The organism is Halomonas sp. ISL-56 (genome assembly GCF_018612805.1).
Classification (GTDB): domain Bacteria; phylum Pseudomonadota; class Gammaproteobacteria; order Pseudomonadales; family Halomonadaceae; genus Vreelandella.
This window is the reverse complement of sequence record NZ_JAGGRO010000025.1, coordinates 1-56372: the sequence shown is the minus strand read 5'-3', so window position 1 is coordinate 56372 and position 56372 is coordinate 1. Positions and strand designations below refer to the sequence as shown.

Here is a 56372-nt window from a genome sequence, read left to right as displayed (position 1 = left end):
GCGCTAATAGCAGGCGCTCCACCTCGTCCTCTTCCAAGGTATTCGGCAAACCGGGGATCACGCGGGGTAGCTTGATATCGGTGAGTGGGTCGGTTTCCACCTGGTTATTTAAACGCCCCCAGCGGTAGAAGCTGCGCAGCGTCGACAGCAGCCGGGCATTGCTACGCAGTTGATAGCCTTCCTCCCGGCGACTGACCAGCCACTCACTAAGACGCTCCGGCGGCGGCGCCAAGAGCGCATCGCCGTGGCTCTCCAAGTGGGCTTGCCAGGCGGTTAAATCGCGTCGATAGGCGGCTAACGTATGATCGCTGGCACCCTGCTCTAACCACAGGGCATCTAAAAATGCATCGATAACGCTCATACGTCAGCAGTCTCCAGCTGTTTGTTATCAAGCCGCTATATAAAACAAAACCCCGCCCCGCAAAGCGGTGACGGGGTTTTGGTATCCGGGCGCAACGCGTGCAAAAGAGCAGCGTGCGCCCGCGGAGCAGCGGCGTTTAAGCCAGCTTTTCCTTGATACGTGCAGAACGACCGCTGCGCTCGCGCAGGTAGTAAAGCTTGGCTTGACGCACGTCACCGCGACGCTTGACTTCGATCGAGTCAACCAGCGGGCTGTAGGTCTGGAAAGTACGCTCTACGCCAACGCCGTGAGAAATTTTACGCACGGTGAAAGCGGAGTTCAGGCCACGGTTACGCTTACCGATGACCACACCTTCAAACGCCTGCAGACGCTCGCGAGTACCTTCTTTTACTTTTACCTGAACGACAATAGTGTCGCCGGGAGAAAAGGCAGGAATTTCCTTGCCCATTTGCTCAGATTCGATCGCCTGGATCACTTTGCTTTTGCTGCTCATCATCATACTCCTGAATAACGTGTTGGCTTGACCGCTCAATCATGGGTGGCGGAAGCCGTGATCCCGGCGCTCGAAACGAGCTACGCGGGAGTCGTTATGGGTGACACAGGTGCGCTTTTTCGCCCTGCACCGCCGCTCTGTGCCAAGTAGTTGAAAAGCAACGTCGTTAAAAACAGCGTAGCTTAAAACCAACTACTCAGTGGACAGAGCGTGTTCCTCGATAAACTCGTTCAACAGCTTGCGCTGTTCGGCGTCTAATGTTCGCCCTTGCAAAAGATCGGGTCGACGTTGCCATGTACGGCCCAGTGACTGCTTTAACCGCCAGCGCTTGATGGCTGCATGATTTCCGCTTAGCAGCACATCCGGCACTTGGCGCCCGTCAATGACTTCTGGACGGGTATAGTGCGGGCAGTCTAACAGACCGTCATTAAACGAGTCTTCGACAGCGGAGTCCTGATGGCCCAGCACGCCGGGAATCAGCCTTGCCGCTGCGTCAATCAGCACCATTGCTGGCAACTCACCGCCGCTCAGCACATAGTCACCAATCGACCACTCTTCATCAATGTCACTCTCCACCACGCGTTCATCAATGCCTTCATAGCGCCCTGCCACGACCACTAAGGGCCCGGCGGAAGCCAGTGCTTGAACGCCCTGCTGATCCAACTTACGCCCCTGGGGCGAGAGGTAGATCACCGTCGGCACTAGACCGGTGGCTTGCTGCGCCCGTTCCCGGGCATCAAAGATCGCTGCGCGCAGGGTGTCGACTTTCATCAACATGCCTGGACCACCACCATAAGGGCGGTCATCGACGCTGCGGTGGCGATCAGTGGCGTAATCCCGCGGATTCCAAAATTCCAGTGCAATGCGCTGTTTCTCCACCGCTCTGCCGACCACGCCTTGTTGCGTTAGCGCGTCGAACATCTCGGGAAACAACGACACGACACCAATCCACATTGCAGGCGCTGCTGCTTTGCTCTCCGTTTCCGGCGCGCTGTCACTTTCAAACTCAGTTGAGTCAGTAGGTACATCACTACTCAAACTGCCCATGAGTTTGGTCAAAATTCCGGATCCCAATCAACGACCATACGGCCCTCTTGGGAACTGATTTCGATAATGACATCGTCTGGCAAAAATGGCAGCAGTCGCTCGCGTTTGTCGATTGACTCAGAATCGCCGCGAACCACCATGACATCGTTAGCGCCGGTTTCAAACAGGTAGCTCACCCGCCCTAGCCGTTCGCCGGCCTGAGTGAAGACCGCCATGCCTTCAAGCTCATGCCAATAATACTCATCGGCCGGTAGCTCAGGCAGTGCGTCCTTGGGCAGTACGATGTCCGTTTGGGCTAATGCTTCTGCCGCATCCCGGTCATCCACGCCTTTAAGCTGCACCACAAGCCCTTTGCCCTGCCGATGTCCCTGAACAATGGTCACAGGCATCAGGGTTTCCCCCTTGCGCACCCACCATTCGGGGTAGTCCAGAATGTTGTCCATGGGGCTGGTGTATGAGTACACCTTGAGCCAACCTTTTATCCCGTGAGGGCTAGTCAGTTTGCCTAACACCACATGCGTGTCGTCAGTATGGCTTGTTTCAAAACGCGTCATCGACGACCTCTACTTACAACATCAGACTCTACTTTAAACAGGCTTAGGCCTGTTTGCGTGCTTCTTTGACCAGCTCAGCAACGCGACCAGACAGCTGGGCGCCTTGGCTCTGCCAATGAGTAACACGGTCTAAATCAACACGCAGACGCTCTTCCTGACCACGGGCAACCGGGTTGAAGAAGCCAATACGCTCGATGAAGCGACCGTCGCGAGCGTTACGCGAGTCGGTAACGGTCAGGTGGTAAAAGGGACGCTTCTTGGCGCCACCACGGGCCAAACGAATGGTAACCATACGATAACTATCCTTCGGTTGAGGTTACGAGAGTGTGGTTATAGCGAAAATCGCTATCGGAACACTCGTCGTGCTGTTTTCTTGGTGCTAAGCATGCCCCATAAAGAAACTCGCTTAGTGCCATTAAGGCCTTCACTGAGCGCTGCTACCGCTACGTTTTGACGTATTTGGGCAACACCCACGCATGAAGAGGCCGCATTCTACGCAAATGCGCACGACTTGGAAAGCCTGACAGCCAGAAAACTCACAACGCGTCAACCACTGCATTAGCCACTGCTGCGCGGGACAAGGGTGACGCCAACCCTGATGACCTGGTTGTCGCAGGTTGGATCCTGAACCCTCGTTTCGAGCAGGCGCAGTGCCTCCAGCGCCGTCTCATTTACCGGATTACGCACTGTGGTCAATGGACAGCGCCCCCAGGCGGCGCCAGGTACATCGTCGAACCCAGTGATAGCCACATCGTCCGGCACCCGGATACCGCGTTGCGCTGCGGCTTCAACAACCCCCAGAGCCATGGCGTCGTTAGCACATATAATGGCATCAAGCGACAAACGGGAATCCAGTAGCGCCAGCCCTTCACTTACCCCGCTCGATAGTGAGAAATTTCCCCGGCGCTGCGCCTGTAGTGACAGGCCGTAATGTGCTAATGCCTCCTCAACGCCCTGACTGCGCTCTTGATCTGAGAAGGTATCTGCCGTGCCCCCCAACCAAGCAATGCGTTGCCGCCCCTATTTGACAAGGCGCTCCACCAGCTGCCACATGCCCTTTATATTGTCGCAACATACCGCATCAGCGCCGTTTTTTTCCAGCACTCGACCGATCAGCACCAGTGGGGCCCCCGATGCCTGGCAGCGATCAGCGATATCACGGCTGACCGATCCCGCGGCGACAATTGCTCCATCCACCTGGTAGGCCAGCGCATGATCAATCATCTCGGTCATGTTGGCGTCTCGAAACGCTGGCAAAAGCAACGGTTGATAACCATTAGTACTCAGCACTCGAACGAGATGTTCCAGCAACCAAGCCTCGTAGGGTCGCGATATTTCACCCGCCACTACGGCCACTAGGCCAGTACGCTGGCCTGTTAGCCCGCGGGCAATCAAATTAGGACGATAGCCCAGAGCCTTGGCAACGCGCAGTACGTGCTCGCGCTTCCGGACGGCTACCGACGCTCCTGGGGTAAACGCCCGCGACACCATTGCCCGGGATACACCGGCCGCTTTGGCGACATCATCTGCGGTTACACGCACCGAGATAACCGACCGTATTTAACAATTTCAAGCACGCTTTTACCGCTCTATCCATTAGATAACACGGGCCATTTTAACATTTTTGAGCCGTCTCTGGAGTGTTTTAAAAGCTACATCAAAACGTCACAGACGCGCGGTAATTTTGCTTTATTGAAATTTTGCACGCGCGTTCAAAAATCCCCAACGTTGCTTTTCAAAATCACTTGTTAACACTGGAGGCCGACCAATGCGCACCGAAGCACTTGCACTCAATGACGTAACGATTGACCTCAGACAACAGCGTATTCTGGAAAGCATCCATCTGGATGTGGAACCAGGCAGCTTCACCTGCTTGCTAGGCCCCTCCGGCTGCGGCAAGACAACGCTATTGCGTGCTATTGCTGGTTTTACGCCCCTGAGTCGCGGCGATATCCGTCTCGGTTCAAAGTCGATTGCCCATTTGCCGCCCGAAAAACGCCAGACCGCGATGGTATTTCAATCCTATGCGCTATGGCCCCACATGAGCGTCGGCGACAACCTGGGTTACCCACTAAAGCTGCGCGGAATATCCCGCGCGGAGCGCCAGCAGCGAGTGGCAAAGATATTAGCGAGGCTAGAATTAAGCGGCTTCGAAAACCGTGCGGTAACACAGCTTTCCGGCGGGCAGCGGCAACGTGTCGCCCTTGGTAGAGCGCTGATCATCGATCCACCGCTGCTGCTTCTTGACGAGCCGCTATCCAATCTGGATGCCGCCATCCGTCGCAACTTACGCGGCGAGTTACGTCGCCTGCAAAAGTCGCTAGGTATCACCACCATCATGGTGACTCACGATCAGGAGGAAGCCCTACAGATGGCTGACCAGATCGTGCTAATGCGAGCAGGTGAGATTGTCCAGGTTGCCTCGCCGCAACATCTCTACCATCACCCCGCCGACATCGCCGCCGCACGTTTTCTTGGCGTGGACAATACGGTTAGCTGCGAAGAGCATGATCCGCCCAGCGCCAGAGGCGCCACCAAGTTCGGCTTCCGAACCCAGGATGCGGTGATCAATATGCCGCTTAACGCGGCGGCCCTGACCCGTAAAGGCCGCGTGACCGACTGTCTATACACCGGCAATGGCTATCAGGTCTCACTGTCTACCGATGGCGAAGAGCTCTGCGCCACGACCGCTTCCCCTATTGCTTTAGGCACTTTCGCGACGCTTCAGGTGCCTGAGTCGGCTCTGATTTCTTTCGGGCCGGATGACCGGCATATGCCGCCACTTGATCGACATGAGGACATCGCATGAAACCCTTGACGCTTACGCTCGGCTTTTTAACCGCTACCCTTGCTGCCCCCGCCATGGCGGCTACAACGCTTAATGTGTTTACCGCGGGTGACGACAATATGGTTGAGTACATCAACGAGTATCTCTCCCCGCGATTCGAAGCCACGCACCCTGACGTTACGGTGCGCGCCCTAGGCACCGGCCCTGGCGATGCAGGCAGCCAAGCTATTTATGAAACCCTCAGCGCCCAGCGCAACCAAGCAACCTGGGGCGTCGACGTTGCAGTCGTGCACCAGCGTATGGCGGGGCAAATGGTTAAAGAAGATCTGCTCGCCGATTACGTTGACAGCATTTCCACTGGCGCTTTAGTCAGCGCCCAAAGCGCAAGCAATGCGCTGGGCGTCGATGTAGAAGGCTACGTGATGCCGATGTTCCAGAGCCAGATCGCCATCGCCTATAATCCTGATCTTCTAGCACAGCCGCCGGAAAGCTACGCCGCGCTTGCTGACTGGGTTGAGGAGCACCCAGGCGAATTCGGCTATAACGGCATCACCGGTGGCATGGCGGGGGTCGGCTTTGTGTTCGGCTGGATGTACGCCTTTACCGACATGGCTGGCACCCTGCAAAACGGTCCTTGGGAAGAGGATGCACCAGCTCGTTGGGAGTCAGCGCTTAACCAGCTGAGCACGTTCAATCAGCACGTCACCATGACACCAGGTAATGCGGGCACCCTGGACGCCATGAACCGCGGCGAAATCGCCATGGGGCCGGTGTGGATGGATATGTACTACACATGGAAAGCTGATGGTCGTCTCAACCCCAACTTTCGCTTGCTGCTGCTCGAACCCGGAATGCCCGGCCAACCGATGTACTACACCATCCCCGAACGCGCCGCTGAACCTGACCTAGCCGCCGAATTCATTGCCCTCGCGACCAGTCCGGAGATACAGGCCGAAGGCATTGTTGGCCAGTTCAACTGGTTCCCGGGCATTGACGCAAAGCATGTTCGCAGCGAGCTCAGCGACGCTCAATGGGAACAGCTCTATGCAGACGTGTCACCTGAGACCCTTGCCACCCGAGGCTTCTCGATGCCCCAGGCTGACTACTTTCGCGCCATTCTGGAAGCCTACGAAAGCCACGTTAGCCGCTAACGTTTTACTTGCCACCATAGGGGGGCGTTTGCCCCCTTCTTCGTAGAACGCTATATGACCACTTTATCCTCTAGGACATATCCACCCATTGCCGCGCGAAAACCTTTTATACAATCAGCGCTGGGCACGCTGCTCGTTTTGCCCGCACTGACGGCAATAGCGTTGCTTTATGCGCTGCCTTTAGCCCGTTCGCTCGTCACGGCATTTCGTGACAGTAACGGCGCCTGGACAACGGAGCATATTGCCCGAGCATTTTCGCTCTATGGCCGTGACATTCTGTTCTCCATCGGCGTTGTGTCGGCCTCCCTTGCGTTGATCACGGTGATATCCATCGCCATTGCGGGCTACCTAGTACTAGGTACTACGCCCTGGGCAGTACTTATGCTGCGTTGGCTCTATCGCTGGCCACTCTTTATTCCTTTCGTGGTGTCAGGTCAGTTAGCGCGATCTTTTCTGTCCACTAACGGCATGATGAACGGCGTACTGGTCGAAACGGGGTTGTTGACGGCAGCCAACGCCCAGAGCTTTTTGGACTGGCGAGGACTGGTGCTGACATTTGCCTGGAAGCAGATACCGTTCGTCACGCTACTACTCGCAGGCGCCATGGCGGCTATCGACCGCAGCCATATCGAAGCCGCCCGTAATATGGGCGCGGGCAGACTACGCTGCCTTTTCAATATTCTACTGCCCCAAGCAGCACCCACACTCTGGGTAGGGTTGATTCTCTCGCTGGTGGCAATGCTCTCGGTGCTATCCGTGCCGCTAATGCTGATAGCAGGCAACCCCACTATGATGACTTCGATGATGGCCCACCGGATTACTTACTACGGTGATTACGGCATTGCCAACGCCCTAGGGCTGTTCTCCTATGCACTGACCGCCTTTACCGCCTGGGTATATTTGCGCCTGACGCTACGCCGGGAAGCAACTGCATGACATTATCTAAACGACTTTCGCAGATCGGGCTTGGTTTGATGCTGGGCTTGGTGGCATTTATTGTCTTTGGCCCCCTACTGAACCTTGCCATGTGGGCATTTGCCGAGCAATGGTTTTACCCTAATCGTTTTCCTACCGATTGGGGCTTCGCTTTCTGGGAGCGCGTATTCCGACCTCGCGCAGGGGCCTGGGAATCGCTATTTAATACAGTGATTGTGGCACTGCTGGCGGTATTAGTTTCGATGTCGTTGGCGATACCTGCGGGTTATGCGTTGGCACGTCAGGCACTACCTATGCGCAACCTCATCATGCTGCTTTTCCTTTTGCCTCAGGCGTTTCCCAACTTACCAATCTTCGTCAACATCGCTGCCATTTTCTACCAGTGGGGGCTTAACGGCACGCTGGTCGGCGTGGTGCTGGTGCACTCACTGCCTGGACTGGTTTATGCCGTTTGGATTGCGACCGCTTCCTTTGCCACCGTGGATCGTTCGCTGGAGGAGGCCGCACGCAACCTCGGCGCCTCACCGCTGCGCTGTTTCAACGACATCACTTTGCCCCAAGCCCTACCTGGGTTGCTAGCAGCCTCAATCTTTGTATTTCTCGACAGTATCGATGAATTCACCGGTACGTTTTTTGTCGGTGCACCGGAGATCACCACACTACCGCTACTCATGTTCAACGCCTCTATGGGCGGCAACTATCAGGTGGCCGCCATTACCGCGCTAATACTGCTAATTCCCTCTGTCGGCTTCATGCTGGTTATCGAGCGTTTTTTGAAAGCCGATGTATTGGCCCGCATTGGCCGCTAGCCGTTGACGATCTGTTAACGAACTTTTCTGAACAAACTTTTTGCTAGGTTTCACCTAAATGTTGATTGCCCACTTATCTGATTTACATCTTTTCACTGAGCGCTCCGAAACGGGTGAAGCCCGCGCCGACATCGCTCAGGTTGTCGAAAGCATCATCGCGGACCTGCTCACACTGAACCCCTTACCGGATATTGTGGCTATCAGTGGCGATTTGGCCGACGGCGGCAGTGAGGAAGACTATCATTTGATACGCCACCTGCTTGCGCCACTCCCCATGCCCATTCTGGCAGTGCCTGGCAATCACGATAGGCGCGAGGCAATGCGGCGAGTGCTGGGCAATCAGCTGGCGGGACTTGAAGTAGGCGAGTTTATGCAATCCAGAATCGACACCCATGGCATCACCCTGCTGGGCCTGGATTCGGTAGTAGAGGGGGAAGCGCGGGGGGCGCTGTGCAATACGCGATTGGCGTGGCTAGAAAAGCAGCTTCAGCACACCCAACCAGTCACTTTTCTGGTACTGCATCATCCGCCCTTTATGACAGGGAATCCGCATTGGGATCCTTACAGCCTGATAGACGGTGGGGAGCGCTTTATGAAAATCATTAGCGGCTCACCAAAACGCATTTTATGCGGGCACATCCACCAACCCTTTCATACCTACTGGGGCGGTCATTACGGTGGAATCGCCGGGAGCCCGGCGTTCCAATACAATTTAGCACCCGGCAGCGTTACTGTGCCGACCCCCTGTGAGGTGCCATATTGCTATCCATTGCACGACTGCAAGCCAGATGGCAGCGTGATTGTACACTTGCGTCATGTGACTTGAGCTCAGACTCCCTGAGTTCACAGTAGCTTAACGCCGCGGCAATCCGCCTGGGTCACCCATACCGCCCATACCACCAGGGCCACCCATTCCGCCAGGCCCACCTGGGCCACCGCCGCCCATCATGCCTGACATACCACGCATCATTTTCTGCATACCGCCTTTCTGACCTGCTTTCTTCATCATTTTCTGCATTTGCTTATGCTGCTTGAGCAGACGATTCAAGTCGGGCACTTGCAGGCCTGCGCCAGCAGCGATGCGGCGCTTGCGCGAGCCATTGATAATGTCAGGCTTGCGGCGCTCCTTAGGCGTCATTGAGTTAATCAGCGCTTCCAGCTTGCCCAGCTCTTTCTCGGGGCCAGGGCCTTGAGCCATTTCGGCCATCTGCCCCATGCCGGGTAATTTACCTATCAGACCGCCCATGCCACCCATTTTCTTGAGTTGCTGAAGCTGGTCACGGAAATCTTCCAGATCAAAGCCATCGCCTTTTTTGACCTTCTTGGCCAGTTTGTCGGCTTTGGATTTATCGACAGTACGTTCGGCTTCCTCGATCAGCGACAACATGTCGCCCATACCCAAGATGCGCGAGGCGACCCGGTCGGGGTGGAACGGCTCCAGGGCATCGACTTTTTCGCCCATGCCCATGAACTTGATCGGTTTGCCGGTAATGTGGCGTACCGACAGCGCCGCACCACCGCGGGCATCACCGTCGGCTTTGGTCAGGATTACACCCGTTAGCGGCAGCGCTTCGCTGAACGCCTTAGCGGTATTGGCGGCATCCTGGCCGGTCATGGCGTCGACGACAAACAGCGTTTCCTGGGGCGAGACCGCTTTATGCAGCGCCTGGATTTCCGCCATCATGGCTTCATCGATCGCCAGGCGACCGGCGGTATCGATCAACACCACATCGTGGAACTGAATCTTGGCGTGCTTAATGGCCGCTTCGGCTATCGCTACCGGCTGCTGGTCAGAGCGCGAGGGGAAGAAATCCACCTCGACCTCTTTGGCCAGGGTTTCAAGCTGGTCGATGGCCGCCGGACGGTAAACGTCGGCAGATACGACCAATACTTTCTTCTTCTCACGCTCGCGCAGGTAGCGGGCCAGCTTGGCCACAGAGGTAGTCTTACCCGCGCCCTGTAGACCGGCCATCAATACAACGGCGGGGGAGCCCTTAAGCACAAAGCCGTCGTTGGCTTCGCCCATAATCGCTTCCAGCTCTTGCTGGACGATTTTGACGAATTGTTGGCCTGGCGACAGGCTTTTAGAGACTTCTTGCCCGACCGCCCGCTCGCGCACGCGCTCAATAAATTCCTTGATGACCGGCAGCGCTACGTCGGCCTCAAGCAGCGCGCGGCGTACTTCGCGCAGGGTATCTTTAATATTGTCGTCGGTCAGGCGGGCCTGACCCTTAATCGACTTTAACGTCTGGGAAAGACGCTCGCTTAGATTCTGGAACATGGGGCCTCTCTGCCTCCGTCACTGCCGTCGGCGCGCACGCCCTGGACTAATTAGTGAAAAGATTATACGCGCTCATGCGGTGAGTCTCCATGGGAGAGTACTCGCGACCCTACTTCAAGCAACCCTGCTTCAAACAACCCTGCTTCAAACAACCAAGGCAAGCCGTCATCTGATCACCAAGGATGGCGGAAATGCTGGAGTTGTCGGGAACATTTTTCCGACCATGACAAAAGAGCCTTGCTTACAGACCTTGGCACTCCTAAATACTTACTCTGAGTGCTTACCCATTTTCATACGATTGCCCCGCTGGGCGACGCCGCTTGGATTAGTTATAGTAGTTGAATAGATTTTCGTCGTAACCACACTTAATTTGTTTATTTATTCACCGCAACGCGCTGCAAGGCGCACGGATAGCATCATGCAGGCGCTCCCTTTCGCCACGATGGCTTTTATTATTTATGTTGCCGCTGCCATCTGGCAGGGCATGACGCTGTTCCGGCGTGTACCGCCCCGCCAGGGCATGGTGCGTCTGCTTGCCGTACTGGGTTTACTGCTACACATTCCTGTCGTGATCAAGCTAATGGGGCAATCACCAGGCCTGCTGCCAGGCTTTACCACCAGCGCTACGCTGTTGATGGCGGTGGCGGTTAACGTGGTGCTGGTAGCCAGCCTGTTTAAACCAGTGCTTAACGCTGGCATTGCGCTGTTTCCGCTAGCGGGCATTGCGCTACTCGCCGCCACTTGGCTGCCTAATCAAGGCGGCCACACCGGCCTGACGCCAGGCATTTTATTGCACGCGATAAGCTCAGCGCTGGCCTTTGCCGTATTGGCGATTGCCGCCGTTCAAGCCGTGCTGGTCGGCCTGCAGAACCAGGCGCTGCGCCACCACCATATTCGCGGCATTGTGCAGTCTCTGCCTCCGCTAACCACCATGGAACGGGTGCTGTTCGAACTGGTCTGGGCGGGCATTATTCTATTGACGCTCTCCATCGCCAGCGGGCTTATTTTTCTGGACAACTTCTTTGCCCAACATTTGGCGCATAAAACGGTGTTGTCACTGCTCGCCTGGATAATCTTCACCACGCTTTTGATCGGCCGCTACCGCTTTGGCTGGCGGGGCATGCGGGCAGTGCGTTGGACATTGGGCGGCTGTGGCCTGCTGGTATTAGCCTACTTTGGCAGTAAGTTCGTACTTGAGATTGTACTCAATCGATAGCCACTCAACTGCTGACGGGGGCACCACCACGTCTTTGGTTGTCTTGACACACCACTCGCTACCTTCTACAAATCGAGCCTAATTCGCCACAAAGGACTTTTCGACTTGAGCGACGACTTCCCCCTGGGGTTACTGTTCGGCCTGCTAGCCTTACTGATACTGCTTTCCGCGTTTTTCTCCAGCTCTGAAACCGGCATGATGTCGATTAACCGCTACCGCTTGAGCCATCAAGCTAACAGCGGTGACCGCAGAGCCAAACGGGTTATGCGCCTGCTCACCCGACCTGACCGCCTGATTGGCGTTATCCTGATCGGCAACAACTTCGTCAATAACCTAGCGGCATCAATTGCCACCATCATCGCCATTCACTTTTTTGGTGACGTATCAGGGCCTGCCATCTCTACTGCCCTGCTGACCATCACGATTCTGATTTTTGCCGAAGTAACGCCGAAGACCTACGCCGCGATTAAGCCTGAGCGTATCGCCTATCCCACCTCCTACGCGCTTGAGCCGCTGTTAAAGCTGCTTTACCCGCTGGTCTGGCTGGTCAACGTCATGTCTAACGGCTTGCTCCGGCTGGTGGGTGTGAAAAGCGTTGATAACGGTGGCGATAGCCTAACCCGCGACGAGCTGCGCACGGTGGTTCACGAGGCAGGCACGCTGATCCCCTATCGTCACCGGGCGATGCTGCTATCGATTCTCGACCTTGAGAACGTCACCGTGAATGACATTATGGTGCCGCGACATGAGGTACTGGGCATCGACCTGGATGATTCGCTAGAAGATATTTTGACCCAGATCCGTACCAGTCAGCACACCCGGCTACCGGTCTATAAAGGCGATATCAATAATATTATCGGCATGCTGCATCTGCGCAACGCAGCCCGCTTTCTGTCCCGTGACGAAGTCACCAAAGCGTCGATTGTGCAGGAGGCTCGCGAGCCCTACTTTATTCCTGAATCCACGCCGCTTCATACACAGTTGCTCAACTTTCAAAAGCAGAAGCGGCGTATCGGCATTGTGGTGGATGAGTACGGCGACGTGGAAGGCTTAGTCACACTGGAAGATATTCTGGAAGAGATTGTGGGCGAGTTCACCACCGATGTCTCTGAGGATGAAGAGATCCATCAGCAGGACGACGGTAGCCATGTGATTGAAGGCACCGCCAATATCCGTGAAATTAATAAGATGCTTGGCTGGCAGCTACCTACCGACGGACCCAAAACGCTCAACGGGCTCATTCTTGAGCACCTCGAAGCCTTTCCAGAAGGCCCAGCGTGCCTGCAGATTGGCAATATGCGCATGGAGATTTTGGAGATTCGCGATAATCTCATCACCTCGGCACGCTGCTGGCAAAAGCTGCGGGCGCCACGCCGCTAGTGAGGGATAAGCAAGCTAACGGCGGTTGGCAAGATCCTGATCCGCCGCCGCCTTCAACGCCCTAACCCGTGCTTCAAGAAACCGTCGCAGCGCTATATCATCGGCGTCCAGGCGGTTGAGCGGCGGCCCAAAGTGCAAACTCACTGGCGCCCGAAAGCGCTTAGGGCATTTCTTTAGCGCTTTGCCGTTATGATGGGATGTCCACGACCCCCACAAGCCTGCCAGCCCTGCCGGAATCACCGGCACATCGTCCCGGGCTAGAATCGCCTCTAAGCCGCGCCGGAAGGCGTGAATCTCGCCATCCGGGGTCAGTCGCCCTTCAGGGAAGACCATCACGACCTGCCCCTCGCGTAGCGCTGCGCTGACGTCATCCAGCGCGCGCCTGAGGGCGCCAGGGCTACGCCGTTCAGACTCAATGGGAATAGCACCGACCAACTGAAACCACCACTTAAGCCAGGGAGAATCAAAAATCGGTTGATCCATGACAAAGCGCAGCGGCCGGGGGCTAGCACCACCGAGCACCAAGGCATCCATAAAACTAACGTGGTTACACACCACCAGCGCGCCCCCCTGCTTGGGGATATGCTCACGCCCATGCACCTGCAGCCGGTAGCAGAGCCGCATTGAGACAAAAATCAGCCAGCGCAGTGCCTGGCGGGCCGCATTGACCCACCCCGTCACGTCGACGCCTCACGATGGCGCAAGCCGGCCAAAATAGTACTCATCAATTGATCCAGCAACTCATCCACCTTCAATTGCTGCCCCTGCCAGTAGCCCAATCGCTCATTAAGCCCAAGCTGGACTAGCCCATGAACGCTACCCCACAGCGTGCGCCCCAAACGGCGGGCTTCGAGATCATCCAGCGCTGGCTGGTAAGCTTTGATCGAGGTCTCCACTTGGGTAAATAGCGCTTCGATCAAATCGCTTTGGCGCTGATCGAGTTCACCCTCTTGGGCCAGCGGGTAATCGAACAGCAGTTGCCAGCGGTAACAGTCCTGCTCGGCGAACCGCCAGTAGGCACGCGCCAGAGAGCGCAACCATGGCTCGGGATCATCATCGGCCAGGCTGGTAATGGTGTGCTGCAGGCGTGCCAGGGTTTCCACGTTGACGTGCTGCAATAAGTTATTGAAGCTGCCATAGAGCTTCAGTAGGGTGCTGGGGGCGCAGCCGACCTCTCTGGCCAAAGCACGCAGTGAGAGACCATGGACTGGCTGCTCAGCCAACCACTCATCACAAGCGTGCATGACCTGCGCGTGGAGGGCATCGGGCGCATGCTGTCTAGGACGGGCCATGGCGATCTCTTAAGGTCAACGGCAAACAAGAAGGAAGCCTCACTGCGCTTTAGCGGGAGCAAGGGATACGATAGGATACCTTACATCGAACACTGTTTTCGACACTAAAACACACCATTTCGTGCTTTATTGCGCGAAGTCCCCCGCTATGCAGGTACACTTCCTCGACGATTTTGCTTAATTCCCGGGAAGATCTTAATGAGTAGGAGATAGCTATGACGGGGCGACTGCATGTGCAACATTTACCGCTGACCCGTTTAATACCGACGCTAGCCTCTCCTGAACCGCTGGTTGAATCGCCCAACTTAGCGCCTAGAAGGCCCATCTCGGCGATTCGCCTTGAGCAGGGGCAGTATCAACTCTCGTCAATTTTCTGGGGGCTAACCCCCCCCTGGCTGGAGGTACTGGATCACGCCCCCCACTGCGCCCGGGCCGAAACCCTTGAGTCACGCGCTATGTTTCGCGATGCCTTTAGCGCCCGACGCTGCGTAATTCCGGTGAGTGGTTTCTATGTCTGGAAAACCCAGCCGCGTAGCAAACAGCCCTATTTAGTCACCCAAGTATCCCGGGCACCGCTGCTATTGGGCGCACTTTGGTGCCGCTATCACACCACGTTAACGGCGTTCACTGACTCCACTGCACTGATCACCGTGCCTGCTAATTTGCTTCTATCGCCGCTAACCGACCGTTTACCGGTCACTATTCCCAGCCACGCGCTATCCGCTTGGCTCAACCCGGATACGGATTTAGCGACGCTTAATTCGCTATTAACCCCCGCGCCATTGGAACTGTTGGGCGCTTTTCCGGTATCTAAACATGTCAATAATCCCGCCTACCAGTCACCGGCTTGTGCCCATCCCACCGGGTCGATGCTGCGCTGGGCTGTGTCACAGGAGCTGTAATGTTGCAATCCACTTGCTTAACCCGCCGGCGGCTTTTTCCCCAGCGCGCACTGCTTGGCGTTATTGCCAGCATCGCAATGATGCCACTCGCCTTCGCCGCAAATGATGACGCTGTTGCCGACGCCATTGCGGATACGGTCACCCCAATCATTAGCCCTTATGACAGCCGCGACTACCGAGTTTTGACGCTTGAAAATGGCCTCAATGTGTTATTGGTCAGCGACCCGGAGGCTGACAAAGCGGCAGCGTCGATGAATGTCCGGGTCGGCAGCGCCCAAGACCCCGATGACCTTCAGGGATTAGCGCACTTTCTTGAGCACATGCTGTTTTTAGGTACCGAACCCTACCCAGAATCCGACGGTTACCAGCGCTACATTTCCAATAATGCAGGTTCCCACAACGCCTTTACGGCGCAGCAGGACACCAATTACTTCTTTGATATTGAGCCGTCAGCGCTGCCGGGAGCGCTTGACCGTTTCAGCGAATTTTTTCTCTCACCGCTGTTTAACGCCGACCACCTGGAAAGCGAGCGCAATATCGTTCATTCGGAGTACATGGCGCGGATTCGCGACGAATCCCGACGTGAAAACGATGTGCTCAATCAGTTACTCAACCCTGACAACCCCACCACCGGCTTTGCTGTGGGTAGCCGGGAAACACTCGCCAGCCCGCCTGAAGGCGAAGCCACGCTGCGTGAGCGGGTGATCGATTTTTATCACCAACATTACGACGCCAATGTGATGAACTTGGCGATTGTGGCGCCGCAGCCGCTGGATCAGTTGGAAGAGTTGGTCGCCGAACGTTTTGCCGATATTCCCGACAACGACTTAAGCGTGCCGACGATTGACGCGCCACTGGTTGATTCAGACACGCTCCCCCACTATATCGAGCGTCAGTCGCTGCAGGATCGCCGTCAATTACGCTTCTACTTCCCGGTACCCGACCCCACCGACGAATACCGCACAAAACCCACCCAGGTAATCGCTCACCTGCTTGGTGATGAGGGTGAAGGCAGCCTGCTCGCCGTACTGCGCGATGCTGGACTGGCCGACGGGCTTTCCGCCGGCGTTGGCCGCGGTGATGGTAACGAAGCACTCTTCACTATCTCCATCAGCCTGACACCTGCCGGCGCCGAGCGCTTGGACGATATTGAAGCCACTCTGTTTGCGGCCATTGATCAACTGCGCAACGACGGCCTGTCCGAATGGCGCTATGACGAGCAGGCCAAGCTCAGCGAGCAAGCCTTCCGCTTCCAGCAACATGGTGCCCCGCAGCAAGAAGCCACGCGCCTCTCCATGAGCCTATCGCGCTACCCGGTAGAAGACGTGCAGTATGCGGCCTACCGCATGGATGGCCCAGACGCTCAGCGCCAGCAGACTTACCTGGATGCCCTAACGCCGGATAACATGCTGCGCTTTTACTCGGCGCCGGATGTCGAAAGCGAAACCGTCTCACCGTGGTTTAATACTCAGTGGAAAGAACAAGTGCCCGACCAGCCAGGTCAGGCACTGAGTGGCTTGGAGCTCCCTGGCCCCAACCCCTTTATTGCCAGTGATTTAACGTTACTAGAGGGCCAGGATGAACACCCCAGCCTGTTAGTCGACACGCCCTCGTTTACTGCCTGGCATATGCAGGACGCACGCTTTGACACCCCGACAGTTGAGTGGCGCGTTAGCCTGCAAAATCCCTCCGCCAGCTACTCTGCAGAAGAAGCCGTACTCACCCGGCTGCTCGCCAGCTGGCTCAACGACAGCTTGAATGAATCCCTCTACCCAGCGTGGCTAGCGGGGCAGTCGTTTAGCGCCTACCCTCACGCCCGGGGGATGACGCTGTCGTTCTCGGGTTGGCGGGATGGCCAAACCCCGCTGATTGAACAAGCCCTTGAGCAATTAGCACACGCAGAGATCAGCGACAGCGCCTTTGAGCGGGTGCGTTATCAGCTGCAGCGCGAGTGGCGCAACGCGCCCCAGGCGTCGCTCACCGGCCAAGCCAGCCGCACCCTAGGCGAAGCTCTCCTCACACCACAGTGGTCTACCGCTGAGCTTCTCGCCGCCAGCGAGCGCTTTGACCGTGGCCACTTGGAAGATTTTCGCCAGCGCTTTCTAGATGACCTGTACGTCGATGCCATGGCGGTGGGCAACCTGGACGCTGACCTAGCGCTTGAACAGACACAGCTGATGCGCGCCAAGCTCAAGCCACGACTAAACCGCGACGCCATTGCTAACTTAACGCCGCTTGCGGCGAGTGAGGAGCACAGCGTGTTGCACCCTCATAGCACGCGGGATGAGTCCTTGGTACTGCGCTACTTACAAGGCCGCGACCAGACGCCAGAGGAACAAGCCACCACCGCTGTGATCGCGCAGTGGCTGGAAACGCCGTTCTACCAACAGCTACGCACCGAGCAGCAGCTCGGCTACATCGTCAACGCAGGCTATTCACCGCTGCTCGAAGCACCGGGCATTGCGCTCATAGTGCAATCCCCTGACGTAGACAGCGGCACCATTGCCGAACGCATGGAGGCGTTTCTTGACGAGGCTAACCAGCGTCTTGAACAACTTAGCGACGAGGACTTAGTGCCTTATCGTCAAGCGGTTCACGACCAGTTGCGCCAGCGCGACACCAGCCTTGCAGGCATGGCCAATCGCTATTGGCAAGCCACGGCGCTTGAAGACGTTCGCTTCGACCGCCGTAATCAGTTGGCCGAGCTAGTACTTAACGTTAGCCTTGAGGATATTAAGGCTCTCTGGCCATCGCTGCGCGAGCACACTCTGGATATACGCTTTAATCCAGGCGACGAACCCAGCGATGTAAGCGATTACCGCGAAGCACGCTCAGCGCTGCCTAAAGTGCGCGAATAAACAGCGCCGTTAGACCATCGGCACCGGCTCAGGCGTCAAACGCCTGGGCCGGCATCATGGCTTCCACGAACATCACTAGCTCTTCCAGAATCTGCCGCTCACGATCAGTGAGCGTTTGCTGATTGTACTGAGCGATTTCCCGCGCAAACGCCTTGAGCGTAAAGCCCGCCAAAGCTGGGTCATTGATGCGCATCCAGCGAAACGCTTCCCACTGCTCGCGTTCTTCGCCCTCCAAGGTATCGGGGTAACTGCGCGCACGAAAGCGAAATAGCATCTCTTCCAAACGCGGATCCTGAAACGCAAAGCGCTGCCCTACCAAATCCCACGGCTCCATCTCCCGCACCCGCTCCATCTGCTGACGGTCGGCGGCGGAGAAGAAGCTGCCCGAGTAGAGCATTAGATCCGGGTCTTGCGGCGCATCGTCGTAGCCTGCGCTAAACACCTCTGCGACCTTAGCGGCGACACCGCTGGCATCGCGCAGGGTTTTCCAGTGCTGCCGACAGGCCGTCACATCCAAGCCTAAGCGCTCGACGATGGTGCCGTACTCGCCCTGATGAGGCCCCTCAACGTCTTTCAAAGCACTGGCGGGGAACACCACCGGGCAACGGTTGATATGAATCACTTTCAACGGAATACGCGCCTCACCTTCGGCAAGATCCTGCTGACTGACAAACACCCGCTCGCGAATCTGCTCCGCCGACATGCTCAGCATATCGTTGGGATCAACGCTCAAATCGTAAACGATCACCCCGTTAGGGTTAGTCGGGTGTTCGGCCAATGGCATCACCAGGGCACTACAGCCCCGGCTGGCGGGATAACGGCGGGAAATATGCAGCAGCGGTTTGGCGTTGGGCAAGTCGAGCTGCTTAGCCACCGCGCGCTTTCCGCGCAGACCGAGTAGATAGTCGAACAGCTTGGCATTGCGCGCTTTGAGCAAACGCGCCAAAGCGATAGTGGCGCGTACATCCGCTACCGCATCGTGGGCCCCCTCATGGGCAATACCGTTGGCTGCAGTTAAGTGCTCAAGCTTAAAGCTGGGCGCGCCGTCTTCGCGCAGCGGCCACTCAATGCCATCAGGACGCAGCGCATAAAAGGCGCGCACAATATCGATCAAATCCCAGCGCGAATTGCCGTTTTGCCACTCGCGGGAATAAGGGTCGAGCAAATTGCGGTAAAACAGGTGACGGGAGACTTCGTCATCAAAGCGTAGGCTGTTGTAGCCTACTACGCAGGTGCCCGGCTCGCTCATCTGGCGCTGAATCTCACCCGCAAACACTGCTTCAGGGAGACCATGACGTTGGGCTTTTTGAGGGGTAATACCGGTAATCAAACAGGCGGCAGGATGAGGCAGATAGTCATCGGCGGGTTTGCAGTAGAGCTCAATCGGCTCGCCGATCTCGTTCAAATCGGCATCAGTGCGCAGGGCTGCGAACTGTGCCGGCCGATCACGGCGCGGATCCGCCCCGAAGGTTTCATAGTCATGCCAGAGAAAACTGGCAGGGGCAGCATTGGGTGATGCCATGAATAAACACTCCGCTGGGCAATGAAAAGCCCAAGCCTAGCACACCCGCCACCCCTTTCGCCCCGTCTTCAGCTCTGTGACGTTGGTAAGGGGCTTAGCTCTTTGGAAGCGTAACGTTAAGCTCTAGCACAGAGCAGTTGTCTTCGCTGTCCAAGGAAATTTGAATAGCGTCATCGTCCACGTGAACGTAACGACGGATCACCTCAAGCAGTTCGCGCTCAAGCATCGGCATATAATCAGGCTGGCCGCGCTGGCTACGCTGATGCGCTACAATAATTTGCAAACGTTCTTTGGCTACAGAGGCAGATTTCCTGCGCTCACGCTTCAAGAACTCCAGTAATTTCATCGGCGCGCCCCCCCAAACATACGGCTCAGCAGGCCCTTACGCTGCACTTCGTGAAAACGCAGCGGCATGTCTTCACCGAGCAAACGCGATACCGTATCGCTATACGCTTGCCCCGCATCGCTGGAGATATCGTGGGTTACCGGCACACCCTGGTTAGAAGCACGCAGCACGGCTTCCGACTCAGGAATTAAGCCCAGCAAGTTAATTGCCAAAATTTCACGTATATCGTCCAGCGTCAGCATATCGCCGGAGGTCACTCGCTCGGGGTTATAGCGAGTCACCAGCAAATGCTCCTTGATAGGGTCATCGCCCTGCTCTGCACGCCGGGTTTTCGAGGCCAGCAGCCCCAAAATACGGTCGGAGTCTCGTACTGACGATACTTCAGGGTTGGTGACTACAATCGCTTCGTCAGCAAAGTACATGGCCAACTGGGCACCACGCTCAATACCGGCGGGTGAATCACATAGAATGAAATCGAAATCTTCTTTCAACTTCTCCAAAATCTCCGCGACACCCTCTTGGGTCAGAGCATCTTTATCGCGGGTCTGGGAAGCTGGCAAAATAAATAAATTCTCGACGCGTTTATCACGAATCAGCGCCTGGTTGAGCCCCGCTTCACCTTGAATCACATTGACTAAGTCATACACCACGCGGCGTTCGCAGCCCATGATCAGGTCGAGGTTACGCAAGCCCACATCAAAATCGATTACAACGGTTTTTTTACCGCGCAGCGCAAGTCCAGTGGAAATTGCCGCCGCACTGGTGGTTTTACCGACCCCTCCTTTACCAGAGGTCACTACAATTATCTTGGCCAAAAGTCACTTCCTTCTTGAAGTCGTTCGACGCGAGCGCGAGTCGTTGGCGCTCTGCGCATAACGGGAACGTCAATGTCATCAACATGCCATACTGTAACGGATAGCGTCTTCGGCGTCGCTAGGCATGAAGCACCAACGCAGCCTCATACAAATACCTTAGCTCAGTGGCTTAATTTCAAGCTGTTCTTTTGTAAAGTGAACTTCTGCAGGCGTCCCCAGAAGCTGTGCATCGATATCTTCCGAACGTTTGTAATTGCCTGCCACTGAGAGCAATTCAGCCTCCAATTCACGGCAGTAAATGCCCGCTTGGGTATTACCATGAATGCCTGCCAGCGCACGGCCACGTAGCGCGCCATAAACATGAATACTGCCGGCTGCCAACACTTCTGCCCCGGCATTCACCGCCCCGATCACGACCAAATCGCCATCAGCGGCGCTGACTTGCTGCCCAGAACGAACGGTACCGCGATAAAGCCGGGTGGCAAGCGATGGCGCTTCCGCCTCGCTCAGCTCTTCCTCACGGGCTACTTCTTGCACTGGCGAGTTACTGACGCTTTCAAGCACTCGGGCACGGCCTTCTGCCACCGGTGGAAACCAACCCAATCCCAGCGCCCAGGCCGACTGGCGTACCGGCTCGGTGCCACCGCGCACGGCCACCGGCAGCAGTTTATGGTCACGGCATACGGCACAGATGCGTTCAAGAGCTAAGTGGGGTTCATCGAGTTTTTCCACGCTGAGCACAACCGGTGTATGCTGAAAGAAAGCGGGCGACTGGGAGAATTTTCCAGCCAACTGCTGCCGGATTTGCTCCGGATCAGCACTACTTAACTCCATGACGGTCATCGGCAGCATGCCGCCTTTGAAGGTAAAGGCCACTGCGGCACTATCCACGTTAAGGCTCATGGCCGAACTCCCCGTCATGTTCATATAAGATTAAGGTAGCGTACTATCACGCATTTCGTCGTCTAGAAACACTGTAGTCTAAAAACAGTGTGGTCTAGAAGCAGTGTGGCCTAGAAAATAGCTGTTTGTCACACCATGCTTATTACAAGATAGTAAGGCCAAGCTAAGCGACAGCGTCGGTGACTGCAACCACCGAGCCGTTTTTTTCATGCTACGCATTTCATATTAGCAGGATGATCCATGCACGGACTGTTAAGACGCCTGTTCGCACCTCGGTGGCAGCACCCTGACCCCGAGGTGCGCCGTCAGGCCCTCCAACGACTCAACCCCGAACAAGCAGAACAGCGCCAAGCGCTGCAGTCACTCACTCAAGATAGCGACAGCCAGATTCGCCTTGCCGCGCTGCTGACCCTGGATGACTGTGAGGGACTGGTCAACGCTTATCCCCATTATCAGCAGGAGGAAGCCTGGTTCAATGCCATTTGCCAACGGCTAAGCGGGAGTGAAGGCCATAGCGACCTACACCAGCGCCAATCACTGGTCGAACAGATCGAAGATCCTCGGGTGCTTAGTGCGGTAGCCATGCAAGGTGACAATCTCAATCTGCGCCTGGTCGCACTGGGCAAGCTTAACGCTGAAGATGATTTGATTCGCCAAGCCTGCCATAACGGTGTGGCCGCCGTTCGCCATCAAGCGGCCGAGCGCATCGAGGACGAAGAAGGGCTTAAGCGGTTAGTGAAAGAGGCACGCCGCGATCGTCAGGTGGTGCGCCTGGGGCGGGAACGCCTCAACCGCTTGCGCAGCGACGCCCAGTGGCTGGAAGCCGAGGTGCAGCAGCGCGAAACGCTTCTAAGCCAACTAGAGCAGCACGCCCGCGCGCCTTGGGAGCCGCTCTATGGCGGACGCTTTCGCCACCTTGAACGCCAATGGGAGCAGTTGACACAGCCGCCGAGCGTGGAGCAGGAGCAGCGCTTTCATCAAGCCCTGCTCACTTGCCGCAAAACACTACACGACCATGAAACCCAAGAGCAGGCGCGCCAGCAGAGCGATGAGCGCCGTGAAGAGGCCGAAAACACCCGCGAACAGCTGCTTGAAGGCATCGAAGAAACCCTCGACGGCTTGCGCCACGCTTCCGTTATGACCGTTCAAGATATCGATAGCCTGCGCGCCCAGCGCCAGCTGCTCGGCCAACGCTGGCAGGCGCTTTCTGACATCCACCCACCCAGCGAGATACTACGCCAGCGCTACACGCTGGCGATTCAGCACTACGATCAGTGTTTAGAGGCATGGCAGCGCTGGTGCGCGGTAAGCGCCTCCATCGAAACAGCCCTAGCCAGCGGCGACCACGCGACTCTGGCCACGCTGACTAGCGAATGCCAATGGCCGGACGCCTTGACGCCCCCCGCGCTGCTCGGCCGTGCCCAAGCGGCTCTCCACATTAAAAACACCGCGCCCTCGCAGCCTGCAGAAGACAACACCACACTGGAGGCCCATGACGCGGAACTCGACACCTTTGAGCATTTGCTAGAGCGCGGCGCCTTTAAAAGCGCCAGCCGCCTGCATCAGCGGCTAAAACCACGCATCGAAGCGCTGGAAAGCCCCGCTGCTCAACCGCTCAAAACGCGCTTAAAGCACTTAGCCGCCCGGTTGGCAGAACTACGTGACTGGCGGGGGTTTGTCGCCGGGCCAAAGCGCGAGCAGCTATGTGCCAGCATCGAAGCACTGGCGAACGATATCCATATGGAGGAAGAAGCGCTTGACCGCCACCATCGCCAACTGGTCAAAGAGTGGAAATCACTGGGCGATGCCGCGGCCAACCGCGAACAGTCCGCGCGTTTTCGCAGCGCTTCGGATCGTATCCATGAGCGCCTCGCCCCTTGGCGGGATCAGCTCAGCCAAGAGCGTGAGAGCAACCTTCAAGCCCGCGAGGCGCTGTGCGACCAGCTTGAAAGCCTACTGGCCCAGCCCGCTGAAGACGCCGACCCTGATGTGCTGCGGCAGATTCGCGACAAAGCACGCCACCAATGGCGGCACTATAGCCCCGTGCCACGCGAGCGCTCTGAAACCGTTGGGCGTCGTTTCGGCACTATTCGTCACCGTTTGCAGACCTTAATTGATCAACGCGCTGAGACTATCGCCTCACAAAAACGCGAACTGATTAGCCAAGTGAGCGCGCTGCGCAACGACGACAGCCAAGCGTTAGCCCAGCGTATTCAGTTGACCAAACAGCTACAGCAGCAGTGGCGAGCGTTAGGCCGAGCCCCCAAAGGCGAAGAGCAAACGCTGTGGAAAACCTTTCGCCAAGAGTGCGACCAACTCTTTGCCCTGCGCGATGCGCATAAAAATGAGCAGGCGGCGCGCCAGCAACAGCAGCTGGATGAAATGCAGACCCTGATCGACGAAATGGATAGCTGGCAGCCTGTTGAGGCCAGCGAGGCGGCCACACTGGATCGCTTTATCGAACAGGCCAGCCAGCTTGAGCCGCTGCCACGCAATCGGCGCAGTGAAGGCATGCAGCGAAGGATAAGCGGGATTGTGCGGGCGCGTCGCGAACGCTTAAACCGTCTGGCGGTTGCCGATACGGTTCAGCAATGGCACGCGCTCATGCCGTTAGTGAATGCTCACTTGGCTGCCGACCAGCGCTATCTCAGTGAAGGAACTCCCAGCGATGTGGATACCCAAACGGTGCTTAGCGCTTCGCTCCCCTCCGCCTTTAATGAGGCGCATGCTGCGCGCAATCAACAGCGCCATAACGTGGCAGCGCCGTTATCAGACTCGGATCACGCCCGCATAGCCGAATCCCTCGCTAGGCTGAGAGTGCATCTTTCGATGATGGCCGTGGGTAGCGTGCGGCAAAGCGATGAGCCACTGCGCCTGGCGATTCAGGTAGAGCGTTTGAATGAAGGCTTCAATCAAGCGCGCAGCCGTGATCAAGACGTTACCGATATTTTGGTTGCGCTATTGGCGCTAGGGCCGATGCCCGCCACGTTATGGGGCGCTGAAGTAGAAGAGTTGGATAACCTACTTAGCCGACTGGCTCGAGTTCCGTTGCCGTAGCGTTAGCAAGAAAACGGGAGGCTTATAGCCTCCCGTTTGCGTTCTCCTATTGAGCTAACGACTAGCCCATGAACTGACCACCGTTGATATCAATGTTGGCACCGGTGATAAATCCTGACTCCTTATCGGCTAAGAAGGTGACCAATCGGCCGATCTCCTCTGGCGTGCCATAGCGCTTCACTGGGATTGTTTCCCGTATCGCTTCGCGCACTTTTTCTGGAATATTCATAATCATATCGGTGGCGATATAGCCAGGCGATACGGTATTGACGGTAATTCCCTTGGTCGCTGTTTCCTGTGCCAACGACATGGTCAAACCATGCATACCGGCTTTCGCCGCCGCGTAGTTAACTTGGCCAAACTGGCCTTTACGGCCATTGATGGACGAAATATTGATAATCCGACCATAGCCACTCTCAAGCATCATCTCAATGACGCTACGGCAGGTGTTAAAAACGCTATTGAGGTTGGTGTCGAGCACTTCGTACCACTGCTCGTAAGACATTTTTTTCATGGTGCCATCACGGGTAATCCCCGCACAGTTCACCAGTACACTAATAGAGCCATACTTATCGTGGATTTCGCGAGCGCCTTCCAGGCAGGCGTTGTGGTCAGCAAGATCGACACCCGACAACTCGATATTTTTATAGCCGTCGGCGTGCTGCGTTTCTAACCAGGATTTGGCCTTGTCGGGGTTGCGATAACCCGCCACGACTAAATATCCCGCATCTGCCAACGAACGACAAATTGCCGTACCGATACCACCAGTTCCACCAGTTACCCAGGCGACGGGGGCTTGATTGGCCATTGACTACCTCCCTGAAATGACAAATGACTTGAGCCTAAAAACATGTAAGTTGCGCCACAAGCCATTGTGAAAAAGCGCGACTGCGCCTGTATTACCCTAGTGCATTATTTGCTTAAGGAATGCACCAGCGTAAGATTTTTGTTATGGCTATTTAAAGCATAGCTGTACTCTCTCCATGTTGCAGCAGGTTGCGCTCAACCGCTATAAGCCGAACGTGTTAATCCCCCTATTGACTTCACATAAAACTTCTGTAGAATACGCCACACGTTGATGCGGGGTGGAGCAGTCTGGTAGCTCGTCGGGCTCATAACCCGAAGGTCATCGGTTCAAATCCGGTCCCCGCTACCAATATTTTGAAAGGCAGATCAGTTACATACTGGTCTGCCTTTTTTTATTGCCTGGAGCTCGGTGAGAGCACTCAGAAAAACTGAGCTGTATTACGCTCTCACCACCTTCACCGCTGTACCTGTAGCAACCAAGAACAGCATCGACTTGCCGCCTCCTGAAATCTCGCTGTAATCAAGATCAATGCCAATCACAGCGTTAGCGCCCATTTGCGCCGCTTCTGCACGCAACTCATCAAGGCAAGCAACACGCGCATCACGCAATGCGTTCTGGGATGATTTATTGCGCCCACCAAAAAAATCGCGAAAGTTTGCGAACATATCCTTAAACACGTTCATGCCAAACACACACTCAGACGAAACAATGTCGATATGTTCGATTACTCGGTAGCCTTCAAGGTGCGACGAGGTAGTAAGGATAACTTGCTGCGACATTAGGTTCCTCGCTATCGGGTTAAGTCATGCATTCAATGAGATCGTTCTACATTACCTAGCCGATTAATATGCAGGGAATGCCGCCTAGTGGCAAAAGGAACTTTCTGACATGACCATATAATTTCACTCTAACATCTCGCATTCACTGTATTTAGCTAGGCGCTCACATCAGGCAGCCTTCAAAAAAGCATCAATCAAGAAACAGCTCTCTATGCTGTGAGAATGGGTTAGGTCAGAGTTGCCGATGATACTCACGAATGGCATCATCAATGTTGATGAAGCGTGATGTCGCTTATCATTAACAAATAAATGCCTATCTTTGTGACGTTCAGGTGCAACTTGCCAACGGCTTGGCATCCAGCCCGATAGGCATCGGCTAGGTGGGTGCCAGTATCAGAACATATTGCTAAAAAATGACCTTCAGGGAAATAATCAATGAAACGCCTAGGATACGCCCTGGTTGGCATCACTCTAATCGCATCCGGAGCCGCTTTGCACTACACCCTACCGCAGGTTGATGTCGTGCGACTGATCGGTACCGATGTTAAGCGGGTAGATACCCAGCATAATAATCAGGACAGTGAGTCCAACAGCGCCGTAAGCACCATGGACGTGTACTTCATCCTTGCAGAAAGCGCGGAAGGTAATCCGCGCAATTATCGCAATGAAGATGCCGTTTTGTACGGAAAATTCGATAGCTCCAACTTGAACACTCGTGCCCGCTCGATTTCACAGAACGAAAGTAACTTGGTGGCCGTTCGGCATTACGGTTGGCGTATTCCGATATTCTCAATGTTTCCGAACGCCGTGAAGGTCTGGCAGGTCGAACCAGGCTACCGGCACTTTCCGCTGTTCAATATCGTTGTCCTGACCTTGCTGGCGTTGGGGGGCACTTATGTCGCCTGGCGGGTTCGTCGTGCTGCCCGGCAACTGCATGCCCGTCGCGAGGCAGCGCGCGCCGAACGTGAAGTTCAAGCAGAACAAGCACGCCTCGCCAGCCACAACAACGATGAAAGCCAGCGCGCGCGCGATAAATTCCTGTCGGACAATGGCAGCTCCGGGCATCAGGACGACAACGAACGATCGTAATGCAGCATCACCTGAGTGCAGGCACTTAATATTGGAAATCAACGTTAAGCGCCTCTGGGCTCCCGGTGAGTTTTTTCAGATTGCGTAGCGCCGGGACTGCAAATTTTTTCTCTTCTTGAGTCAACCATACAAGGTCGCTGCTGTTCCTATTATGTGATGTCTGACAAGGAGTGGCTGCAGTCGTCAGATGCAGGGAAGTACTTATTGGCAGCAATACCAACCCAAAAATAGACCTAGCCAACGTCATCTGTCATTTGGTCGACAAGACGAAAGATGATGAATTGTGTCATTATATTCTGACTGATCGATGCCTTCACTCGGGGTCGTGTTATAGCATCAATGGCCACCACAAGCCGTTCGAAGCATACACCTCGCGAACCTTACTTAAGACATTGGATAGGCTATCTGATTTACCCCCCTAAATTTCAATGATTCATTATCAGACTGGAGAAGCAAGATGGCTCTTAATTGGCTAAAAGAAAACGTTACTAAGGCACGTGAAAACCTGACGGCTGAGGTAGCGAAGTTCAAAAACCGTACCTTTATGGAAGCAATAGTCTCTGGCTGCGCTCTGGTAGCCGCTGCTGACGGTTCAGTCGATGCCTCAGAAAAACAAAAAATGGCAGCGTTTTTAGAGCGCTCGGACGAGCTGAAGCATTTCGACATCCGACAGGTGATTGAGGTGTTCAATAAAGCCGTTGGCGATTTCGAATTTGACCATGAAATCGGTAAGGCCAATGCACTGCAGACCGTCGGAAAGGTACGCGGCAAGGAAGATCAAGCCAGGGTCATTGTTCGTGTCGTGTGCGCCATCGGTGCGGCCGATGGGGATTTCGATGCAGACGAAAAGGCCGTGGTGCGAGAAATCGCGAAGGAGCTTGGCCTCAAGCCTGAAGAATTCGATCTGTAACACTTTCAACCACACAAACTATCCTCTCTTTTCGCCGTTTTTTTTCTGGAACAAACATGCACGAACTCAGCACCTACCAACTTTCCCTGATTGCATTTGGCGCAATCGCGTTTGGCGTTTGGCTGCTGATCAAGGGAGGGGACTGGACGGTCGATAACGCCGTGACAGTCGCCGGACGGTCAGGATTATCAAAGCTTTTCATTGCCGCCACCGTTCTAGCGTTCGGCACCTCTGCGCCGGAACTTTTCACCTCTGTCAACGCCAACCTATCTGGTTTTCCCGGCATTTCGGTCGGCAACGTTATTGGCTCAAATATTGCCAACATATTAATGGTAATTGCGGTATCAGCCCTGATCGCACCTGTCGTCTTTAGACGTGCAGATGTAGGTCTAGACACTATCGTAATGCTGGTCGCCACGGCAGGCATGACGGTGGCGGTAGTCGCTGGCACCCTGCCAGCCTGGGGAGGCCTGGTGATGGTCATCGCGCTTGCTGGCTACGTGTTCTACCAGTACAAGGCTAGCAAGCTCGACGTAGACGAAGTGGAAGAGCACGATACCGGCAGCCGTTTTCCAGGACTTATGCTGCTTGTCGGCATCTTAACCCTACTGGTAGGGTCTGAGATTCTGGTTCAGGGAGCGGTTGCTGGAGGGATTGCACTCGGCGTGCCTGAAGCCGTGATCGGCATGACCCTTATTGCCTTCGGCACCTCGCTGCCTGAATTGACCGCCTGTATAGCTGCCGCTCGCAAGGGCCAGAACGATATGATCGTAGGAGGAATCATTGGCAGTAACATCTTCAATATTCTCTCAGTATTGGCACTTTCTGCCGTCGCCAAGCCTTTGTTGATTGATCCACGTTTTGCATCTTTCGACATCTACGTAGTCGTGCTTGTAACCCTCGTCTTTGCGGCCTTCCTGCTCTTCGTAGGCAAGATCGGCCGCATAGCAGGCGGGATTATGGCAGCGTGCTACATCGCCTTTATCATCGCGCAGTACACGGTGGCAGACAGCGTCCTGGCCGTTACTTTCTAATTTACCGTATCGTTAGATTTTGAAATGAGCCAATCAGATGCACTGTCGCTTGCCAAGGGCAGTGCCATCTGGGTAAAAGCCCGCCAATACCAATAGTCCTGCGAGACACCTCTAAACAATCTGCAGATAGAGCCACCGAAGTTCTAGCCTCGAGTAATATTTATATTAACTAATTTGAGAAGACCTGCCATAAGTTAACCGCTAATATACCTTGTAAAAATCAACAGACATCAAGGAAAGCCTATGTCAATCAGCAACTTAATGGCATTCTGGGCGCTTTCAATTTCGCTAATTATGGCACCAGGAGCAGACTGGGCCTATGCGATTACAGCGGGCCTGCGGGAGCGGGCATTGGTACCTGCAGTTGTCGGCATGCTATGTGGCTATTTGGTAATAACCTTTGTATTTGCCGCTGGAGTGGGTGCGCTAATCGCCAGCATCCCTACAGTGCTTTCCGTTCTGACGGTACTGGGGGCAGGTTATTTACTGTGGCTTGGCATTAATATTATTACTCCCCTCTCTCAACCCACAGCAGATAAAAAACATACATCAAATACAGGGTTAGGATGGGGCGTTCGTGGATTCATCATCAGTGGTATGAACCCCGATGCATTGGTGCTGTTTTTGATTTTATTACCGCAGTTTACAAACCGTGAAAGCGAATGGTCTATTTCAATGCAGATAACTGCGATGGGCTTTGTTCAGATAGTTAACTGTGCTGTCGTTTATTTTCTCGTTGGTATTGCTGCGAGGAGCTTTATAGGCACGCGGCCTCACGTAGCACGCCGGGTTAGTCTATTTTCTGGTGCTGCCATGATTATAATCGCTTTACTATTAATAGCTGACCAGTTTCTGTGAGTAAGCGTTCATTACAAGCACTATGGCGATTACATACCCCATATCTACCCCTGTATGTTTAGTTCTTCTCAAGACAAACCCTAAATGCTGAAAAGCAGTTTTATCTAAATAAGCATGAAAGCCCACAAATACCGATAATTCTGCAAGGCACCTCTACACCATCTGCAGATAGAACAACCGGCTAGCGGGTGACTTGCCGGTGAGCAGCTGTAGCCCGTCCTCCAGTTCAATCTTGCCACCGATTGGTACGGCCTCACCGGTCTGGGCATTCTTCAAATCAGGCATATTTTCGTTGACCAAGAACCACCGCTGCTGGTACAGCACGAAGTAGCCCACTCGCGATTTATGTTCATCGCCAAGCCGCTCGTTCGGCATAATCGTGCGATCGACATGCCACGGGAAAACGCTCTGGTTTGAATACACCATCAAGCGATGGTTATCCGGCCGATAACGATCTCCCCGCGATGAATAGAGGTTAATCACCGGAAGCTTTCCCTGGTACCGGGTTTGGCAGAAGGGGCAGCGCGGCGCCGTGGTGTTATCAAACACAAACCAGGCTTGTTGGCAGGCGCTATTCTGGCAGGGCTGAATTAGGTCTACCGTCTTCACCAGGGCAACCTCCCACTCATCCGCACTGGGACGACTGCGGGGATCATGCAGCCCATCGATAAAGGCACGATCAAACAACGCGGCTAGATAGGGCCCGGTGACGGTGTAGGGAAGTTTTTGAGGATCTTTCCAGGGCAACTCGGTCGGCTTCGTTGCGTCTGTTGGGCTCAGCCGATTGCTGTTGTCGCTGGGATGCTCTACGAACAGCGCCTGCTCACCCATCGTGAGTCGCTCATCCTCACTGGGATCAACGGCATGCACTTTTTGTCCGCGCAGGGGATGGCGTAACAGCAGCAGTGAATAGACCATAACGGCCAGCGCGTGCCGATCGGTGAAAATACTGGGTAAAACCCGCTGCGGATCCGTTTTCGGCAGGTGGCTCGTTGCCACGCATTCAGGCGCAATAAAGTCAGGGGTGCCCACTACTTCCGGGGGGAACCGGTCGGGCACAACCAGGCCATCCATATCGATGATACAGACGTTGCCGGTCGTCGGTGCTAACAATACATTCTTGTAGCTCAAATCACTGTGGGCGAGACCTGCCGCGTGTAGCCGGCGGACGGCGCGAGACAGCCGTAAGCAGAGCTGCAGGTAATTAAGCCAGTTGCCGCGCTCTCTTTCGTCTAAGAACTTGAATTGGTTGTTGGGCGATGCAAACCACTTGCCTTCCTTATCCTTACCCTGAATTTTGAGCATGTCGTTGTTAAATGAACCATGCTCAAAGAAGAAATGGTCACGATAGAACGGTGCCACGACGCCGGTACGGCCATTGTGCTCTACCGTTGCCGTGGGCCAACAATACAGTTGATCCCAGTAGGCGCCCTGCTCATTGTCGAAGATGCGCTCACGGTAGGCTCCGGTAATCATCTCCAGGCGCTGACGGGCAGCATCATCAAGCTGGGCACGGTAGAAGGCAACCACATAGCGCTTGTCTGGGCTGGCGTAGACGTCTTTCATACCGCCCGTGGCGATGATTTTGTCTCGAAACTGAACTTGCTCACCGTTGGAGGCTGTTAGCGTAATAATGGGTACGCTCATACCAAGGCCTCCGAGTCGCCCATATCGGCTGGCATAACGCTGTCACGATAAAGCACTGCCAACGTCCGATCGTCGTGATGGCGCTCAACAAAAAAGCTCAGATAGTCCTGTAGCGGGTCGCGCTCAGAATCATCGTTGGGGGCTGCCAGGGCTGGCGCCAGCTCATCATAGAGCGCCCACCAGCTTTCACCGTCGTGCATATCGTTATCAGACGTGAATTTTGGATCGGTCAAGCCATCGGTGGCGACAATGAGAGCCTCCAGCGAAGAGAAAACGTTAATCTTCACCCGTTGATAAAGCCCCTCAGCCTCTTGGAAAAGAGGCGCGTCAAGAAAACGGGTTTGCCCGGCATGTTGGCCTGAATCGGCTGTAGTTAACATCTGGGCTTGTCGGCCCTCGTAAAGCGCCGCCACCGCACCGTCGCCAATCCCAAAAGTCACGACGATGTGACCATCAGGCGTTTCTTTATGCAGCGCGAGCAGCAAGGTCGTCGAAAAAGCTTTCGCCGGGTGCCCCGAGGCTTTGGCTTCCTCGGTAATCGCTCGATGACCCGCATGCACCGCGGTAATCATCGTCTGCTGCAGGGGTATCAGTAACGCCTGCGACATGCGAGAACGGTCTCCCCCTTTCCACCACGCAAGCGCAGCGGCTTCCAAAGCGGCCCCCTCGTTTGCCGCCAATGAGCTCAACAGCTCATCGCGGGCCACGGTCGTTGCTAACAGGCTTCCCTGGCGCGCGTATTCACACGACCCCGCGCCATCCCCCACGATCAACACATTCCAGCCTGACGTTGCCCGGGCGATAGTGCCATGATCATCACGTTGCCCTCCCCGGTGGGCATGAGACCGACCGCGCTGGGAGCCCATGGCCATTTGCCAACCATCGCCACCACTTAGACGATCAACCTCTTCATCGGGCTTGGCATAGGGGGCATCAGGATCTGACGGCAGATTCTTCCATAGGTCACGAGAGCTGGGAATCAGCGCCAGCTTGAGCGTGAGCTCTAGTACCGTCTCGCCCTGCTCATCAAGACCCTGCACTTTCAATTGGAGAGACCCCTGGGCAGTCGGTGTGCCCTGCAGTCTGTGGTCATCGGACAATGACAGGTTACTGCCACCGTCATCTTCAAGCTGCAGCTTCGCGGGCAACTCATCCAGCAACTCATTCAGCAACTCATCAAGGCAAACGTCATAGGGTTGTCCCGAACGGCCGTTGGGGAGGCTCTCGGTACGAGTCGCGACGACCGGCACCGACGCTTCTGCAGGCGCCTCAGAGGGGATATCGCCCGGCTGGAGAGGCACGTCCGCTGACCGATCTTGGGGAGCATTACCAGTGTTGGCATTGTGATGTTCGGACACTGCGCTTTCCTCGCTGTCGCTGATGGGGAGGCCTGGGGTAAAGGCGGAGCCCGCTTCCTCTGCTTTCGTACCGTTCTCTTTTGACTGTTTGTAATGCTCAGACATGGTGGTTTTAAACTGCTCGCGAAATTCATCAATTAAAGTGGGGCCGTTTGTCTCCTGTATAACTCGCTCGATAAGCTGATCGGGAAGCCGTTGCCCAGGCTTTTCAAACAAACTGCTAATGACACGATGGTAGTAGTCTTGTGAATGCTTCACCCTTGCCCCCTGCCCACATCAAAACCGGCGCCTCCGCTACCTTGACCGAACGCGACGTTAGCGTCACACCAAGGGCACGTTTGCTGGCCGGGCCCGTTACAGCACATCAGTTTGCCGCAGCTGCATAATGCAAATGTGGTGACCGCGCCACAGTGAGGACAAGGCGGCACCCCTTCCAATTGGTCACTGCTAACCGATGCCTTTGAGCTGCTCTCCGAAGACCACTCGAAATACTCCTCGCCAAGTGGATAGACACCTTCAAGCCCATAAATACCCTGGGCGTCTGACGCTCCAAAATTGCCCGGCATTGGAACGGCGTTGTATTTGAGCAAGTACGGCTTTTTGTGGCGATGGCAGCGGCCGGTGAATACCACAACCTGGTCGTCGATAGGTGCCGCGTCACTGTCCTTTACCAAGCTAATTCCTACATCGCTCGCTTTGGAAAGTGATATTCCTGGCGCGTTTTTGCCCACATCCAGTGCCTGGCTCTGGGCGGCGACCGACGCGGAAACCCAGCGGGCAAAGCGGCTCAAATCTTCGCCGGTACCGTTATCCAGCGACACCACGTCATCGGTCAACTGCTTGAGCACTTGAGTATCCGCAGCCCCCCCGAGGGTAACGGCAATCAAATGCGCGCGGCTGGCGTAGTGCTGGCGCCAGCGTTTGATAGCAGCATCGGTGCGATCAGTCGGGCGACCATCGGTTAATAGGTAAATAACCGGCTCCCAGTCTCCACGCTGATTGGGCGTGGTTTTTTTAACGTCTACCTCAATGCGGGTCATCAGCTCATCCAGGGCTTCCCCCAGAGCCGTCCCGCCGCCAAGGGGTAAGCGCGGTGGATAAAAACTCATCAGATCCACCATAGGCACCACGGTACCCACCTGCCCGGCAAAGGCGATCACCGAAATATGCACGGTCTCCAAGGCGCTTGGATCCTGGCGAAGCTGCTCAACGATAGATTCCATCGCCCGCTGTAGTTGTGCATGGGGCTCACCGGCCATGGATTCCGATACATCGAGCACAAAGAAAATGGGTAAGCGTCTCATTAATACCTCGGCTACAGGACGACCTGCACTTCATCGGGTGGTGGTGGCAGCGTGATATCGTCACCCGCCCCGTTTTGTTGGCCGCTGGCGTTAGCCGCAATAGACGCCGAGACCCATTGGAAGTAATTCGCAAAGCCCGCGCTGTCCATGTTTTCCAGACTGACCGTTTTGGTCGCGAACTTTTTAAGATGCTCTTGTTTCGCCTTGGGGCCTGCCGCGCAGGCGATGATCTCGGAAAACTTCATATTTTTGATGCGCGCTACCGCCGCGTCAAACTCCATCAAATCCGAGGGCGAGCCATCGGTCATCACGAATAGCATCGGCCGAAAGTCACCCTTCTGGTCGGAGGTGGACGTTAGGATATCCCGCTCTACGCAGTCACAGACTTTATTGAGGCCTTCGCCCATATGCGTTGCACCGGAGCGTGGTAGTTCGATGTCGTTGACCTGGGCGCTTTCCAAGGCTTGCAGGGGAAGCAGCTCTTTCACTTCGTGATCAAAGGTGATGATTGATAGGTAAACCGTTTCGAGAGCATAAGGGTCTTGGCGCAGCGCCGATAGCATGGCCGCCAAGCCGACGTTCACTGACTGTATGGGCTCGCCGCGCATTGAACCCGAAGAGTCGATGAGAAGATAGATAGGTAAACGACGATCCATGGTAGCTCCTTGCTCAGTTTTTGCTCAGATTGATGACACTGATTTCATTGGGCGGAGGTGGCAAATCGGCACTGCCATCGCTGCCGCCGGATTCAACCGACTGGCTGGTCATTGATACACTGGCAGAGACCCAGGCAAAGAAGGCACGGATAGACTCGGCGTCATTACTGTTCAACCGCACAACGTCGGTGGCAAAGCGCTGTAGGTCTGCCGCATCCGCGTCGGCGCCAGCGGCACAGCCGACCAACTTAGCCACACTGACACCCTTCATAGCCTGGATGCCTACGTCTAGATCGTCGTTGGCTACACCATCGGTGAAGACAAACACCAAGGGACGCCAGTCGCCCTTCGCGCTGCTGGAGGAGGACTGCACTTCCTCGCGGATACGTTCAGCTGTGAGTTTGAGTGCCGCACCCAGTGCCGTCATACCATCAGGCTTCAGCGTGGGAGGCTGAAAGGTCATCAGGTCGCACAAGGGCACGGTGTGGCGAGCTTCTGAACTAAATTCGATCACTGACAGGTAAACAGTTTCAAGCGCGAAAGGATCTTGGCGCAGCATGTCGACTAAGGCCTGCAAGCCTTGGTTCACCGCATTAATCGGCTCTCCGGTCATGGAGTAGGATTTATCAAGCACTAGGTATACGGGGAGTCGGCGCATGGTTTCCTCAATGCATTATCAAACGTCTTGAGAAGCAGTGCCGTAGTAGGTCGACACTACCAAAAAGGGGGTGGCGCAACGCTATGCCGTTACTTAGAGCCAGCTTTCCACTGGAAGCCAAAACCATAATGGTTATCCGCTGGCTTGTGACTGCCGAAATAGTTCACCTCTTTAGAGATATTCAGGGTGCCGTTTTGGTTCTCCAGCATCGCAATCACACAGAAATTCTCGTTTTTACCGCTGGCATCCATGCGGATTTCGATTTCAGGCTGATCAGGCGCTTTGATCGAAACGCGTCCGTTGGTCTGCGCCCAGTTCGCAACGCCTTCATAAATGAAGGCAAAGATCATCACACGCTTGATGTCACCCCAATGCTTGCCATTCAGGTATAAGTTCTCGCCTTGATTCACTGACCCCGTGCGATCGTCGCCATCAAGGAAGATGTAGGGCGCTTTTTCAAGGCTGCCGAAGTGATTGCCAAGGGCTTGAACAATCCCTTTGGTGCCGTCTTTAAACTCGAACATACAGCCAAGATCCAGATCGACTCCCCCCTGCTTGCCGCCCAGTAACGATCCGAATAAGCCTTTTTTGCTGGCGCCCGCTCCCGCAGTTTGATCCCAGTTGAGGTTCACATGAATTTTGCCGAAGGTGGCTGATTTTTTCTCAAGCGAAATAGTGTCGCCCTTTTTATCAAGGGTGATCTTGCTGAGATTAATCGATGGTTTCTCTTGGGGCTTAGGAGAGGCTGGAGCCGGTGTTGGCGTAGGGGCTGGCTTGGAATCATTGTCGACATCGACGCCAAAATGCTCGGCAAGCGGCGCCATGCCACCGGCAAAGCCCTGGTCAACGACTTTCACTTTCCAATCACCATTGCGACGATACAACTCGCACACAATGAGCGACTTCTCCTGGCGGCCAGCGCCTTGCCCACTGAACTCAAACTGTTCACCGGCTCCCTTAAGGTCAAAACGGTAGCCGCTCGACAACGCTGACAGTCCAGGCTCAACAGTGAGGACAAACGCTATTCGCTCAAGGTGCCCAGGCACTTTGCTAAGATCGACCGAAAATGTTGATCCATCTGTTTGTTCTACGGCGCCTGAGGGGTGCTTGGGTTGGTTGAAGAAGATGAAGTCATCATCGCTCGACACCTTACCTGTGTTAGCCAGCAGAATGGCTGAGGCGTCTAAGCCAGCACCATGGTCGTTGCCCACAGCGAGACTAAATGCCAGCTGTGAGTCATTAAGTTTGGCGTTCTGCCCTGCAATCAATTTGGTAGCCATCAATTATTCTTCCCTTACAGCGTCGATAACCGTCTAATTAAGTGTTATCGGGTGATTGATTTAATTTTTAATTTCCGTTGAGTTACTGCACCACCTAAGCCACTTACAAGCCTAATCGACCCACCCTTTATTCTATTAGATAAGGGCGTACTAAAAATACCTTACACCTTACGATGCCTCAGGTGTTTCAAAATTCAACTTAACGTAAGGTTGAACGTAGCAGGAAAGTTCTGATTAGTTGCCCGATCTCATCAACTTTCGCTTTAGCCAACAATAACCCTCAAATTCAGACAATTTATTTATCTGTGTGTTTCCTGCCTGTACGCCGCTGGCCATTGCCACGACGCTAATCCAGCTTAAGACCACAACCATCATTCGTCGCATTACAACGCAACTCACGACGTATTTTGCTGTCATGAAAACAAGGCGCTTGGCGGCTTACCGCTGGCTCAAACCTACCCCAATACAAGCGTGAATCTGGTATCGTTGGGTTTGGATCAGTTGTCGGCATCCCATACTCTGCTTCATGTTGGTCTTAAAACAGAGAGGTTCCGGCACAGGCCCTAATGATTCTACCGGATGGCCCTGAGTACTGGGGGTATTCTATGAATCCAGGAACAAAGTCGAGTCGTCTGGTGTTTCCCACTGAGGAGATACTGGCAAGCGCCTCAGGGACGTTTGCCAGTGCCTACTATCGGGTACTACCCCATATGACGTAATAAGGAGTGTTGCATGATCGACCTGAGCAAAGGCAGCCGCATTAACCTATCTAAGGAAGCCCCAGGCGCCACGAAATTCACCCTAGGTATGGGCTGGGATACCCGTATTACCGATGGTGCAAACTTCGATCTAGACGCGTCTGCTCTGTTGCTGGATGCTAATGACAAGCCAGTCGGTGGTACCAGCGCCTTGGTGTTCTATAGCCAGCTTTCTTCACCGTGTGGTGGTGTCGTGTCATCTGGTGACAATCTTACCGGGGAAGGCGAAGGCGACGACGAAACCATCACCGTTGACCTCGAGAAACTGAGTGCCGATATTGCCAAAATCGTTCTTGTCGTCACCATTCACGAGGCTGAGACGCGTGGCCAGAACTTCGGTATGGTCAACAACGCCTTCGTCCGTGTCTTGAAAGACGGCAGCACCGATCCAGTTGCACGCTACGACCTCACTGAGGACTACTCTACCGAAACGGCTGTGATCTTTGGTGAGCTTTACCAGAAAGATGGCGAATGGCGCTTTGCGGCCAAAGGCGATGGCTTTGCGGGTGGTTTGGCGGCATTCCTGACCGGTTACGGCCTGCAATAAGGTCTTCCCATGGCCAAGCAATGGCTTGGCCTTTTTATATCTATCAACTAACGATGAGGTGTGAACGCATGTCTATTTCTCTCTCCAAAGGCGGCAACATTTCGCTGAGCAAAGAATCACCTGGCATCAAACAGATCCGTATCGGTTTGGGCTGGGATGCTCGTGTGACCACCGGTCAGGACTTTGATCTTGATGCCAGCGTCTTCCTGGTCAATAGCGATGGCAAGTGCCGCAGTGATAAAGACTTCATTTTCTACAACAACTTGAAGTCTGCCGATGGTTCAGTTGAGCACACAGGCGATAACCAAACCGGTGAAGGCGACGGAGATGATGAAGTCATCAAGGTTGACCTATCCAAGGTTCCTGCCGATGTCGACAAAATTGCTGTAACCGTAACTATCCATGACTCTGCAGCCCGTGGTCAAAACTTCGGCCAAGTTGAGAATGCCTTCGCACGCGTTGTCAACGAAGACAATAATCAAGAAGTCGTTCGTTACGACCTGTCAGAAGATTACTCGATTGAAGATGCCATGATCTTCTGTGAGCTTTACCGTAATAACGGCGAATGGAAGTTCCGCGCCATCGGTCAAGGCTTTAGCGGTGGCTTAGGCGATCTCGCCTCTAAGTATGGTTTAAGTGCCTCTTAACCCAGTGCAAGAGTGGGGGCGGCGGCTCCCACTCATATAAGCAACTTACTCTAACGCGATTTTTAAATAGCCATGGCTTTTGATATTGGGCGATGTTTGTTCTGAAAAGCTGTTTCTGGCGCGATTAATCGGTTTTTCAGAGCCTATATACTGATTGGAATACTGTTCTATGAGCACGCCAAGATTGATTAAAGACATCCAGGCCGGACGGCTGACGCTTACATTGACCGAAAATGGCCACCGCCTTGACGAATTAATCGCCTTTGCGTCACGGCTAAACCCGCGTCGCGGCTACCTGTTCGTTTCCCGCGTGCTAGGCAAGCATATACCGGTGCGGCCTTCTAAGATGGACGCTATTCATGCCGAGTTAGCGCAGGCCATCCAGTTACGAGGTAATACCGCTTATGTGGTCGGCATGGCAGAAACGGCGGTCGGTTTAGGCGCCGGCGTTGCCCGCCATCTTGGCAAGCTGCATGAACATAGCGTTTTTCATCACACCACCCGCTTCCTGGTGCTTGATCCCTGGTTGCGCATCCGCGAGGCACACTCACACGCTGACACGATGCACATGGCGCGCTTGGAAGGCGATGCGCTACAAGCCGTCAAAACGACTGAGGATCTTGTGCTCGTCGATGATGAGATATCTACGGGCCGCACCTTGGCACAGCTGGCCCATGCGCTAATGGGGCAGCCCGAACTCTCACGGGTCAAGCGCCTGCACATTGTGTCGATCGTAAGCTGGCTAGACGAAGCAGCACGAGCGGAATTGTTGTCACTGCTACCGTCAAATATCGAGATTAACTTCGTGCAACTGATGGCGGGTACCTTCTCCTTTGCTGCCGACCCAGAGTATCAGGCTACCCTCCCCGATAATGTCGATGTCGATTTCTGTGACGCGCTATCGGCACAGTCAGCGCCGCTGCCACTGGAGCGGCAAGGGCTTTATGGCCTGCTGTTGGGTAGCTACGAGGCATTACTGGAAGACGAATTTCTCTCGCGAAACCTGCAAGTCAATAAACCCCATGTGGTATATGGCATGGGTGAGTTCTTAGATACCCCCTTCCGTGTTGCCCTGGCGTTAGAAAGGTCTGGAATGGATGTGTTGTTTCAAAGCTCTACACGCTCACCCATTGCCTTGGGCGATGAAGTGGCCAATCGGCTTGAGCACCCAGCGCCCGGCGATAGCAATAAAACCCATTTCCTTTACAACGCACCGCTAGAGCGTGTACCGCTGGCCTTTGATGGCATCGGTCTGCCTCATTTAAGCCAAGCGCTGGAAACCGCCCACCGTTTGCAGGCTAACGACAAGCAGGAGCAAGTGGCATGACCCGGGGTCGACTGATCCTTCTGACGGATCTAGACGATACGCTGTTCGCCAGTGAGCGATCATTGCCCGACAACGCTGAGCGTGTTCAGCTCGCCGCCGTCGATGGAGACGGCGCCCCACTTTCGTTTCAAACTCACCAGCAACGCCTGCTGTGGGAGCTGTTCAGCGGTGCGGCCGATTTTATTATCCCTGTAACAGGAAGAACCAGCTATGCGCTGGATCGCGTAACGCTATCATTCCCAAGGGAGTATGCCGTGGTAAGCCATGGCGCGTTGGTCACGTTTGAAGGCCAAGTGTTACCGGCGTGGCAATCCCGGCTCGCACCGCATGTGAATGATGCGCACCTTGCCATCGGCCGGGCTTACGCTGACCTTAGCGAGGCGCTGCCACGGGTACTGCCACATTTACAGTTTACCTTGCGTCAGCTAGAAGACCTGTCAGTACCTGTCTATTTGTCGATAAAGGCAACGGGAGAACTGACAGCCGAGGCTCACGCGCTACTCAATGAGGTTGCTCAGACACATGGGCTATCGCTTCATGCCAACACCCGTAATGCCGCGCTACGCCCTTCCTACACTTGCAAATCAGAGGCTTGCCGGTTTCTTCTCGAAGAGGTACTTCAGCGTCAGCCCGAAGACACCATCATCGCGCTTGGCGACAGTCTATCGGATCTCCCTTTCATGACACATAGCGATATGGCCGTGATGCCCACCCGTAGCCAAGTTTGGCACGCTGTTAAGGAACTCGCCCAATGACCGCAGTGGCCCCGCTTGCCCCCTTTTATGGTTCTTACCAGCCGGATGACTGCCAGTTTCTGCTCACGCCGATAGCGCCAGAATACCTCTCGATTGTAGAGAAAGAGCGCCGCATTCAGACAGGCCAAGCCCACTACAGTGAAATGATTCATCGTGAGGAAGCGCCAAGCCCTCAATACCTGGCGTTATTTGAGACCCTCTGCACGCGCTACGCCCCTAGGCTCGCGCGTGAAGTGCGCCAGCTAGCCCATCAGTTGGTGACCGATTTGGGTGTTAGCGCCACTCCCATTACGCTGGTCAGCCTAGTACGTGCTGGCACCCCGGCAGGTGCGTTACTGCGACGCGCCTTAGTGGATTATGAAGGTCAAGCATGCCAGCACTACAGTGTCTCCATTATTCGTGATCGAGGTATCGATACCACGGCGCTGGATTATTTACTGGATGATGTAGGCGTAGATGCTAAGCGCATTGTATTTGTCGATGCCTGGACAGCCAAAGGCGTGATTACCCGTGAATTGCGTTCAGATATGTCGCGTTACAACACTGCCCGACGTGCCAAAGGTAAACGTACCGTTTCTACCCGTTTGGCGGTCATTTCTGACATTGGCGGTACGGCCGATTACGCAGCAACATATGAGGACTATGCCATTCCGTCGGGCATTCTCAACGCTACTGTCTCAGGGCTAGTATCACGCTCGATACTCAACCACCAAGTACCCGAAGGCGCTTTTCATGGCTGTGTCCTGTATGACGACTTAGCGCCATACGACCAGTCCCAAGCGTTCATAGAGCGTGTCGCCGTTCATTTATCGCAGCCGTTTGACGGCGCCTCTCTACCAACAGAAAGCGAGCTCACGCGCCAGCGGTTCCTGATGCAAGAAATGCTCGGGCAGATCCAACGCCATTATCACGTCGACGATATCAACTACATCAAACCAGGTATTGCTGAGGCCACACGCGTCATGTTGCGTCGCGTGCCGGCGCTGTTGATGGTGCGTGATACAGCTCATCCGGATGTTGAACATCTAATCCTGCTGGCTGAAGAAAAAGGTGTGCCGGTGGACGTATGCCCTGATATGCCTTTCCACGCTTGCTCATTGATCAAAGCTGTCACTAAGACGGAGGCTATCTAATGGCGACACCCCGTTATGGCCAGCTCGGCGCTTCGCTCTATGTGCCCGCCACCCACAAATCGCTCGATCAGATTTTAGCCGTTGGCTGCCACGATGCACGATCCATCATCCTGTGTACGGAAGATGCTGTTGCACCCAATGCCGTCACCTGGGCCGTGCAGCGACTAATAAAAGCGCTGAAGGCTGCACCACAAGACGTATCGTTTCTACGCTTTGTCAGGCCGCGTAACCCCTTTGTGTTGCGCCAGTTATTGGAGTCGTCTGACGCGATGGCGCGTATCGATGGCGTGGTCATACCCAAATTCGACGATATCACCATGCCCGCATGGCGCGAAGTGCTAAATCGCCACAAGAAGCTCGCCATCATGCCAACGCTTGAAACACCGGCGCTATTTCGTGAAGACAGCACCATCGCCACCCTTAAAGCGGTGCAAGCCCTATGTAACCCGGTCATCGCCCTGCGTATTGGCGCTAATGATCTTTTAGGTGCCATAGGCCTTAAACGCCAGCCAGGCCAAACCGTCTACGACACTCCTTTGAGATCAACCATTGAGCGGCTCATTACCGTTTTTCGACCCGCTGGCTTCGAACTGTCAGCTCCCGTGTGTGACTTGATTGGGGAGCCCGACACCCTGTCGCGTGAAGTGGCCCTGGACATAGCCTGGGGGTTTTATGCCAAAACTTGCGTCCATCCTGCGCAAGTAGCGCTGGTCGAGGAGCATTTTACTCAATCCATGGCCCGCCAAAAGCCTCAGGCCCATGCCCTACTCAATAGTACAGAAGCGGTGTTTAAAGACAGTGGCCAGATGCTAGAAGCGACTTGTCACACCAATTGGGCCAAGCGGGTCGCCGCCTTGCAAGCCACTATTTAATTATCCAACTAGCGAGAATCACCATGATCAATCTGACGAAAGCAGACCAGAGCGACACTATCAGCCTATCCAACGGTCGCTCCGACATGATGGTTCTCCTGTAGTTAACCCCAAAGAGTTAACTACAAAGAGTTAAACCCAACGCCGACACACGGCAATCACGTAATAAATGGAGCATTCACTATGTCTATTAACCTCGCAAAAGGTCAACGTATTAGTCTTGAAAAAGAAGGCGGTGGCAACCTGGATTACATCGAAATCGGTGTGAACTGGGGGGCAATCGAGAAGAAAGGCTTTTTTGGCAAAAAACACGTCGCCGTTGACCTGGATGCCTCTGTAGGCATGTTTGATGCCCAAGGTAATTTGGTCGATACGGTGTGGTTTCGTCAGCTAAAATCTAACTGTGGCTCGATCAACCACAGCGGCGATGACCGGACGGGTGATACTGGCGGCGATGATGGTGAGGACAACGAAATTATCCAAATCAACTTGAAAAACGTTCCAAGTAACGTCACTACGCTAGCGTTAGTGTTGAATTCTTTTTCACAACAGAACTTCGGTGAGATCCCGTTCGCTGGCATTCGTATCCACAACGGCAAAGCAGGTAGTGGCAGCGAATTTGCAAAATTTGACGTGGCTAACGACCCAACATTCGCAGGCAAAGTTAGCATGATCATGGGCAGCGTGTATCGCCATAACAGCAGTTGGAAGTTCCGCAGCATTGGTGCCGCAATTGCTGAGAAAGACCTGAAGACGTCACTGGCTGCGTTTTCGCGTGATTACGCCAGCTGAAAATTGAATTTTGAAATAAGGGATCCCCCTGTGATGACACACGGCAGGGGGGTCATATTTAGCGTATATGACTGCGTCTACTGAATTGAGCAGAAGCTTTTTCGCCTCTTAACCGTCATAAGCTCGAATCCCGATGCTGCTCTCGCCAGCGATCCCAGTGGGGCGTAGACCCGACCATATCAAACAGGTGATCCAGAAATGCACTCACCTTGCGGGTATGTAAACGCCGCTGCGCATAGAGCACGTGGATATCCCGCCTTCCCGGCATAACCTCACACTCCCACGCTTCAAGTATCGGCAGCAGTGCGCCCGATGCTAGCTCATCAGCGATCAACCAAGTCGGAAACATCACCAACCCCTGACCCATTAGAGCTGCGCGCACTAAACTCTCCGCATCGTTGCTGTAAAGGCTACCATCGACTTTGTAAGCGAAGGCTTGCGGCTGCTCGGCTTGTTGGAAGTACCAGCGTTGGCGGCCCATTTCGCCCTGATAGAGTAGGCAGTCATGCTGGCTCAGATCATCGGGACTGGTGGGCGTACCGCAGCGTTGTAAATAGTCGGGTGCGGCGGCCACAACGTAGTTCATCGCTGCCAGGCGGCGCGCCACTAAGGTGGTATCCGCCAATGCACCGACGCGAAAGGTGATATCGATGCCCTCGCGCACCGGGTCGGTCAGTTGATCAGTTAGCATCAACTCGGCTTTGATTGCCGGGTAGCGACGCTGGAAGTGGTGCAGAATCGGCACGATCTGGCGCTGACCGAAGGCCACCGGGGCATTAAGGCGCAGCACGCCGCTAGGCTCGCTATTGGGCGACGTTAGCGCTTCAGTTGCCAAGTCGAGCCGCTCAAGTATCTCGCGAACCTCCTGGTAGTAGCGCCAGCCCGCTTTGGTCAGCGTAACAGCTCGGGTATGTCGATAGAACAGTTGCTGCCCTAGCGCCTCCTCTAGAGAAGCAATCTGGCGCGAGACCGATGACACGGCGCGATGAAACTGACGTGCGGTGGCGGTAAAGCTGCCTGTCGCAGCGACGCGCTCAAAGATACGTAGCGCATTGAGATCCATCAAGTTGCTCCTCGTGCAATAAAGATTTGCGATTTTTCCAATTGTAGCAATGATCATCAAAGACCAGACTGCTTTTCATCGAGCACGAGCACGGCGTTCGTCGCCCGTTTCCAATCTCTTGTCTGCATAAGGAATTAACGATGCGCAAAGGCACAGCACTTGTAGTAGGCGCCACCGGTATTACCGGCGGCAATCTAGCCAGCTATCTCACCGCCAGTGGATGGACGGTTTATGGTTTATCTCGACGCCCCTCTCAACAAGAGGGCGTCATCCCTGTTACCGCCGACCTTCTCGATCGTGAAGCGACAACTAAGGCACTGGCGGACTTACCCATTACTCACGTTTTCTACTGCACCTGGGTGCGGCACGACAATGAGAAAGCCAACGTCGAAGCCAACGGCGCAATGATGCACAACCTGCTCGACGCTTTGCAGGGCGCAAGCTTGGCGCATGTCTCGTTGGTCACTGGCACCAAGCAGTACCTGGGCGCCTTCGAGAACTACGGTAGTGGCAAGACCGAGACACCGTTTCGTGAATCAGCGCCCCGCGTACCCGGCGAAAACTTTTACTACACTCTGGAAGACATCATGTTTGCAGCGGCGGAGCGGGACGGCTTTAGCTGGAACGTGCACCGCCCGCACACGGTGATTGGCTATGCCCGCGGTAACGCCATGAACATGGGCGTGACGCTGGCGGTTTATGCCTCTATCTGCAAAGCAACGAACAAACCGTTCACTTTCCCAGGCTCCCAGGTGCAATGGAATGCCTTAACCGATCTAACCGATTCGCTGGTACTGGCACGGCAGATGGAATGGGCAGCCACAACGCCCGGCGCGCATAACGAAGCCTTTAATACCGTCAATGGCGATATTTTTCGCTGGCGCCGACTGTGGAATGAAATTGGTGAGTTCTTTGAGCTTGAAGTGCCGGACTGCCCGGAAACACCGCAGCCGCTTGAAACGCAGATGGCCGACATGGCGCCAACCTGGGCAGAGATTGCTGAGCAGCATGGGCTAATCGAAGCTGACGTTTCTAAGCTGGTTTCCTGGTGGCACACCGATGCAGATCTAGGGCGCGAACTCGAGTGTGTTAACGACGTGACCAAGTCGCGAGACTTTGGCTTTGACCATTTCCGCGAAACTCGCGCCGCATTTTTCGACCTATTCGCCCGACTGCGGGCGGAGCGCATTATTCCTTAAGCAATATCAGAAATAATGCCAGAAACAATTACAGGAACCATTTCAGAAACCATTCCGTAAACCATAGCCTTGCCAGGGCGCCTAGCGGCGCCCTGAGTTTTATTTCCTTCCCTTTCCTTGAATCCTTCCGAGTATGCCTGCATATCATGAGGAACTATTGTTCATTTTTTGATGCCGAGTCTACCCATGCAGATTATTGACCCCCGCTCAGGTAAGCCGCTGACTGCGGATACCGGAAATGCCGACGCTCCCGCGCCCAACGCTGAACAAGCAGCGGTGCGCCCTGAAGACGTTATTATCGAGCTTAATGCAGGCAATATTCAGCAGGTGCTGGAGGCCTCCATGCAGGTGCCAGTACTGATGGGCTGCTACTCACCGTCCAACGCTGGCAGTAGCACCCTCCTCGCGATGCTGGACAAACTGGTAGTTGAGTACGCGGGCGCGTTCTTGCTTGGTAAGCTCGATATTGAAGCGAATGCAGAAATAGGTGGCCAACTAGGCGTGCGTTCAGTGCCGGATGTGAAGTTGATCAGTCAGGGCGGCTTGGTCGATGGCTTCCAAGGTGCGCTGCCTGAGAAGGAAGTGCGTGAGTGGCTTAACCGCTACTTCCCCGCCCCAGGTGAGGCTCCACCCAGCCCCGAAGAGCAGGCGGAGGAAGCGCTTAACGCTGGCGATGTCGCCACTGCCCGTGAGATTTACCAAACTTTGATGGGGCAATACCCCGAATACTACGCCTATCAAATAGCGTTCGCCCGCGTATTGTTGGCAGAAGGTCAAGGGAATGAGGCCCGCGAAGTGCTGGACAACCTGCCACCGGAAGAGCGTGATGCAGCGCCCGCCCGTGGCGTACGCGCCAGCATCGAGTTTAGCGAGCAGGCGCTTTCAAGCGAAGAGATTGCCGCCCTAGGTGACCGTACCGATAGCGAAGCGCAGTACCAGCGCGCCCTGCGTCAAGTGGCTGACGGTCATTACGATGAAGGGTTGGAAGCACTGCTCGCGCTGATGAAGCAAGATCGTGCCTATAACGATGACGCGGCGCGTAAAACACTGCTGCAGGTGTTCGACGCACTGGGCGCCGACCACCCGCTAACCGTTGCTTACCGTCGTAAGCTCTTTGCGATGCTTTACTAAAGTCTTTCAGCTGAAAGCTTTCAATCTCGTTTCAACAGCTCATCCATACGCGACAGCGCCGCCTCCAATTGGGAGGCGGTGGTGCCGAAGTTAAGCCGCACAAAGCCGGGGCAGCCAAAGGCGGACCCGTCCGAAAGCGCCACCCCCACCTCTTTCAACAGCGTCTTATACGGCGCGTCGCCCACCCCTGCCTCGCGCATATCCAGCCAGGCAAGGTAGGTTGACTCCGGCGCACCCCAACTAACGCCCGGCCAAGTCGCTACGCGCGCCTGCAGCGTCGTGCGATGCTCTCGTAGCACGCTTAGCAGCGCCTGCCGCCAAGGCTCGCCATGGCGATAAGCCGCCTCTGCAGCGACCAAGCCAAGCACATTGCCATCGGGAAGCAATCCTTTGGTCGCGGCTGCAAAGCGCTCACGCAGTGCGGGATTAGGAATCACTACACAAGCGCTGGTTAATCCCGCCAAATTGAAAGTTTTTGACGGTGCCCACAGGGTAATAGTGCGCTTCGCCAGTGCAGGAAATGCCGCAGCTAACGGGCGGTGCTGGGCGCCTTCGTCTAATAACAGGTCACAGTGCAGCTCATCAGAGACCACCCATAGGTCGTGGCGCTCCACTAGTTCAGCCAGCGCGGCAAGCTCCTCATGGCGCCATACACGACCCGTAGGGTTGTGAGGCTGGCACCACAGCAGCAAGCGCGTACGCGGCGTTATAGCAGCCTCTAGGGCAGCAATATCGAGCTGCCAAGGCCCATGGGGCGTGGAAGGCGCTGCCAGCATCGCCTGCTGGGGTAGTCGCCCGGTGCGCTTTGCCACCTCTAAAAAGGGAGGGTAGATCGGCGCTACCGTCAACACCCCATCGCCTGGCTCGGTTAACGCTAACGCGGCCAGGTGCAAGGCTGGCACAACGCCCGGGAGCCACTGCTGCCACTCCGGCTGAATCAGCCAGTCATAGTGGTGTGCACTCCACTCACACAGGGTTTCTGTTAACGTAGCGGGCACTTCGCCATAGCCATAAACACCGTGAGCCACCCGCGCCTGCAGCGCATCAATCACCGCAGGCGGAGAGCGAAAATCCATATCGGCGACCCAAAGAGGCAGCACGTCGTCACCGTAGCGGTGCCATTTTTGCGATGCCCAGCCACCTTCAGGGTGGCATCGCTCCACAGGCGTGGCAAAATCGTAGGTCATGAAACATCTCACTCATTCAATAGGGGTTGTGCCAAGCATGCCGCAAGATGACTTTTATACCAAGATGCGGGCGGGGCTATCGGCGCTGCTGCGGCAATGGCGCTCGCTTGGCCAAGCGAATACGGATCAGCTAGCGCTTATTTTGGCCGAAACAGCACGGGTAGCTAAATTAGGCACACCCGACGCCACGCCCAGCGGCGCGACCCTCGAACAGTGGAGCCAAGATGAGCTCGGTGAAATGCCACTATGGGCGCCGCGCACTGCGGTCTTTCTGCTCAATCAAATGCCCGCTCGCCCGACCCCCGATAGCGACGCCGAAGCCTGCGCCTGGGCGTACTGCTGGCTGCGCAACCGCTCGTTTGATTCACTGCAAGCAGCGCAGGAGGCGCTTCCCGCGCACTTGAAAGCCCCCCTACAAGATGCCCTCGAAGCCGCCTGGCGTGACCAGCAAGGCCTGCGCTTGGTTTAATTAAAAAGCGCACGCTGACAACACCCAAACAAAAACAGCAAGGATGAAGCCGCATGATTGAAGTCCCTCTCACTTGGCAGCTAGCGAAATTAGGGCTCTCGATCAGTATGGTGCTGGGGCTAGGCGCGGTTGCAGTGCGCGCTAGCCCGCGCATGGCGGGCCTACTAGCGGGCTATCCGTTAGGCACGGCACTGGCGCTATTTTTTATCGGTTTGGAAATTTCCCCTCAATTTGCGACCCAAAGTGCGGTACATACCCTGGCGGGCTTTACGGCCACAATGGCGCTAGGGGCCGGTTATTGGGTAGCCGGACGCCAGCCTGGCGTTAAAGGTGTCATTGGCGGCGTGGCGGGCGGCTTGGTGGCTTGGCTCGCCGTTAGCACGCTGCTCGCTCAGTTTAACTTCACGCGCTTGAGCGGCACGCTGGTGACGCTATGCGCCATTGCTCTGTTCAGCGGTTTATTTCGCAACATTGCTGATGTCAGGATACCCGCCAGCAGGACGTTTTCTTTACCGGCGCTTGCCGCCCGCGCGGCACTTGCCACCGTGATCATATTTACCATTACCAGCCTTGCCCACTGGCTGCCGCCCGCCTGGGCGGGGACGCTGGCCGCCTTTCCCGTCACGATGCTGCCTTTTTTGCTGATCCTACACCTGAACCATGGTGCAGCGCCGGTGGCGACGGTGATCAAGCACTACCCGATGGGACTTGGCTCGCTACTGAGTTACACGCTGTGTGTTTCCTTTACTTACAGCACGCTGGGGTTGCTATGGGGCACATTGGCCGGCTTCGCTGCTGCCACGCTATGGCTGTTGGGGTGGATGCAACTCACTGCGTGGTATCAACGCCGCACCGCTTGACCAAGACTTCTTGACCAAGCGCTTGCTTGGGTTAATCCTAAGCGTTGCCGTTGCGATTCCCCGTACTAATAGCTGTTTTATTTAATAACAAGGACAAGCCATGTTTACCCGTACCATTGAGCCCGCCTTTTACGATACCGATGCCTTAGGGCACATTAACAACACCCGCCTGCCGGCGTGGTTTGAGCTCGCACGCAATGACCTGTTCAAACTCTTTACCCCTGACTTAAACCCCAAGCAGTGGCGCTTGATTATGGCACGCATGGAAGTCGACTATCGGGCTGAACTGTTTTACGGTCACGATATCGAAATACGTACGTACTTAACGCGGCTTGGAAATAGCTCGTTTACGGTGACTCAAGAGGCGCGGCAGCACGGCAAGCTCACTAACCTGGGTCACACCGTTATGGTGCAGTATGATCACCAAGCCAAGTGCGCTATGCCCATTGAGGGCGACTTACGTGAGGAACTAACGTCGCATCTGCAAGATGCGCCTGAGCCCGCCTGATTGCAGCTGCCCCGCAACGGCGGGGCAATAGGAGCCTTATAATGGCCATCCGCTACAACCTCTGGATAGACCCTGACAACGTCGCCCAGCACCGTGCCGTAGAGGCCGATCTGGAAAACTATTTTGTCGAACGCTTTGCCGACTATCCGCATATCCGCTTGTTTGGGGCCGACCCCTACGATTATGATGCCCCCTTCAACCGCCTTTATGACGTGCTAATGGCACGAGCCGCCGAATACTGTGAGCGGACGTGGTGCTATGTCGCGTCCCCTGAACAGCTCAATCGCTGCTTTTTCCGTGCCGTTGGCCGCTCGACTAAATTTGTTCAAGATGACCGTTCGTGAGAGACCAACCCAATGGTGATACGCACCAACCAAGCGCCTGACGAACGTCAGCTCGCCATTATTGCCCAGCAGCTTGGCCGCGCGCCGCGTGGTATCGAAGCGGTAGCCGCTACCGACGGGGAAGGCACGCCGCTCGTACTGCGTATGGCACCGATTGTCGATGGCAAACCCTTCCCCACCCTGTATTGGCTCTGCTCAGATGTGCTGAAAGTCGAGATTTCCCGTATCGAAGCCGTTGGTGTGATCAAAGCGCTCGAACAGCGCCTGCAGGATGAGCCCGAATTTCTTGAGGCCTATCAGCAGAGCCACCGCGACTATGTGAACGCCCGCTGGGACTTTATGAGCGATGCTCAGCGTGAAGAAGTCGCTAAGCTGGGTTACACCCAGGTGATGACAGAGCGTGGCATTGGCGGGATTACTAACTGGCACCAGATACGCTGCCTGCATACCCAGTATGCCCATCACCTGTGTGGCGATAATGTGATTGGCCAGTGGATGGATCAGCATCATCAGGTCGATCAACACTTGCCTTAAGTACTCTCCTTAAATGCTGTCCTTAAATACTGTCCTTCGCTTGCTATAAGGAATTGTCGAATGGCTCGAATTTGCGTTTACCTGGGTTCCCGAGAAGGCAATAGCCCTGCCTTCCGGCAGGCCACCAATCAACTGGGACGCGCGCTCGCTGAACGCGGCCACTCGCTGGTTTATGGTGGCGCACGCCTTGGTCTGATGGGTGAACTGGCGAATTCAGTACTGGAGGCTGGCGGCGAGGCCATTGGTGTGATGCCCAACCACTTGGTTGAGCGCGAACAGGCGCACTTTGGCTTAAGTGAGCTGATACGGGTGCGCAACATGCACGAACGCAAAGCCGCCATGGCGGCCAACGCCGATGCGTTTATTGCCTTACCCGGCGGGATTGGCACCTTGGAAGAGCTGTTTGAAATATGGACGTGGGGCTATCTGGGCCTGCATGAAAAACCCATGGGGTTGCTGAACATCGACGAGTTCTACTCACCGCTGCTAACCTTTTTAGACAGCACGGTCGGCCATGGTTTCTTGGCGGCTCCCACCCGGGAGATGCTGCTCGACGCACCGTCACCCGGTGAACTGCTTGATGCGCTAGAAGCCCAGCTATAATGCTGGCAAGGGGAGCGTCACTAGTGGCCAGTGTGCTCGGTGAGCTTGCGGGTATACTGATAGGTAAGCTGCAGTAGGCGGGCATCGTCACCTGCCCGGTGACGGTGAATACCCTGTTCGGCGATCAGCGCTTCTTTAGTATCGCTCCACAGCGCCTGCTGCTCCTCGCTAAGCAGAATCCTTAGCGCCTCAAGGCGAAAACGCGGCAACATGCCCGCGTGATGAAAGAGCAGCGACAGCCAGGTGTTGTCATACCCCCAACTATCGCTGTACGCCTTACCCAGTTCGCGCAGTTCATCGTTCAGCCAGTGGGCGACTTGGCGTACCGGATACCCCTCCTGAATGAGGCGCTCACGGGAAATACCGTGCAGCAGTTCGGCCTTGGGATCCCAGTGCGTCCACTCTTCCAACGGTTGAATGAGAAAAGCACAGCAGCTTCCATCGGCACGGGCGATGCCTACTTCAATGGGGTAGCTGCCGCGCCCAAATCCGGACGCTTCAATATCTAATACTGTGGGTAGCGTCTCGGACACAACCTTCCTCACTCAATCAAAACGCGGTAACGCTTCATGCGGCAGCCACGCTATTTAGTGCCGGCTGATCCGCCTGTCGCTGCCAGTAAGCCGCACGCTCGCCATCTACCGCCAAGCCTAACTCACCCAGGCGATAAGCACGGGCAAGCCGCTCCGCAGCTAGATAATGCCCTGACTGGGCGGCTCGCGCGTACCAGGTCACCGCGTAATCTTCACGGCGCGGGTACTGAGCACAGCCGTGCTCGTGGATCTGTGCCACCTGATACTGAGACTTTACATCCCCTGCATGCGCCGCTTCCAGAACGTACCGCGCACCGCGCGCCTTGTCTTGTGGCGTCTGACTGCGATGAAACAGCATATGTCCATAAACGGAGAGCGCGTCAGGGTGACCTGCCTCCGCACAGCGCTTAAATAAGCGCATCGTTAAACGCTGGGTGCGCGGTGAACGCGGCAATAACCAGTGATTATGGAACAGCCGTTCAGCTAGGCGAAATTCTAGCCGAGTAAATAATGTTGATGCCTGCAGCATGGCAAACCACCCTGCCTGTATGTTGGAACCTTGGGCCAGCAGTCATAAAATGCTGCCAACCACACGAGAAACCGGCCTTTAGCCGGTCAATGGGCTGGCAAGCATACGCCTGCCTTTGCGACGACTCAACCCCATAAATTTGCTGCTTACAAAGAGCCTCGCTAACATGCCATGCATACGCCGTTTACCATCCAGGTAATAGCGTCTTATCTTGTGGCAATTCCGCCTTAGTAAGGAGATGAAAATGCAAACGCGCCCACTTGGCAGAACCGGCATGGAGGTAAGTCGACTCTGCTTAGGCACGATGACGTTTGGCGAGCAAAATAGCGAAGCCGAAGCCCACGAACAACTTGACCGGGCCGTGGCCTTCGGCATCAACTTTATTGATACCGCAGAAATGTACCCTGTCCCACCCATGGCCAAGACCCAGGGCCTGACGGAACGCTATATCGGCAGTTGGCTAAAGCAGCGTGGTGCCAGGGACGATCTGATCATAGCTACCAAGGCAGCAGGCCCAGGGCTCGACCATATACGGGGTGGGCCGCGTTTAACCCGTGAGCATATTTATCAGGCCATCGACACAAGCCTGGAGCGCTTGAATACTGATTACGTTGACCTTTACCAACTGCACTGGCCCGACCGTCAAACCAACTTCTTTGGCAAGCTAGGCTACGTACATAGCGAAAACGAAGATGCGACGCCGTTAGAAGAAACGCTCTCGGCTCTTAAAGAACTGGTTGATGCCGGCAAGGTACGAGCCATTGGGCTCTCTAATGACACCCCCTGGGGCACCATGCGTTCACTGCAGCTTGCCGATAAGCTGGATTTACCGCGCGTGGCGTCTATTCAAAATCCTTATAATCTTCTCAACCGCTCTTTTGAAGTTGGTTTGGCGGAAATTGCCCACCGTGAAGACGTCGGCCTACTTGCCTATTCACCGCTAGGGTTTGGGGTACTCTCAGGTAAATACCTTAATGGCGCGCAGCCACCCAAAGGTCGTTTGACGCTGTATGAGCGCTTCAAGCGTTACACCTCGCCCGAAGCCGAAGCGGCCACCCAGGCTTACGTTGCACTTGCTGAAAAGCATGAATTAGACCCTGCGCAAATGGCGCTAGCGTTTGTTAACTCGCGCAGCTTCTTGACCAGCAATATTATTGGTGCGACCACCATGGAGCAGCTGGAAAGCAATCTTGCCAGCGAGAGCCTCAAGCTGGACAACGAAGTGCTTGAGGCAATCGAAGATATTCACCGCCGCATGCCGAACCCCTGCCCGTAAAGACAACTCTTAAACAGTCCTTAAAAACAGTCGACTCTCACCAAGCTATCACCACTATAGCCTCGGCCTTCGCCGAGGCTTGGTATAATGAGCCCACTTATATCAAGCTTCCATTTACCAGAGCACGACCAGGAGCATGCGATGCTGAGCGTTATCTCTCCCGCCAAAACGCTGGATTTTGAAACCCCGCCGACCACAAAGCAGGTAACACAACCCGACTTTCTGAAACACAGCCAAGCGCTTATCACTATTTTGCGCGACTACTCGCCGCAGCAAATCAGTGAACTTATGGGTATCAGCGATAAGCTGGCAGGGCTGAATGCGGCGCGCTTTGAGGAGTGGCGTCCCCCTTTCACGCTGAGCAATGCCAAGCCCGCTGCACAGGCTTTTCAGGGCGACGTCTATACCGGCCTGCAAGCGGAAAACTTCAGCGAAGCGGAGAACCGTTACGCACAGTCGCATCTGCGCATACTTTCTGGCCTTTACGGCCTGCTACGGCCTCTGGATTTGATTCAGCCCTATCGACTAGAGATGGGCACCAAGCTGCCTAACGGCGCTGGAAAGGATCTGTATGCCTACTGGAAGCCCATTCTGACGCCTGCACTCAATGAGGCCATTGCAGAAAGCGGCTCCAACGTGCTGGTGAATCTTGCCTCAAATGAGTACTTCAAAGCGGTAGATTCCAAGCAGCTCAATGCGCGGATCATTACGCCAGTGTTTAAAGATGAGAAAAACGGCACCTTTAAAATCATCAGCTTCTATGCCAAAAAAGCACGCGGGCTGATGAGCGCATGGATGATTCAGCAGCAGGTTAACGATCCAGAGGAACTCAAGGCGTTCGATGTGGCAGGCTATCGTTTCGATGCACCGGCATCTCAGGGAGATACCTTCGTTTTCACTCGCAAAGAAACCGATCGCTAAAGCGAACGGCCGAGCTGGTACAACCTAGAAAAAACGTACGGAGCGTGAAGAACGCGGCTTTAAAAAGCGTTGGTGCGCCTCTTTAAACAGCGCTGTGTCACAGCGATGTAGCCACTCATAAGCCACCATGTCCGCCGTCACCGCCACAGCACCGCTTGCGCAGGCGCGCTCACGGGCAAGCATTGCTTCTTGGGGGCGGCGGCTGGCAGAGGCTTCACTAAGCCAGTACAGCTCGTAGCCTGCCTCTAATAGCCCTAAACCCGTTTGCAGCACGCAGATATGCGCTTCTGTTCCACACAGTACAACCTGCGTTTTTCCTGATGCTTTTAATGCTGATCTAAATTCAGCTTCTTCCATAACACCGAAGTGCTGCTTTTCCCAAAGGCGATAGTCGATTAGAGCGGCCAGTAGAGATGGCGCGGTACCGCCTAATTTTTCAGGGTTTTGCTCTGTTAACCATACCGGCACCTCAAGTAAGCATGCCATTTCACCTAGCCAAGCTGCTTCGTTAATGGCTTCTTGACCACCGTTGATCACAGGCAGTAGACCCGCCTGGAAATCGACCATTAACAGCAAGCTTTTCTCGCGTTGTAGTAGCACGTTGCCACCTCATTTTTATCGTTATATAGGCTAACCATAATAGACGCGATACAAACAATAAAGCAGCCGCTTTACAGCGACTGCTTAGGCTAACTCAACAAACAAAGGCTCGGCCTAGTTTTCGGCCGCCTCTTCCATATCTTCGCCGAGCTCTTCCATACTCTCACCGGCATCTTCTGCGGCGTCATCAATGCTTTCACCCGCTTCTTCTGCTGGGCCTTGATCATCACAAGCGACAAGACCACCTGCCATTAAAGCCATAAAAAGGGCGATGGCTAGCTTCTTGGCTAATTGCGTCGTCATACCGTTTCTCCTCCTGAGATTTTACTTCTGGGTACGTGCAGCATAATACTAGATGCTGCTTGGCAACAATACCATGTCAAATAAGCAACCTATTGTTATATCTGACATAAAGCGCCAGAAAACCGTTCAAATGGTGAGGTGTTGAAGTTTACCCCTCACTCCTCACTATTTTCCCCTCACCACCTACCGCTCACGCAAAAAAAAAATCCCCCAGGGCATTGAACTGACCCCATAAACTTGGACAGTGAACAACTAAGCGGCCAAGGCCTGATTCCGGTACTGCACCGGACTCAGGCCTTTTAGTTTGGTCTTAATACGCTCGTGGTTGTAGTAATGGATATAGTGCCGGATGCCCGCCTGTAACTGATTAACATTGTCAAACCGGTTTA

60 protein-coding genes and 1 tRNA gene (1 of these 61 running past the window's edge) are annotated in these 56372 nt (G+C 55.0%); 32 read left to right on the top strand and 29 right to left on the bottom strand.

Annotated elements, in window-relative coordinates; genetic code table 11:
- The 7 genes from xerD to J7J49_RS20090 all read right to left on the bottom strand — a co-directional run.
- A protein-coding gene (gene xerD, locus J7J49_RS20120; protein WP_215095209.1) for a site-specific tyrosine recombinase XerD crosses the window boundary here: on the bottom strand, window positions 1-361 show its beginning. It extends 521 nt beyond the left edge of the window; the window shows 361 of its 882 coding nt (coding positions 1-361); its start codon is at window positions 359-361; the stop codon falls past the left edge of the window.
- Between the two features lie 136 nt (window positions 362-497).
- Window positions 498-854: a 50S ribosomal protein L19 gene (gene rplS, locus J7J49_RS20115; RefSeq protein WP_035576506.1), complete on the bottom strand. Its 357-nt coding sequence runs from the start codon at window positions 852-854 to the stop codon at window positions 498-500.
- A 192-nt stretch (window positions 855-1046) separates the two neighbouring features.
- The gene (gene trmD, locus J7J49_RS20110; protein ID WP_064236095.1) at window positions 1047-1808 is read right to left on the bottom strand and encodes a tRNA (guanosine(37)-N1)-methyltransferase TrmD; all 762 of its coding nucleotides are present in this window, start codon (window positions 1806-1808) and stop codon (window positions 1047-1049) included.
- A 101-nt stretch (window positions 1809-1909) separates the two neighbouring features.
- Window positions 1910-2455 carry a ribosome maturation factor RimM gene (gene rimM, locus J7J49_RS20105; RefSeq protein WP_215095207.1) on the bottom strand — a complete coding sequence of 182 codons (546 nt, stop codon included), beginning with the start codon at window positions 2453-2455 and terminating at the stop codon, window positions 1910-1912.
- Window positions 2456-2498: 43 nt separating this feature from the next.
- On the bottom strand, window positions 2499-2747 hold the full coding sequence (gene rpsP, locus J7J49_RS20100; protein WP_009098555.1) for a 30S ribosomal protein S16: 249 nt from the start codon (window positions 2745-2747) through the stop codon (window positions 2499-2501).
- 266 nt (window positions 2748-3013) lie between these two features.
- Entirely contained in the window at window positions 3014-3463 is a 450-nt protein-coding gene (locus J7J49_RS20095) for a substrate-binding domain-containing protein (protein ID WP_353048402.1), read from the bottom strand.
- 12 nt (window positions 3464-3475) lie between these two features.
- Window positions 3476-3997 carry a LacI family DNA-binding transcriptional regulator gene (locus J7J49_RS20090; protein WP_215095203.1) on the bottom strand — a complete coding sequence of 174 codons (522 nt, stop codon included), beginning with the start codon at window positions 3995-3997 and terminating at the stop codon, window positions 3476-3478.
- Between the two features lie 226 nt (window positions 3998-4223).
- On the opposite strand from J7J49_RS20090, the gene J7J49_RS20085 reads away from it, so the two are divergent.
- Genes J7J49_RS20085 through J7J49_RS20065 form a run of 5 tightly spaced genes read left to right on the top strand, consistent with a single transcriptional unit; the run spans window position 4224 to window position 8965 of the window.
- Window positions 4224-5264, top strand: coding sequence for an ABC transporter ATP-binding protein (locus tag J7J49_RS20085; protein WP_064236032.1), 1041 nt, complete (start codon window positions 4224-4226; stop codon window positions 5262-5264).
- Window positions 5261-6394: an extracellular solute-binding protein gene (locus J7J49_RS20080; protein WP_215095201.1), complete on the top strand. Its 1134-nt coding sequence runs from the start codon at window positions 5261-5263 to the stop codon at window positions 6392-6394. Before J7J49_RS20085 ends, J7J49_RS20080 begins: the two co-directional genes overlap by 4 nt.
- Window positions 6395-6448: 54 nt before the next feature.
- Entirely contained in the window at window positions 6449-7330 is an 882-nt protein-coding gene (locus J7J49_RS20075) for an ABC transporter permease (RefSeq protein WP_215095199.1), read from the top strand.
- Window positions 7327-8139 (top strand): ABC transporter permease, encoded by an 813-nt coding sequence (locus tag J7J49_RS20070; RefSeq protein ID WP_064236034.1) that lies wholly within the window; start codon window positions 7327-7329, stop codon window positions 8137-8139. Before J7J49_RS20075 ends, J7J49_RS20070 begins: the two co-directional genes overlap by 4 nt.
- A gap of 58 nt (window positions 8140-8197) precedes the next feature.
- On the top strand, window positions 8198-8965 hold the full coding sequence (locus tag J7J49_RS20065) for a metallophosphoesterase (RefSeq protein ID WP_215095197.1): 768 nt from the start codon (window positions 8198-8200) through the stop codon (window positions 8963-8965).
- Window positions 8966-8992: 27 nt separating this feature from the next.
- Here J7J49_RS20065 and ffh read toward each other — a convergent pair whose 3' ends face one another.
- A complete protein-coding gene (gene ffh / locus J7J49_RS20060; protein WP_215095195.1) occupies window positions 8993-10420 on the bottom strand; it encodes a signal recognition particle protein in 1428 nt (475 codons plus the stop codon).
- Between the two features lie 418 nt (window positions 10421-10838).
- Here ffh and J7J49_RS20055 point away from each other — a divergent pair, with 418 nt between their 5' ends.
- The gene (locus J7J49_RS20055; protein ID WP_064236037.1) at window positions 10839-11636 is read left to right on the top strand and encodes a cytochrome C assembly family protein; all 798 of its coding nucleotides are present in this window, start codon (window positions 10839-10841) and stop codon (window positions 11634-11636) included.
- 105 nt (window positions 11637-11741) lie between these two features.
- Entirely contained in the window at window positions 11742-13016 is a 1275-nt protein-coding gene (locus J7J49_RS20050) for an HlyC/CorC family transporter (RefSeq protein WP_009288263.1), read from the top strand.
- A gap of 15 nt (window positions 13017-13031) precedes the next feature.
- On the opposite strand, the gene J7J49_RS20045 is transcribed toward J7J49_RS20050, so the two are convergent.
- The gene (locus J7J49_RS20045; RefSeq protein ID WP_064236038.1) at window positions 13032-13697 is read right to left on the bottom strand and encodes a 1-acyl-sn-glycerol-3-phosphate acyltransferase; all 666 of its coding nucleotides are present in this window, start codon (window positions 13695-13697) and stop codon (window positions 13032-13034) included.
- A complete protein-coding gene (locus J7J49_RS20040) occupies window positions 13694-14308 on the bottom strand; it encodes a TetR/AcrR family transcriptional regulator (RefSeq protein WP_064236039.1) in 615 nt (204 codons plus the stop codon). The genes J7J49_RS20045 and J7J49_RS20040 overlap by 4 nt, the downstream gene beginning before the upstream one ends.
- 215 nt (window positions 14309-14523) lie before the next feature.
- Between J7J49_RS20040 and J7J49_RS20035 the strand changes: the two genes are divergently transcribed.
- Together J7J49_RS20035 and J7J49_RS20030 are read left to right on the top strand one after the other, a co-directional pair.
- The gene (locus J7J49_RS20035) at window positions 14524-15210 is read left to right on the top strand and encodes an SOS response-associated peptidase (RefSeq protein WP_215095193.1); all 687 of its coding nucleotides are present in this window, start codon (window positions 14524-14526) and stop codon (window positions 15208-15210) included.
- Window positions 15210-18068: an insulinase family protein gene (locus J7J49_RS20030; RefSeq protein ID WP_215095191.1), complete on the top strand. Its 2859-nt coding sequence runs from the start codon at window positions 15210-15212 to the stop codon at window positions 18066-18068. Before J7J49_RS20035 ends, J7J49_RS20030 begins: the two co-directional genes overlap by 1 nt.
- A gap of 28 nt (window positions 18069-18096) precedes the next feature.
- Here J7J49_RS20030 and sbcB read toward each other — a convergent pair whose 3' ends face one another.
- The 4 genes from sbcB to minC all read right to left on the bottom strand — a co-directional run bounded on the left by sbcB (window position 18097) and on the right by minC (window position 21654).
- On the bottom strand, window positions 18097-19590 hold the full coding sequence (sbcB, locus tag J7J49_RS20025; protein ID WP_064236042.1) for an exodeoxyribonuclease I: 1494 nt from the start codon (window positions 19588-19590) through the stop codon (window positions 18097-18099).
- Window positions 19591-19684: 94 nt separating this feature from the next.
- Window positions 19685-19936: a cell division topological specificity factor MinE gene (minE, locus tag J7J49_RS20020; protein WP_007111776.1), complete on the bottom strand. Its 252-nt coding sequence runs from the start codon at window positions 19934-19936 to the stop codon at window positions 19685-19687.
- Complete coding sequence (gene minD / locus J7J49_RS20015) at window positions 19933-20751, bottom strand: septum site-determining protein MinD (RefSeq protein ID WP_064236043.1); 819 nt, start codon at window positions 20749-20751, stop codon at window positions 19933-19935. Before minD ends, minE begins: the two co-directional genes overlap by 4 nt.
- A 156-nt stretch (window positions 20752-20907) precedes the next feature.
- Window positions 20908-21654 (bottom strand): septum site-determining protein MinC, encoded by a 747-nt coding sequence (gene minC / locus J7J49_RS20010; RefSeq protein WP_064236044.1) that lies wholly within the window; start codon window positions 21652-21654, stop codon window positions 20908-20910.
- A 240-nt stretch (window positions 21655-21894) separates the two neighbouring features.
- Between minC and J7J49_RS20005 the strand changes: the two genes are divergently transcribed.
- Complete coding sequence (locus J7J49_RS20005) at window positions 21895-24711, top strand: DUF349 domain-containing protein (RefSeq protein ID WP_215095190.1); 2817 nt, start codon at window positions 21895-21897, stop codon at window positions 24709-24711.
- Window positions 24712-24772: 61 nt separating this feature from the next.
- Here J7J49_RS20005 and phbB read toward each other — a convergent pair whose 3' ends face one another.
- Entirely contained in the window at window positions 24773-25519 is a 747-nt protein-coding gene (phbB, locus tag J7J49_RS20000; protein WP_064236046.1) for an acetoacetyl-CoA reductase, read from the bottom strand.
- Between the two features lie 271 nt (window positions 25520-25790).
- Here phbB and J7J49_RS19995 point away from each other — a divergent pair.
- Window positions 25791-25867, top strand: a tRNA-Met gene (locus J7J49_RS19995).
- 89 nt (window positions 25868-25956) lie between these two features.
- Here J7J49_RS19995 and J7J49_RS19990 read toward each other — a convergent pair.
- The gene (locus J7J49_RS19990; RefSeq protein ID WP_215095188.1) at window positions 25957-26298 is read right to left on the bottom strand and encodes a YbjQ family protein; all 342 of its coding nucleotides are present in this window, start codon (window positions 26296-26298) and stop codon (window positions 25957-25959) included.
- Between the two features lie 435 nt (window positions 26299-26733).
- On the opposite strand from J7J49_RS19990, the gene J7J49_RS19985 reads away from it, so the two are divergent.
- From J7J49_RS19985 to J7J49_RS19970, 4 genes are all read left to right on the top strand, one after another.
- The gene (locus J7J49_RS19985; RefSeq protein ID WP_215095186.1) at window positions 26734-27387 is read left to right on the top strand and encodes a DUF1523 family protein; all 654 of its coding nucleotides are present in this window, start codon (window positions 26734-26736) and stop codon (window positions 27385-27387) included.
- Window positions 27388-27844: 457 nt separating this feature from the next.
- Window positions 27845-28297, top strand: coding sequence for a tellurite resistance TerB family protein (locus tag J7J49_RS19980; protein ID WP_215095184.1), 453 nt, complete (start codon window positions 27845-27847; stop codon window positions 28295-28297).
- A gap of 56 nt (window positions 28298-28353) precedes the next feature.
- Window positions 28354-29331, top strand: coding sequence for a calcium/sodium antiporter (locus J7J49_RS19975; RefSeq protein ID WP_064236050.1), 978 nt, complete (start codon window positions 28354-28356; stop codon window positions 29329-29331).
- Window positions 29332-29574: 243 nt separating this feature from the next.
- Window positions 29575-30189, top strand: coding sequence for a LysE family translocator (locus tag J7J49_RS19970; protein ID WP_064236051.1), 615 nt, complete (start codon window positions 29575-29577; stop codon window positions 30187-30189).
- Window positions 30190-30342: 153 nt separating this feature from the next.
- On the opposite strand, the gene J7J49_RS19965 is transcribed toward J7J49_RS19970, so the two are convergent.
- The 6 genes from J7J49_RS19965 to J7J49_RS19940 all read right to left on the bottom strand — a co-directional run bounded on the left by J7J49_RS19965 (window position 30343) and on the right by J7J49_RS19940 (window position 37092).
- Window positions 30343-31836, bottom strand: coding sequence for a helix-hairpin-helix domain-containing protein (locus J7J49_RS19965; protein ID WP_215095182.1), 1494 nt, complete (start codon window positions 31834-31836; stop codon window positions 30343-30345).
- Window positions 31833-33452, bottom strand: coding sequence for a PP2C family serine/threonine-protein phosphatase (locus tag J7J49_RS22840; protein WP_215095180.1), 1620 nt, complete (start codon window positions 33450-33452; stop codon window positions 31833-31835). The genes J7J49_RS19965 and J7J49_RS22840 overlap by 4 nt, the downstream gene beginning before the upstream one ends.
- Window positions 33449-34498, bottom strand: coding sequence for a TerY-C metal binding domain-containing protein (locus J7J49_RS19955; RefSeq protein ID WP_215095178.1), 1050 nt, complete (start codon window positions 34496-34498; stop codon window positions 33449-33451). Before J7J49_RS19955 ends, J7J49_RS22840 begins: the two co-directional genes overlap by 4 nt.
- 11 nt (window positions 34499-34509) lie before the next feature.
- Entirely contained in the window at window positions 34510-35154 is a 645-nt protein-coding gene (locus tag J7J49_RS19950; RefSeq protein ID WP_064236055.1) for a vWA domain-containing protein, read from the bottom strand.
- A gap of 13 nt (window positions 35155-35167) precedes the next feature.
- Window positions 35168-35812, bottom strand: coding sequence for a vWA domain-containing protein (locus J7J49_RS19945; RefSeq protein ID WP_215095176.1), 645 nt, complete (start codon window positions 35810-35812; stop codon window positions 35168-35170).
- Between the two features lie 89 nt (window positions 35813-35901).
- Window positions 35902-37092, bottom strand: coding sequence for a TerD family protein (locus J7J49_RS19940; RefSeq protein WP_215095174.1), 1191 nt, complete (start codon window positions 37090-37092; stop codon window positions 35902-35904).
- 732 nt (window positions 37093-37824) lie between these two features.
- Between J7J49_RS19940 and J7J49_RS19935 the strand changes: the two genes are divergently transcribed.
- The 7 genes from J7J49_RS19935 (at window position 37825) to J7J49_RS19905 (ending at window position 43923) form a co-directional block, all read left to right on the top strand.
- Window positions 37825-38397, top strand: a complete 573-nt coding sequence (locus J7J49_RS19935) for a TerD family protein (protein WP_064236058.1) — start codon at window positions 37825-37827, stop codon at window positions 38395-38397.
- A 68-nt stretch (window positions 38398-38465) separates the two neighbouring features.
- Window positions 38466-39044: a TerD family protein gene (locus J7J49_RS19930; RefSeq protein ID WP_215095172.1), complete on the top strand. Its 579-nt coding sequence runs from the start codon at window positions 38466-38468 to the stop codon at window positions 39042-39044.
- Between the two features lie 169 nt (window positions 39045-39213).
- The gene (locus J7J49_RS19925; RefSeq protein ID WP_215095170.1) at window positions 39214-40371 is read left to right on the top strand and encodes a phosphoribosyltransferase domain-containing protein; all 1158 of its coding nucleotides are present in this window, start codon (window positions 39214-39216) and stop codon (window positions 40369-40371) included.
- The gene (locus J7J49_RS19920; protein ID WP_215095168.1) at window positions 40368-41126 is read left to right on the top strand and encodes an HAD family hydrolase; all 759 of its coding nucleotides are present in this window, start codon (window positions 40368-40370) and stop codon (window positions 41124-41126) included. Before J7J49_RS19925 ends, J7J49_RS19920 begins: the two co-directional genes overlap by 4 nt.
- Window positions 41123-42259: a cysteine protease StiP family protein gene (locus J7J49_RS19915; RefSeq protein WP_064236062.1), complete on the top strand. Its 1137-nt coding sequence runs from the start codon at window positions 41123-41125 to the stop codon at window positions 42257-42259. The genes J7J49_RS19920 and J7J49_RS19915 overlap by 4 nt, the downstream gene beginning before the upstream one ends.
- Window positions 42259-43131 (top strand): aldolase/citrate lyase family protein, encoded by an 873-nt coding sequence (locus J7J49_RS19910; RefSeq protein WP_215095166.1) that lies wholly within the window; start codon window positions 42259-42261, stop codon window positions 43129-43131. Before J7J49_RS19915 ends, J7J49_RS19910 begins: the two co-directional genes overlap by 1 nt.
- Window positions 43132-43314: 183 nt before the next feature.
- Window positions 43315-43923: a TerD family protein gene (locus tag J7J49_RS19905; RefSeq protein WP_064236064.1), complete on the top strand. Its 609-nt coding sequence runs from the start codon at window positions 43315-43317 to the stop codon at window positions 43921-43923.
- 115 nt (window positions 43924-44038) lie between these two features.
- Here J7J49_RS19905 and J7J49_RS19900 read toward each other — a convergent pair whose 3' ends face one another.
- Window positions 44039-44986: a LysR family transcriptional regulator gene (locus J7J49_RS19900; protein WP_215095164.1), complete on the bottom strand. Its 948-nt coding sequence runs from the start codon at window positions 44984-44986 to the stop codon at window positions 44039-44041.
- Between the two features lie 140 nt (window positions 44987-45126).
- Here J7J49_RS19900 and J7J49_RS19895 point away from each other — a divergent pair, with 140 nt between their 5' ends.
- Window positions 45127-46185, top strand: a complete 1059-nt coding sequence (locus J7J49_RS19895) for an SDR family oxidoreductase (protein WP_215095163.1) — start codon at window positions 45127-45129, stop codon at window positions 46183-46185.
- Window positions 46186-46371: 186 nt separating this feature from the next.
- Window positions 46372-47316 carry a co-chaperone YbbN gene (locus J7J49_RS19890; RefSeq protein ID WP_215095161.1) on the top strand — a complete coding sequence of 315 codons (945 nt, stop codon included), beginning with the start codon at window positions 46372-46374 and terminating at the stop codon, window positions 47314-47316.
- A gap of 20 nt (window positions 47317-47336) precedes the next feature.
- On the opposite strand, the gene J7J49_RS19885 is transcribed toward J7J49_RS19890, so the two are convergent.
- Window positions 47337-48503 carry a MalY/PatB family protein gene (locus J7J49_RS19885; RefSeq protein WP_215095159.1) on the bottom strand — a complete coding sequence of 389 codons (1167 nt, stop codon included), beginning with the start codon at window positions 48501-48503 and terminating at the stop codon, window positions 47337-47339.
- Between the two features lie 37 nt (window positions 48504-48540).
- Here J7J49_RS19885 and J7J49_RS19880 point away from each other — a divergent pair, with 37 nt between their 5' ends.
- From J7J49_RS19880 to J7J49_RS19855, 6 genes are all read left to right on the top strand, one after another.
- Window positions 48541-48972, top strand: coding sequence for a hypothetical protein (locus tag J7J49_RS19880; protein WP_215095157.1), 432 nt, complete (start codon window positions 48541-48543; stop codon window positions 48970-48972).
- 53 nt (window positions 48973-49025) lie between these two features.
- On the top strand, window positions 49026-49832 hold the full coding sequence (locus J7J49_RS19875) for a hypothetical protein (protein WP_215095155.1): 807 nt from the start codon (window positions 49026-49028) through the stop codon (window positions 49830-49832).
- Window positions 49833-49932: 100 nt separating this feature from the next.
- Window positions 49933-50340: an acyl-CoA thioesterase gene (locus J7J49_RS19870; protein WP_215095153.1), complete on the top strand. Its 408-nt coding sequence runs from the start codon at window positions 49933-49935 to the stop codon at window positions 50338-50340.
- Window positions 50341-50381: 41 nt separating this feature from the next.
- Window positions 50382-50684, top strand: coding sequence for a hypothetical protein (locus J7J49_RS19865; RefSeq protein ID WP_035576453.1), 303 nt, complete (start codon window positions 50382-50384; stop codon window positions 50682-50684).
- 12 nt (window positions 50685-50696) lie between these two features.
- The gene (locus J7J49_RS19860) at window positions 50697-51218 is read left to right on the top strand and encodes a DUF501 domain-containing protein (RefSeq protein WP_215095151.1); all 522 of its coding nucleotides are present in this window, start codon (window positions 50697-50699) and stop codon (window positions 51216-51218) included.
- Between the two features lie 60 nt (window positions 51219-51278).
- Window positions 51279-51821, top strand: coding sequence for an LOG family protein (locus J7J49_RS19855; protein WP_215095149.1), 543 nt, complete (start codon window positions 51279-51281; stop codon window positions 51819-51821).
- 20 nt (window positions 51822-51841) lie between these two features.
- Here J7J49_RS19855 and J7J49_RS19850 read toward each other — a convergent pair whose 3' ends face one another.
- Together J7J49_RS19850 and J7J49_RS19845 are read right to left on the bottom strand one after the other, a co-directional pair.
- Window positions 51842-52354, bottom strand: a complete 513-nt coding sequence (locus tag J7J49_RS19850; protein ID WP_215095147.1) for a hypothetical protein — start codon at window positions 52352-52354, stop codon at window positions 51842-51844.
- Window positions 52355-52388: 34 nt separating this feature from the next.
- A complete protein-coding gene (locus J7J49_RS19845) occupies window positions 52389-52883 on the bottom strand; it encodes a tetratricopeptide repeat protein (protein WP_064236074.1) in 495 nt (164 codons plus the stop codon).
- A gap of 244 nt (window positions 52884-53127) precedes the next feature.
- On the opposite strand from J7J49_RS19845, the gene J7J49_RS19840 reads away from it, so the two are divergent.
- On the top strand, window positions 53128-54159 hold the full coding sequence (locus tag J7J49_RS19840) for an NADP(H)-dependent aldo-keto reductase (RefSeq protein ID WP_215095144.1): 1032 nt from the start codon (window positions 53128-53130) through the stop codon (window positions 54157-54159).
- Between the two features lie 141 nt (window positions 54160-54300).
- Window positions 54301-55080 (top strand): peroxide stress protein YaaA, encoded by a 780-nt coding sequence (yaaA, locus tag J7J49_RS19835; RefSeq protein ID WP_215095217.1) that lies wholly within the window; start codon window positions 54301-54303, stop codon window positions 55078-55080.
- Window positions 55081-55104: 24 nt separating this feature from the next.
- Here the strand turns inward: yaaA and J7J49_RS19830 are convergent, their stop codons facing one another.
- From J7J49_RS19830 to J7J49_RS19820, 3 genes are all read right to left on the bottom strand, one after another.
- Window positions 55105-55680: an isochorismatase family protein gene (locus J7J49_RS19830; protein ID WP_215095142.1), complete on the bottom strand. Its 576-nt coding sequence runs from the start codon at window positions 55678-55680 to the stop codon at window positions 55105-55107.
- A 114-nt stretch (window positions 55681-55794) separates the two neighbouring features.
- Window positions 55795-55983: a hypothetical protein gene (locus tag J7J49_RS19825; RefSeq protein WP_064236078.1), complete on the bottom strand. Its 189-nt coding sequence runs from the start codon at window positions 55981-55983 to the stop codon at window positions 55795-55797.
- 252 nt (window positions 55984-56235) lie between these two features.
- A partial coding sequence (locus tag J7J49_RS19820) for an IS3 family transposase (protein WP_215095215.1) occupies window positions 56236-56372 on the bottom strand: 137 nt, incomplete at its 5' end.

Coding starts and splice junctions, on each gene's coding strand:
- J7J49_RS20030 (WP_215095191.1), top strand. CDS start 15,210: ATGTTGCAATCCACTTGCTTAACCCGCCGGCGGCTTTTTCCCCAGCGC.
- J7J49_RS19845 (WP_064236074.1), bottom strand. CDS start 52,883: ATGCTGCAGGCATCAACATTATTTACTCGGCTAGAATTTCGCCTAGCT.
- sbcB (WP_064236042.1), bottom strand. CDS start 19,590: ATGGCATCACCCAATGCTGCCCCTGCCAGTTTTCTCTGGCATGACTAT.
- rimM (WP_215095207.1), bottom strand. CDS start 2,455: ATGACGCGTTTTGAAACAAGCCATACTGACGACACGCATGTGGTGTTA.
- minC (WP_064236044.1), bottom strand. CDS start 21,654: ATGAGCCTTAACGTGGATAGTGCCGCAGTGGCCTTTACCTTCAAAGGC.
- J7J49_RS19950 (WP_064236055.1), bottom strand. CDS start 35,154: ATGGATCGTCGTTTACCTATCTATCTTCTCATCGACTCTTCGGGTTCA.
- J7J49_RS20040 (WP_064236039.1), bottom strand. CDS start 14,308: ATGGCCCGTCCTAGACAGCATGCGCCCGATGCCCTCCACGCGCAGGTC.
- J7J49_RS19975 (WP_064236050.1), top strand. CDS start 28,354: ATGCACGAACTCAGCACCTACCAACTTTCCCTGATTGCATTTGGCGCA.
- J7J49_RS19860 (WP_215095151.1), top strand. CDS start 50,697: ATGGTGATACGCACCAACCAAGCGCCTGACGAACGTCAGCTCGCCATT.
- J7J49_RS19925 (WP_215095170.1), top strand. CDS start 39,214: ATGAGCACGCCAAGATTGATTAAAGACATCCAGGCCGGACGGCTGACG.
- J7J49_RS19990 (WP_215095188.1), bottom strand. CDS start 26,298: ATGTCGCAGCAAGTTATCCTTACTACCTCGTCGCACCTTGAAGGCTAC.
- J7J49_RS20005 (WP_215095190.1), top strand. CDS start 21,895: ATGCACGGACTGTTAAGACGCCTGTTCGCACCTCGGTGGCAGCACCCT.
- J7J49_RS19865 (WP_035576453.1), top strand. CDS start 50,382: ATGGCCATCCGCTACAACCTCTGGATAGACCCTGACAACGTCGCCCAG.
- J7J49_RS20065 (WP_215095197.1), top strand. CDS start 8,198: ATGTTGATTGCCCACTTATCTGATTTACATCTTTTCACTGAGCGCTCC.
- J7J49_RS19915 (WP_064236062.1), top strand. CDS start 41,123: ATGACCGCAGTGGCCCCGCTTGCCCCCTTTTATGGTTCTTACCAGCCG.
- J7J49_RS19900 (WP_215095164.1), bottom strand. CDS start 44,986: ATGGATCTCAATGCGCTACGTATCTTTGAGCGCGTCGCTGCGACAGGC.
- rplS (WP_035576506.1), bottom strand. CDS start 854: ATGAGCAGCAAAAGCAAAGTGATCCAGGCGATCGAATCTGAGCAAATG.
- J7J49_RS19965 (WP_215095182.1), bottom strand. CDS start 31,836: ATGAGCGTACCCATTATTACGCTAACAGCCTCCAACGGTGAGCAAGTT.
- J7J49_RS19840 (WP_215095144.1), top strand. CDS start 53,128: ATGCAAACGCGCCCACTTGGCAGAACCGGCATGGAGGTAAGTCGACTC.
- J7J49_RS19875 (WP_215095155.1), top strand. CDS start 49,026: ATGATTGAAGTCCCTCTCACTTGGCAGCTAGCGAAATTAGGGCTCTCG.
- J7J49_RS20035 (WP_215095193.1), top strand. CDS start 14,524: ATGACGGGGCGACTGCATGTGCAACATTTACCGCTGACCCGTTTAATA.
- trmD (WP_064236095.1), bottom strand. CDS start 1,808: ATGTGGATTGGTGTCGTGTCGTTGTTTCCCGAGATGTTCGACGCGCTA.
- yaaA (WP_215095217.1), top strand. CDS start 54,301: ATGCTGAGCGTTATCTCTCCCGCCAAAACGCTGGATTTTGAAACCCCG.
- J7J49_RS19890 (WP_215095161.1), top strand. CDS start 46,372: ATGCAGATTATTGACCCCCGCTCAGGTAAGCCGCTGACTGCGGATACC.
- minE (WP_007111776.1), bottom strand. CDS start 19,936: ATGAAATTACTGGAGTTCTTGAAGCGTGAGCGCAGGAAATCTGCCTCT.
- J7J49_RS20055 (WP_064236037.1), top strand. CDS start 10,839: ATGCAGGCGCTCCCTTTCGCCACGATGGCTTTTATTATTTATGTTGCC.
- J7J49_RS19905 (WP_064236064.1), top strand. CDS start 43,315: ATGTCTATTAACCTCGCAAAAGGTCAACGTATTAGTCTTGAAAAAGAA.
- J7J49_RS19955 (WP_215095178.1), bottom strand. CDS start 34,498: ATGAGACGCTTACCCATTTTCTTTGTGCTCGATGTATCGGAATCCATG.
- J7J49_RS19940 (WP_215095174.1), bottom strand. CDS start 37,092: ATGGCTACCAAATTGATTGCAGGGCAGAACGCCAAACTTAATGACTCA.
- J7J49_RS19930 (WP_215095172.1), top strand. CDS start 38,466: ATGTCTATTTCTCTCTCCAAAGGCGGCAACATTTCGCTGAGCAAAGAA.
- J7J49_RS19945 (WP_215095176.1), bottom strand. CDS start 35,812: ATGCGCCGACTCCCCGTATACCTAGTGCTTGATAAATCCTACTCCATG.
- J7J49_RS19825 (WP_064236078.1), bottom strand. CDS start 55,983: ATGACGACGCAATTAGCCAAGAAGCTAGCCATCGCCCTTTTTATGGCT.
- J7J49_RS19870 (WP_215095153.1), top strand. CDS start 49,933: ATGTTTACCCGTACCATTGAGCCCGCCTTTTACGATACCGATGCCTTA.
- J7J49_RS19855 (WP_215095149.1), top strand. CDS start 51,279: ATGGCTCGAATTTGCGTTTACCTGGGTTCCCGAGAAGGCAATAGCCCT.
- J7J49_RS19880 (WP_215095157.1), top strand. CDS start 48,541: ATGCCGCAAGATGACTTTTATACCAAGATGCGGGCGGGGCTATCGGCG.
- J7J49_RS19920 (WP_215095168.1), top strand. CDS start 40,368: ATGACCCGGGGTCGACTGATCCTTCTGACGGATCTAGACGATACGCTG.
- J7J49_RS19970 (WP_064236051.1), top strand. CDS start 29,575: ATGTCAATCAGCAACTTAATGGCATTCTGGGCGCTTTCAATTTCGCTA.
- ffh (WP_215095195.1), bottom strand. CDS start 10,420: ATGTTCCAGAATCTAAGCGAGCGTCTTTCCCAGACGTTAAAGTCGATT.
- J7J49_RS19935 (WP_064236058.1), top strand. CDS start 37,825: ATGATCGACCTGAGCAAAGGCAGCCGCATTAACCTATCTAAGGAAGCC.
- rpsP (WP_009098555.1), bottom strand. CDS start 2,747: ATGGTTACCATTCGTTTGGCCCGTGGTGGCGCCAAGAAGCGTCCCTTT.
- J7J49_RS19885 (WP_215095159.1), bottom strand. CDS start 48,503: ATGACCTACGATTTTGCCACGCCTGTGGAGCGATGCCACCCTGAAGGT.
- J7J49_RS19985 (WP_215095186.1), top strand. CDS start 26,734: ATGAAACGCCTAGGATACGCCCTGGTTGGCATCACTCTAATCGCATCC.
- J7J49_RS20085 (WP_064236032.1), top strand. CDS start 4,224: ATGCGCACCGAAGCACTTGCACTCAATGACGTAACGATTGACCTCAGA.
- J7J49_RS19910 (WP_215095166.1), top strand. CDS start 42,259: ATGGCGACACCCCGTTATGGCCAGCTCGGCGCTTCGCTCTATGTGCCC.
- phbB (WP_064236046.1), bottom strand. CDS start 25,519: ATGGCCAATCAAGCCCCCGTCGCCTGGGTAACTGGTGGAACTGGTGGT.
- J7J49_RS20070 (WP_064236034.1), top strand. CDS start 7,327: ATGACATTATCTAAACGACTTTCGCAGATCGGGCTTGGTTTGATGCTG.
- J7J49_RS19895 (WP_215095163.1), top strand. CDS start 45,127: ATGCGCAAAGGCACAGCACTTGTAGTAGGCGCCACCGGTATTACCGGC.
- J7J49_RS19980 (WP_215095184.1), top strand. CDS start 27,845: ATGGCTCTTAATTGGCTAAAAGAAAACGTTACTAAGGCACGTGAAAAC.
- J7J49_RS20080 (WP_215095201.1), top strand. CDS start 5,261: ATGAAACCCTTGACGCTTACGCTCGGCTTTTTAACCGCTACCCTTGCT.
- J7J49_RS20075 (WP_215095199.1), top strand. CDS start 6,449: ATGACCACTTTATCCTCTAGGACATATCCACCCATTGCCGCGCGAAAA.